This window comes from Tistrella sp. (assembly GCF_002684955.1).
Taxonomy (GTDB): Bacteria; Pseudomonadota; Alphaproteobacteria; order Tistrellales; family Tistrellaceae; genus Tistrella; species Tistrella mobilis.
Window position 1 is genome coordinate 1 of sequence record NZ_NYWI01000051.1, and the last position, 54709, is coordinate 54709.

Genomic DNA, 54709 nt, shown 5'->3' on the forward strand with positions numbered 1-54709 from the left:
CACGGTTCCATTCATCCCTCCCAAGCCAGCAACGTCGACAACGAGAGATTCAGACTTTTTCCGTCCTGTCACGCACAGTTTCACCCGATTGCCCTGCCGGCGCATGGCTGCGGGCTGTGCAAGCCCCATGGCGGTCGTTATATTGGCCGGATTTCCGTCGATCCCCCGATCGGCGGGTTTCATTGCCGGTGACGGGATGCCATATCACCGGTAATGCCCGATGCCCGCAGCGATATCCGTCGTTGCGGGTTGCCAGGGCAGGCCGAGAGCCCTAAGAAACGGGGCTCCCGATGCGGCAGGGTCGTTGTCTGCCGGGTCGGTCAACAAAACATCGCGTGCGCGAGGAGAGGTCGCAAGTGTCCGATCGCCCGTCCACCCCGTTGCTCGACACCGTTCGGGTGCCGGCCGATATCCGCGGCTTCAACCGCGACCAGCTGCGCCAGCTGGCCGACGAGCTGCGGGCTGAAACCGTCTCCGCGGTCTCGGTCACCGGTGGCCATCTGGGCGCAGGGCTCGGTGTGGTCGAACTGAGCGTTGCGATCCACCATGTCTTCGACACGCCGCGCGACCGGCTGATCTGGGATGTCGGCCATCAGTGCTACCCGCACAAGATCCTGACCGGGCGGCGCGAGCGCATCCGCACGCTGCGCCAGAAGGACGGGCTGTCGGGCTTCACCAAGCGCGACGAAAGCGAATACGACCCCTTCGGTGCCGCGCACAGCTCCCCCTCCATCTCCGCCGGCCTGGGCATGGCGGTGGCGAGCCGGCTGAAGGGTGAGGAGGAGCGGCGGGTGATCGCCGTGATCGGCGACGGCGCGATGAGCGCCGGCATGGCGTACGAGGCCATGAACAATGCCGGCGCCATGCCCGACCGGCTGATCGTGATCCTGAACGACAACGACATGTCGATCGCGCCGCCGACCGGTGCGATGAGCGCCTATCTCTCGCGGCTGATCTCGTCGCGGTCCTATCGCTCGCTCCGCGACATCGCCAAGCAGATGGCCCGGGTCTTCCCCAAGCCGCTGGAACAGGCGGCCCGGCGGGCCGAGGAATTCGCCCGCGGCCTCGTCACCGGCGGCACGCTGTTCGAAGAGCTGGGTTTCTATTATGTCGGCCCGATCGACGGCCATAATCTGGATCACCTGCTGCCGGTGCTGCTGAATGTGCGCGACGCCGACCAGGACGGGCCGGTGCTGATCCACATCGTCACCCAGAAGGGCAAGGGCTATCCGCCGGCCGAAAAGGCCGCGGACAAGTATCACGGCGTGGCGAAGTTCGACGTGGTGACCGGCGCCCAGGTCAAGCCGGCGGCCGGCGCGCCCAGCTATACCAATGTCTTCGCCGATGCGCTGATCGCAGAGGCCGAACATGATCCGCGGGTGCTGGCGGTGACCGCCGCCATGCCGACGGGTACCGGGCTCGACCGCTTCGGCCGGCGCTTCCCCGACCGGGTGTTCGATGTCGGTATCGCCGAACAGCATGCCGTGACCTTTGCCGCCGGCCTGGCGGCCGAGGGGATGAAGCCCTTCGCCACCATCTATTCGACCTTCCTGCAGCGCGCCTATGACCAGGTGGTGCACGACGTCGCCATCCAGCGCCTGCCGGTGCGCTTCGCCATCGACCGCGCCGGTCTGGTCGGTGCCGACGGCGCCACGCATATGGGCTCGTTCGATCTGACCTATCTGTGCTGCCTGCCCGATTTCGTGGTGATGGCGCCGGCCGACGAGGCCGAGCTGATGCATATGGTGGCGACCGCCGCCCTGATCGACGACCGGCCGAGCGCCGTGCGCTATCCGCGCGGCGAGGGGCTGGGCGTGCCCCTGCCGGCGCGCGGCACCCCGCTCGAAATCGGCCGCGGCCGCATCCTGCGCGAGGGCACCAAGGTCGCGATCCTGGCCCTGGGCAGCCGGGTCGCCGATGCGCTGAAGGCGGGGGAGGAACTCACCGCCCGCGGCTATTCGACCACCGTCGCCGATGCCCGTTTCGCCAAGCCCATCGATGCCGATCTGGTGCGTCGCCTGGCATCCGAACACGAGGTGCTGATCACCATCGAGGAGAACGCCATCGGCGGCTTCGCGAGCCAGGTGACCCAGCTTCTGTGCGACGGTGCGCTGATCGAGCGCGGGCTGAAGCTGCGCCCGATGATGCTGCCGGATCTGTTCATCGACCATGCCAGCCCGCGCGATCAGGTAGAGATGGCGGGCCTCGGTGTGCAGGCGATCGTGGCCAAGGCGCTGGAAGCGCTGGGCCATAACGATGTCGACGTGGTGTTGACCACCAACAGCCGCGCCTGATCCGGACCGCTGCCCCATGGCCACCGCAACCACCCGTCTGGACCAGGCCCTCGTCGACCGGGGGCTGGTGGAGACGCGTAGCCGCGCCCAGGCGCTGATCATGGCCGGCTGCGTCTTCGTCGATGATCGCAAGGAAACCAAGCCCGGCACCAAAGTGAAGCCCGGGGCGGCCCTGCTGGTGAAAGGGGCTGACCACCCCTGGGTGTCGCGGGGCGGGCTGAAGCTTCAGGGTGCCATCGACCAGTTCGGCCTGGACCCGACGGCTGCGGTCGCGATCGATGTCGGAGCATCGACCGGCGGCTTTACCGACGTGCTGCTGACCCGCGGCGCCGCAAGGGTTTATGCGGTGGATGTGGGGCATGGCCAGCTGGCCTGGAAGCTGCGCCAGGATGAACGTGTGGTGGTGCTGGAGAAGCTGAACGCCCGCTATCTGACCGAAAAGCACGTGCCCGAGCCGGTCGACTGGGTGGTCTGCGATGCCAGCTTCATCGGCCTGCGCACGGTTCTGCCGGCGGCTCTGTCGCGCCTGAAACCGGGCGGGCTGGCGGTCGCGCTGATCAAGCCGCAATTCGAGGTCGGCAAGGGCCGGGTCGGCAAGGGCGGCATCGTGCGCGAGCCCGAGCTGCATGCCGAGGTGGTGGAGACGATTTCCGGCTGGTTCGCAAGCCTGCCCGGTGTCGAGGTGACCGGCGTGACCCAGAGCCCGATCAAGGGCCCGGACGGCAATGTCGAATTCCTGATCGTGGCCTGCTTCACCGCCGGCGGCGCGGGGCTTTTCACGCCACGCGATCCGGGCGAAGCTGACGGGGATGCCGCCGGAGACTGACCGGCGGCCCGCGCATCCCGAGAGGTCCCGCCCCTCACGAGAGGTCAAGCCCGTGCAGCCAACCCGGATTGCCGCCGCCTGGAAGGGGCTCGCCGCGTGCCAGAGCTGTGGCATCCGCCGGCTTGCGCTCTTCGCCGATCTGGAGGCGGAGGATTTCGCCCATATCCATCTGCCGATTGAGGAACGCAGCATCCCGGCCGGGGCCAGTCTTTATGGGCTGGACGATCCGGCAGAGGCGGTGTTCACCGTGCGCGCCGGCCTGGTGAAGCTGGTCCATATCCAGCCCGATGGCGGCCAGCGCATCGTGCGGCTGGTGCGGGCGGGTGGGGTGGCCGGGATCGAGGCGCTGGTCCGGCCGACCTATCCCCATGCGGCGATGGCCCTGCAGCCGGTGGAGTTGTGCCGGATCCCGACCTCGGTGGTAACCCGCCTGCAGACGGAGACGCCCCGGCTGCATCAGCGGCTGATGGAGAAGTGGTACGAGGCGTTGAGCGTTGCCGACGACTTCCTGACCGAGCTTGCCACCGGCCATGCCCGCCAGCGCCTGGCCCGGCTGCTGCTATGGCTGAGCGAGGATGCCCCCGATCAGCCGGTGCGGCTGTTCAGCCGCGAGGATCTGGGGGCGATCCTGGGGGTGACGCTGGAGACGACCAGCCGGACGATTTCCGAGTTTCGCCGCAGCGGCGTGCTGACCACGCTGTCGCATAATCTGGTGCACTGCGACCGGGCGGCGCTTGCAGAGATTGCCGCCTGAACACGGGGGCCGGCTGAGCAGGGGCTCAGCCCCGGCCGGCGATCCAGCGGGCAATCCCCGGCCAGTATTCTTTCAGCGTGCGGGCGCCCATGAACAGGCCGATATGCCCGCCCGGCACCGTCTGCTGCACGATGTCGGCTGCGGGCGTGCCGATGTATTTCGCCGCATCCAGCACCTGTTCCGGCGTGGTGATGTCGTCGCCCGCACCGGCCAGAAGATAGGTCGGGCAGGTGATCGTCTTCAGGTTCAGCCGGCGGCCGAGCGCGATGAAATCACCCTTCGCCAGCCGGTTTTCCTTGAACAGCAGCCGGATCGCCTGCAGGTACCAGCGCCCGGGCAGGTCGAGCGGGTTTTCGTACCAGCTTTCGAAGACCTCTTCCTTGGCCAGATAGGCCGGATCGTCGATATGCTCGTAGAGGTCGATATGGGACTGGATGTAATGCTGCTCGGGATGCATGTTTTTCCAGCCCTGCAGCATGAACTTGCCGCGCATCAGCCCGCCGCCCAGCTTCACCAGATCCTCGTAAAAGGCCATCGGCGAGGCATGGGCCATGCGCTTGATCGGCCCGTCGCCGGCATCGGTATCGATCGGCGCCCCGGCCAGCACCAGTGAATTCACCTTCTCGGGGAAGCGGGCGGCGATCATCGCCGAGGTCCAGCCGCCCTGGCAGAGGCCGACCAGATTGACCCGGCCGCCCAGATCATCGATCGCGACCACCAGCTGGGCCAGATAGTCGTCGATCTCCAGATCCTTCATATCGGCGGTGGCGCTTTTCCAGTCGGTCAGCGCGACATGATCGATGCCGTTGGCGAGCAGGGTTTCGACCAGGCTCTGGCCCTGGTGATAATCCGCGATCATCGCGGTATGGCCGGCATAGGGGGCGTTCACCAGCGTGGGCATGCCCTTGCCCTGCCGGCCATATTCGCGCAGGGCCATGGTCCGCAGGTCGAGACGCAGCCGGCTGGGCGTGGCGAGTTTGGGCCGCAGATCATCGTGGATGCGGATCTCTTCCTCGACGAATTTCGCATTGCGCGCATACAGCTCCAGCCCCTGCTGCAGCATGTCGTTCGCCATGGCGAGCGGCCAGAAGGCGGGGACGGCGCTGGGGGTGGCGGTGCTGGCGGATCCGACGGATTTCGATGACATGAGCGACTTCCTTTGCATGGCGTCGCCGGGTCTCCGGCTGCACCACGCAAATGGGGCAGCCGTTCGGAGCGGAGGCTCGACGATCTCATCGACGGGTCGAGTCTATGCCGCAATGCAGCATGGCAAAAATGAATTCCCTGTCAGGATGCGGCGGCCGGGGCAGGGCAGCCATGCATTTCCGCCCAGTGAAGCAGGGCCGGCAGCTGAACATGGCTGAGCGCATCATGGAGGCGCATCAGCACGGGCCCGGCCTCGGCATCGCCCTGCACCGCCGGCAGCAGCCGGCTTTCATAGCAGCCGATCGCCGCCACGGCGTTGTCGGCCGCCATCCGGCAGGCGGCCCGCAGATCCGCGGGCAGGGCCGGCGGGGCGGCAACCGGGCGCGCCGGGGCAGACATGCCGCGGGCGACGAGCAGGCGGATCAGGGTGGCGGCATGCAGATAATCCGACATCAGCAGGTTGCGGAAGGGCATGACCGGCCCGAAACGCGCAATCACCGCCTCGGCGATGGCCGCCGCCCGCCAGGCTTCGTCCAGCGCCGCCCGGATTGCGGCATCGGTGGTGACGGGCATGACGAACCTCCCTCGGGCCAGGCGGGATCGGGACATGGCCGATCCTGGCGGGGAAGGCCGGCGCGCGCTTTGAGATTCCGCAAGGACAGGACGGCGGATCTGAAGATGATCAGGGGCAGCCAATCGCAGCCAGGAAAGGTCCGGTCCCATGCCGATCCGCGAGATTCTGGGCATCACCGAATTCGATGCCTACACCCCTGAAGAAACCCGCGCCGCCCTGGCGGCGGGGGAGATCGTGCTGATCGACGTCCGCACCCCGCAGGAATATGCGGTGGAACATATCGAGGGCGCCCTGCTGATGCCCATGGCGTTTTTCGACCCGCGCTTCCTGCCCCCCCAGGACAGCCGCCGCATCGTGCTGCATTGCGGATCGGGCATGCGCTCCACCCGCATGGCTGAACGCTGCGCCGCCGCGGGCTTCGACCGCATCGCCCATATGGCGGGCGGCATGAGCGCCTGGAAGGACCAGGGCCTGCCCTATATCGCGACCGACCCTGCGACGGGCGGGCCGGTCAGGAAGTGAGGACGCCGTCCTGGCACTTTCCGTCGTGCGGACGCCAAGGTGGATTCCCGCCTCCGCGGGAATGACAATAAACTATTGTTTTGTGACGAAAATGCCGTCATCCCCGCGCAGGCGGGGATCCACCTTTGACGCAGCGGGACGGAGGCCCGTCCCGCTGCATGCCTCATCAGTTCACCCGCCGGTCCCGCCCTTCCCAATAGGGCTTGCGCAGATCCCGCTTCAGGATCTTGCCGGCGCCGGACATGGGCAGCGGTTCGTCGCGGATTTCGACGCTGCGCGGGCATTTGTAGCCGGCGATGTGCTGCTTGCAGAAGGCGATGATCTCTTCGGCCGTGGGGCGGGCGTCAGATTTCGGCACCACTACGGCATGGACGATTTCGCCCCAATGCTCGTCGGGGATGCCGATCACCGCGCATTGGGCGACGTCCGGATGGCGGGCGACGACGTTTTCGACCTCCAGCGAATAGACGTTCTCGCCGCCGGAGATGATCATGTCCTTCACCCGGTCGACGATGTAGATGAAGCCGTCCTCGTCCATGCGCGCGCCGTCGCCGGTGTGCATCCAGCCGTCGACGATCGCCTTGGCGGTCTCTTCCGGGCGTTCCCAATAGCCCATCATCACATTGCGGCCGCGCACGACCACCTCGCCGACCTCGCCCACCGGCACCGGCCGGTCGTCGGCATCGACGATGCGCACCTCGCAGCCGATCACCGCCCGGCCGGCCGAGCGGTGACGGCCTTTGGCCCGGCTTTCGCCCACATGTTCCTGCGGGTGGAGCAGGGTGGCGACGGGGGAAAGCTCGGTCATGCCATAGGCCTGCATGAACTCGACCCCGGGCAGCTTCGCCGTGGCGCGGTCGAGCACGGCCTCGGTGATCGGGGCGGCGCCGTAGATGATCCGCTTCAGCGAAGAGAGGTCGTAATTGCCGATCGCCGGATGGTCGACCAGCATCTGGATCATGGTCGGCACCAGCAGCGCCGCCGTCACCTTGTGTTCCTGGATCGCCTTCATCACGCCTTCGGGCGTGAAGGAGGGGACGATCACATGCGGTTCCCCCTTCATCAGCAGGGAGAAGGTCGCAGCCCCGTCGGCCAGATGGAACATGGGCGCGCTGTGCAGATAGACCGTGCCGTCGGGGAACATGCCTTCGGCCAGCACGTGCAGGCCGTTGGTGATGATGTTCTCGTGCGACAGCATCACCCCCTTCGACCGGCCGGTGGTGCCGCCGGTGTAGAAGATGCCGAACAGATCGTCGCCGCTGCGCTCGGCATCGGGGATCGGATCATGGTTCCGGATCAGATCCTCGATATGGGGCATGTCTTCGGGCGCCGGCCCGTCGCCGGCATAGATCAGGGCGAATTGCGAGCCCGAGGCCGCCGCGATCGCCCGGCCCATCTCGGCGAAGGCGTCGTCGACGATCAGCAGGCTGGCGCCGCAATCCTCGATCGCGTCGGCATTCTCGGCGCGGCTCCAGCGGATGTTCAGCGGCACGATCACCGCGCCGGCCCAGGGGGTGGCGAGGTAGAATTCGATATAGCGGTCGGAGTTCAGCGTCAGCAGCGCGACGCGGTCGCCATCCTCCACCCCCAGCGCCCGGAAGGCGCCGGCGATGCGGGCGACGCGGTCGGCGGTTTCGCCCCAGCTGCGGGTGCGGCCGGCGCAGATCGTCGAGGTCCGATCGCGGGCAATGGCGATCGTCCGTCGGAGCCCTGATGTGATGCCCATATATCCTCCCAGTGGGTTTGAGCGTTGCCTCCGGTATGCCGTCCGCACTTCTTTATCGGGCGGATCGGGCAGGAACGCCGGCACGGGGGAAGAGGGCAGGGCGGCGAGCCGCCGCCCGGGCCCTAGCGTGCCAGCGCGTGCCGCGCCATGTCTGCCATGACGTCGGCGATCTCTTCGGCCGTGCGCGGGCCGCCTTCGCGGAACCACTGGCCGACCCAGTTGACCGCACCGGCCAGCAGGAAGGCGGCGATGCGGATATCGACCTCGCGGATCGACCCGTCGGCGACGCCCTGGGCGATATAGCCGCGCAGCCTGGTATCGATCGACCGCTTCCAGTCGCGGACCTTGCGCCGGCTGTCGGGCGCCAGGTCGCGATCGTCGACGCTGACCAGACACATGCCGAAATCGGCGGTCATGTTCAGCGTATAGGCCCTGAGGAAGGCAACCGCCCGGTCCAGCCCGCGCTTGCCCGCATCATCGACACCGGCAAGCTCGGCTTCGATCAGCTCTCCGCCCAGCTGATAGCAGGCGTAGAGGATGTCTTCCTTGTTGCGGAAATAGTGGTAGAGCGCGGGCTTGGTGATGTGCAGCTGCTCGGCCACGTCCGCCATCTTGGTCCGGTGGAAGCCGTTCTCGACGAACAGCCGCGCCGCCGTGCGCAGCACCGCATCACGCTTGGCATCGCGGTCGCGCTGACGTTCGGCGGCGGGCTTCCAGGGGGAGGCGGGAATCTCGATCTGCACGGGGGGTCTGATCTCTCTGCTGCACGGGCCTGGGGTCGCCGCCCTCCGGAAACCGCCGGAGCGGGCCGGTGGGCAGATCCGGGGGATGATCGCACGACCGGCCCCGGATCGGAACGGCCGCGCATCACAATCCGGACGATTGACGGCCCGACTTCGTATTCGGTATCTTACCCATGGGTAAAAGAAAATGTCCATGCCCGTCGCGGCGACCGGCCGCCGGGCCCGTCCAGAAGCCCAGTCATCCCAAGGGCCCAGTCATCCCAAGGACGGCCAGCCTTAAGGGCAGTCGTTCCCCCCAACAGGCGAGGAAAGCTCATTATGGTCGAGAGCGTGAGGATCGCGGGCGTCGGCATGATCCCGTTCGTGAAGCCGGGGACCAGCGCGCCCTATAGCGACATGGGGGCCGAGGCCGCCCGTCAGGCCCTGGCCGATGCCGGCATCGGCTACGACCAGATCCAGCAGGCCTATGTCGGCTATGTCTATGGCGACAGCACCTGCGGTCAGGCGGCGCTCTACGAGGTCGGCATGTCCGGCATCCCGGTGGTGAACGTCAACAACAACTGCTCGACCGGCTCGTCGGCGCTGTTCCTGGCGCGCCAGGCGGTGGCCTCGGGTGCCGCAGACTGCGTGCTGGCGCTGGGCTTCGAGCAGATGGTTCCGGGGGCGCTCGCCGACGTCTATCAGGACCGGCCGAGCCCGATGGCGAAGTTCATCGAGGTCGCCAAGGAATTCGACCCTGCCGCCGAGGCGCCGATGGCGATCCGCCTGTTCGGTGGCGCCGGCAAGGAATACCAGCAGAAATACGGCGCGAGCGACGCGGCCTTCGCGATGATCTCGGTGAAGGCGCGTCGCCATGCCGAGCATAACGAGCGGGCGATCTTCCGCACGCCGACCTCGGTCGAAGAGGTGCTGGCGTCGAAGCACATGTACGGGCCGCTCACCCGCCTGCAGTGCTGCCCGCCGACCTGCGGCGCCGCAGCGGCCGTGGTGGTGTCGGAAGCTTTTGCCCGCAAGCACGGCCTGACCGACGCCATCCGCCTGCGCGCCCAGGTGATGACCACCGACTTCCCGTCCAGCTTCGGCGAGAAGAGCATGATGAAGGCGGTGGGCTACGACATGGCCCGCGCCGCGGCCGATGCGGTCTACGAGCAGACCGGCGTCGACCCGATGGATGTGAGCGTGGTGGAGATGCATGACTGCTTCACCGCCAACGAGCTGATCTCGTACGAAGCGCTCCGGCTGACGCCCGAGGGCACGGCCGAGAAGTTCATCATGGACGGCGACAACACCTATGGCGGCCGCGTCGTCACCAACCCGTCGGGCGGGCTGATCTCCAAGGGCCATCCGCTGGGCGCAACCGGCCTTGCCCAGTGCGCCGAACTGGTCTGGCAGCTGCGCGGCCAGGCCGGTCCGCGCCAGGTGGAGGGTGCGAAGATCGCGCTTCAGCACAATCTGGGTCTGGGCGGCGCCTGCGTCATCTCGCTCTACGACCGCGCCTGACCGGCATCGAGCAGGAGAGGATGATCATCCATGCTCGATAGAGCGGCGATCGGGCGGGTTCTCCCGCCCGTCACCGCGACGGTCGAACGCGGCCGTCTGCGGTTCTTTCTGAATGCGATCGGCGAGACCAGCCCGATCCACCACGATACGGCCGCGGCGCAGGCCGCCGGCTATCGCGACTGCCCCATCCCGCCCACCTATCTGTTCTGCCTGCGCATGCTGGATGCGCCCGAGCCCTATGCCCTGCTCGACGAGCTGGGGGTCGATCTCGGCACCGTGCTGCATGGCGAGCAGAGCTTCACCTATCACGAGCCGGTGGCGGCGGGCGACGAGATCCGCTTCATCGGCCGGATCGCCGACATCTTCGACCGCAAGGGCGGCGCGCTCGAATTCCTGGTCGAGGAGATCCGGGTCGAGCGGGTGTCGGACGGTGCCCATGTCGCCGATGTGCGGCAGGTGACCGTGATCCGCAATCCCGTGGCCGGAGGTGCGGCATGAGCGGTGAACCGATTCGGGTGGTGGCCGAGATGCCGCCGATCACCCGCACGCAGCTGGCGCTTTATGGCGGCGCCTCGGGCGACCATAACCCGATCCATATCGATATCGACTTTGCGAAGGCCGCCGGTTTTCCCGACGTTTTCGCCCACGGCATGCTGGTCATGGGGCTCGCCGCCCGCGCGGTGACCGGGGTTGTGCCGCTCGCCCGCCTCAAATCCTATGGCGTGCGTTTCACCGCCATCACCCAGGTCCATGACCGGCTGACGGTCGAAGCGGTCGAGACCGGCGTCACCGAGGCCGGCGACCGCCGGCTGGACGTGACCGTCCGCGACCAGAACGGCCAGGTGAAGGTGCAGGGCGAAGCGCTGATCGCCGCCGGCTGATCCGGCCCGGGCCTGTCTGCCCTTTTCAACAAACCTCAGAAAATATCGGGAGTGACGTCAAGATGGGCAAGCTCGACGGCAAGGTCGCGCTGGTTTCCGGATCCGGCCGCGGCATCGGCCGCTCCATCGCCCTCAAACTGGCGAGCGAGGGGGCGAAGGTCGTGATCAACGACCTCGACGAGGCGCCGGCCGAGGCGGTGGCTGCCGAGATCCGCGCGATGGGCGGTGAAGCCCTGATCTGCGCCGGCAATGTGGCGGCCGAGGATTTCGGCACCCGCTTCGTGAACACCGCGGTCGAGGGCTTCGGCGGGCTCGACATCATCGTCAACAATGCCGGCTATACCTGGGACTCGACCATCCAGAAGATGACCGACGAGCAGTTCCAGGCGATGATCGACGTCCATCTGACGGCGCCGTTCCGCATCCTGCGGGCCGCCGCCGAGCCGATCCGCATCTTCTCCAAGCGCGAGGCGCAGGAGGGGCGCGAGGTCTTCCGCAAGGTGGTCAACATCTCGTCGATCGCCGGTCTCTACGGCAATGCCGGCCAGGTCAGCTATTCCTCGGCCAAGGCGGCGCTTGTCGGCATGACCCGCACGCTGTGCAAGGAGTGGGGCCGCTACAAGGTGAATGTGAACTGCGTCGCCTTCGGCCTGATCGCCACCCGTCTGACCCAGGCGATCGAAAAGGAACAGGCGACCATCGATGTCGACGGCCGCGAGATCAAGGTCGGCGTGCAGCATCAGCTGCTCGACACCATGGCCCAGCTGATCCCGCTCGGCCGCGCCGGCACGCCCGACGAGGCGGCGGATGCGGTCTATCTGTTCTGCGCGCCCGAGAGCAATTACGTCAGCGGCCAGGTTCTGGTCTGCGGCGGCGGCATCCTGCTCTGACATCTGCCGGCGGCGGACCCGGGGATGACCCATACCGGTGTCCGCCGCTGCATCCGATCCGACGGAGACATCCCCATGACCGCTTCTGCCCCCCGGACGACCTCTGCGTGGATGACGCCGGAGCTTGAAAGCCTTCGCGACCAGTTCGGCCGCTTTCTGGACGCCGAGCTGAAACCTCATGCCGCGCGCTGGCGCCGGCAGCGCATGATCGACCGCTCGGCCTGGACGGCGCTGGGGGGGATGGGCGCGCTGGGGGCGGCGATCCCCGAGGAATGGGGCGGCAGCGGCGGCGATGTCTATCAGGAGATGGTGCTGCTCGACACCATCAACCGGCGCTGTTCCGACCTCGCCAACGGCTACAGCGTGCATTCGGGCATCGTGACCCATTACGTGCTGACCTATGGCACCGAGGATCAGAAGCGGCGCTGGCTGCCCAAACTCTGCTCGGGCGAATGGATCGGCGCGATCGCGATGACCGAGCCGGGCGGCGGGTCCGACCTTCAGGCGCTGACCACCCGCGGCCGGCGCGACGGCGACGACTATGTCATCGACGGCCAGAAGACCTTCATTACCAACGGCATCGCCGCCGATCTGGTGCTGGTGGCGGTGCGCATCGACGGCACGCCGGGGGCCAAGGGCATCTCGCTGATCGGTGTGGAGAAGGGGGCACCCGGCTTCCAGCCCGGCCGGCCGCTGGAAAAGATCGGCCTGCATGCGGCCGATACCGCCGAGCTGTTCTTCGACGGCGCCCGCGCGCCCGTCGATAACCTGCTGGGCGGCATCGAGGGCCGCGGCTTCTATCAGATGATGGAGCAGCTGCCCCGCGAACGCCTGATTCTGGCGATCGGCGCGGTTGCGGCCATGGAACATGCGGTCGAGATCACCCGCGCCTATGTTCACGAGCGCAAGGCCTTTGGCAAGACCCTGTTCGATTTCCAGACCATTTCCTTCCGCCTGGCCGAGCTTGCGACCGAGGCCCATATCGCGCGCGTCTTCGTCGACGACTGCCTGGTCAAACTGGCCGAGAACCGGCTCGACAACGTCACCGCCTCGATGGCCAAGTGGTGGTGCAGCGAACGCCAGGTCCAGACCGTCGACGCCTGCCTGCAGATGTTCGGCGGCTATGGCTATATCGAAGAAACCGAAATCGCCCGCATGTATACCGACGCCCGGATCCAGAAGATCTATGGCGGCGCCAACGAGATCATGAAGCTGCTGATCGCGCGCTCGCTCTGACGGCGCGGTTGCCGGCGATATGAGGATGGGGCCTGCCCGATGATCGGGCGGGCCTTCTTTCCAGGGGCGACATGACTTTCAGTCGGATGAGTGGCTCGTCTGCATGGCCTTCTGCAGGTCGTCGGGCAGTTCCTCCGCCGATTCCAGGAGGTCATTCCAATCGTCGGGAGGGTCGTCCCGATCAAGCTTGGTTTTGAAGACCTCGTAAGGATCGGTTTTTGCGCCCGCGGCACGCTTTGTCTTTTCGTCATTCACCCAGGCAAAGATGATGATCCGTGACCGGCTGTCGTAGCGAAAGAAGAGCCGAAATCTCTGGTTGAATTTTGCGCGCGACCAGTGCCGATAGTTGTTACCCATCGTATTGCCGAGCCGGTACCGCGTGTCGCCGGGATCCTGAGGAATGGTCGACAGCACCAGTTTGGCAATTGCAGCCAGCGTGCGGACGTTCGCATTGCTCCGATACCCGGCAGGATCACGGCTTCGGGCCTTGTGGAACGCATCGGCCAGGGCGCGGATCTGGCGGATCATCCCCTCGTGGAACAGCAGCGTCCAGCCATTCACCGTCAGAGGCAAACGTCACCTTCAATCGGCTCGTCCAGATCGACATCAACCTCCTTCAATGCCTGCCTGAGCGTCTGGAGCAGGTCGTCGGGGAGAGCCGCAATATTGCGCGCGGCGGCGATGTCGTCGGAGATCAGCTTCAGGAAGGCGCCGATGGCCGGATCCTGGTGTTCCGTCTCCGCGGGTTCGATGATGATGCGGTTGCCGTCGGCGCGCACCACGATTTTCCCGCCGTCCCGAACCCCGAGAATCTGCCGGACGGCCAGAGGCAGCGTGGTCTGCCCCTTGGAGCTGACCTTGCAGGTGCGTTCGATGATCGTGCTGTCATTCATGGCCTGTCTCCGGTGCACTTGAAAAGTAAAGAAATTTCTTTACCTCGTCAAGGCCGGGCCGAAGGGAGGGGGAGGTCAAGTGCCGCAATGCCGTGCCGCTACCCCCGCGCCCGCAGCCCCGCGCCGGCGGCCAGGGTGAGGGGCAGGCGGCCGACGGCCAGCGCGGCGGCGGTGGTGCGCTCCACGTCCAGACGGTTGAGGACGAGCCGGCCTTCGGAGTATTCGACCACCCGGCCGGTGAGCACGATGTGGTCGGGGCGGGGCATCACCGTCACCCGCCCGCGGCGGGGCGAGAGTTGCAGGCCGTCCAGCCGGTCGCGGGCCAGCATGTCGGCGAAAAGCGGCGCCAGACCGGCATGGACGATGCCGGTGACAGGGTCTTCGGGCACGCCGAGCTTTGGGGCGAAGAAGCGGCAGACATAGTCTGCGCCATCGGCCAGAGAGGCGCCGTCGGCCAGGCTGGCGACCGCCACCGCCCGAGGCGGCAGGGCGGAAATGGCGGCGGCGTCGGGGCGGATCACCTCGACCTCTGCCGGATCCTCGACCAGCACATACCAGTCGTGGCGGCCTTCCAGCACGGCAGCCGGGACGACACCGCCCAATGCTGCGGTGATCGCGCGCAGCAGCGCCGGGCGCGGCTCGATCCCGGTCAGCCGTTCGCGCGGCAGCGACAGGCACAGCCGGTCGTCCGCCTCCGGATCCCGGGCGACATGAAGCAGCCCGCCACGGGTGCGGAACACCACCGCCGGCGCCTCGGGGGCCAGCCGGCTCAACACCACATGGGCGGCCGCCAGCGTGGCGTGGCCGCACATCGGCATCTCGGTGGTGGGGGTGAACCAGCGCAGGTGGAAGGGCCCGGCGGCGGCGCCATCGCCCGTGCCGAACCCGCCCGGATCCTCGGGCACCAGGAAGGCGGTCTCGGACAGCCGGTTTTCGGCCGCGATCGCCTGCATCACCGGCACCGGCAGCCAGGCATCCATCAGGCAGACCGCCGCCGGATTGCCGGCGAACAGCCGCTCGGCGAAGGCATCGAGGTGAAAGATCCTGACGTTTCGCATGGCGGGACCATTCCTTCGCAAACTGTTGGTTGCGTTCAATAGGAATGATCACGCCAATTCAGATCGTCAGGCAAGCGGCATTTGCGCGCTGCGGCAAATCCGTGGTCAGCGGTTCATATCGTGATATTCGTCGTTCGGCAGCATGTCGACGGCGCTCGCGACGCGGTTGGTCATGTTGTAAAAGCCGATGACATTGGCCAGGTCGAAAATGTCTTCGACCGAAAAGCCCGCATCGCGCAGCCGGGCCCGGTCGGCCTCGTCGACCAGGGTCGGGGTTTCGGTGACCTTGGCGGCGAAATCGAGCATCGCCCGGGGACGGAGCGACAGCGGCGCCACCCGGTAGTTCATCACCAGCATCTCGCCGAGCTTCGGATCGCCCGACAGCGCCCTGACCGCCTGGCCATGGGCGACCAGACAGTAATAGCAGCGGTTGATCGACGAGACCACCACCGCGACCATCTCGCGCTCCAGCTTGTCGAGCCCGCTGTCGCCCAGCATCAGTTCGTTGTAGAAGCGGCTGAAGGTGCGGAACTTTTCCGGCCGCAGCGTATAGGCCTGCAGCACATGCGGAACCATGCCGAGCTTCTCGCGGCACTTCGCGTAATAGGCCTGGATGTCGTCGGCATTGCCGGCTTCGTCGGGGATGGGCAGGGCCATCACCTCGGGCTTCAGCTGCAGCGGCTTGTCGGCGGACATGGATAAGCGTCTCCCCGGTTCTTGTATGATCCGGGGAGTATGCCTGCCGGGGCGGGGGCTGTCTTCAGAAGCCGGGCGTCACCCGCCACATTGGCCGCGATGGCGCAGCAGATGATCGGCCAGCACCACCGCCATCATCGCCTCGCCCACCGGCACCGCGCGGATGCCGACGCAGGGGTCGTGGCGGCCCTTGGTCACCACCTCGGTATCCGCGCCGTCGCGGGTGACGCTGAGCCGGGGGGTGAGGATGGAGCTGGTCGGCTTGACCGCAAAGCGCACCACCACCGGTTCGCCATTGGCGATGCCGCCCAGGATGCCGCCGGCGCGGTTGCCCAGGAAAGCGGGCTTGCCCTCGCGCATCCGCATCTCGTCGGCATTCTGCGAGCCGGTGAGACGGGCGGCCGCGAAACCGTCGCCGATCTCCACCGCCTTGACCGCGTTGATGCCCATCATCGCCTTGGCGAGGTCGGCATCGAGCTTGTCGTAGAGCGGATCGCCGAGCCCGACCGGCACGCCTTCCGCCACCACTTCGATCACCGCCCCGCAGCTGTCGCCGGATTTACGCAGCCCGTCCAGATACTCGGCCCAGCGCGCGGCGGTTTCGGCATCGGGGCAGAAGAAGTCGTTGCGGCCGGTCTCGTCCCAGTCCCAGCGGCTGCGGTCGACGCCGATGCCGCCCATCTCGACCAGGGCGCCGCGGATGGTGACGGTCTCTCCCAGCACCTTGCGGGCCACCGCGCCGGCCGCCACGCGCACTGCGGTTTCGCGGGCGCTGGACCGGCCGCCGCCGCGATGGTCGCGAATGCCGTATTTGGCCTGATAGGTGAAGTCGGCATGACCCGGACGGAACTTGTCCTTGATCTCGCCGTAATCCTTCGAGCGCTGATCGGTGTTGCGGATCAGCAGGCTGACCGGGGTGCCGGTGGTGAGGCCTTCGAAGGTGCCCGACAGGATTTCGACCTCGTCGGGCTCGCGCCGCTGGGTGGTGAAGCGCGACTGGCCCGGCCGGCGCTTGTCGAGGAAGGGCTGGATGTCGGCCTCGGTCAGCGCCAGGCGCGGCGGCACGCCGTCGACCACGCAGCCGATCGCCGGGCCATGGCTTTCACCCCAGCTCGTGAAGCGGAAAAGCTCGCCGAAACTGTTGCCTGCCATGGCCGGTCCGATCCTTCAAAACGGTGCTGTGGGAGAGAGGTGGGGTCAGCTGAGATTGATGTCGGGCGCATCCTCGGCCTTCATGCCGACGATGTGATAGCCCGCATCGACATGCATCACCTCGCCGGTGATGCCGGTGCCCATGTCCGAGAGCATCAGCAGCGAGGCGTTGCCGACCTCTTCGATCGAGACCGTGCGCCGCAGCGGCGAGTTCATCTCGTTCCAGCGCATGATGTAGCGGAAGTCGCCGATGCCCGAGGCGGCCAGCGTCTTGATCGGCCCGGCCGAGATGGCGTTGACCCGGATGTTTTCGGGGCCGAGGTCGGCCGCCAGATACTGCACGCTGGATTCGAGCGCCGCCTTGGCCACGCCCATGACATTGTAATGCGGGATCACCCGCTCGGCCCCCAGATAGGAGAGCGTCAGGATGCTGCCGCCATGCTGCATCAGCGGCCGGGCATACTGCGCCATCTGCACCAGCGAGAAGGCCGAGATCTGCATGGTGCGCAGGAAGTTGTCGAGCGTGGTGTCGACATACTTGCCCTTCAGCTGGTTCTTGTCGGAATAGGCGACGGCGTGCACCAGAAAGTCGAGCCGGCCCCATTTTTCGGCGATCGTGTCGAACAGGGCCTTCATGTTGTCGTCGTCGGTGACGTCGCAGGGGGCGACCAGGGTCGCGCCGACCTCGGCGGCCAGCGGGCGCACCCGCTTTTCCAGCGCCTCTCCCTGATAGGTCAGTGCCACTTCCGCGCCGTTCAGCGCCACCGCCCTGGTGATCCCCCAGGCGATCGAGCGATCATTGGCGACGCCGACGATCAGGCCGCGCTTGCCGGCCATCACGTTCGATTGAACGATCATGCGGTCCCCTCGCAGTATCCAGGCGGCCGGTCCAGGGAGGCGCCGGGGGCGCGGCCGGCCCTGGCGGACCTCGTGTGACAGGTTGCATCCTGCAGGTTGCAGACGTGCCGTTCGGCCGGCGGCCGGGCACAGGTGCGGCGCATCCTACACGAAACCGCGGTCCGGTCAAATCGGCACCGGACGGGGCCGGAAGGGCGGATTTCAGCGCTGTCCGGGCCGGTGCATCTGCCGTCGTGCCAGCCTGCGGGCGGCCGCATGCCGGCGCCGGTGACGGTCGATCCGCGACCGCACGGCGGCCCAATAGCCGCCAAGCAGGAAGACATAGGCCGCCAGATACAGCAGCAGCAGGGTTGCGATCATGCTGCCCAGGCTGCCATAGACCGCGTTCATGCCGCCGGTCTGGCGCAGATAGACCGAAAAGCCGATCAGCAGGGCCATCCAGCCCAGCACGATGACCGCCGCCGGCGGCAGCAGCACCCGCCGGCGCGGCGGCAGGGCATCGGGCAGCAGGCGCAGCAGGCCCCAGACCACGGTGACGGTACCGGCCAGCACCAGGGGCGGGCGCAGGGTATGGACCAGCCAGACCCAGGCATCGGACAGGCCGAAGAAATCGACCGCAGGCCCGATCGCGATCGGCAGGAAGACCAGCAGCGCCAGCGCCACCGGCAGGGCGAGCGCCCCGCCCGCCACCAGGGCCAGGCTTTGCAGCCGCCGTTTCCACAGCGGCCGGACCATCTTCACCCGGAAGGCGCGGTTGAGCGCGTTGCGCAGGCTTTCAAGCGCATTGGAGGCCGACCAGAGGGCGGTGAGGATGCCGAAGGTGAGCAGCCCGCCCTTGGGGCCGAAGATGATCGTGTCGATCGGCCCGCGCAGCGCCTGGGCGACATCGGGCGGCAGATAGTCGAGCAGAGTGAGGATCAGGGCATGAATCTCGTCCCCCTGGCCGATCACGCCGGCCAGCACCACCAGCACGATCAGGAAGGGGAACATCGAAAACAGGCTGGCGAAGGCGATATGGCCTGCAATCTGGTCGGCGCCGTCGCGGGTGAAGCGGCCGTAGGTGACCATCAGCTCGCGGACCCGCCGGTTGCTGCGCAACCGGCGGAGAAGAGGGCGGTAGAAGGGGGTCTTGTCAGGGGTTGCCGTTGCCGTCATTCGATCCCGGCTCGCCGCCGGACCTGATCGTAATCCGCGGGCGGCTTCCACCGCTTCACGAATTCCGTCAGCGCGGGGTCGTCGCGATCGGGCAGGACCAGTTTCAGCACCACGAACAGGTCGCCGCGATCGCCCTTGTCCGCACCCATGCCGCGGCCCTTGAGCCGCAGCCGGCGCCCGCCCGAGGATCCGGGCGGTACGGCGACCCGGACCGGGCCGTCCAGGGTGGGAACGACGATGCCGGCGCCGAGCACCGCTTCAGGCAGGGTGATGGGCACATCGATCAGGATGTCGCGGCCCTCGGCGCGGAACAGGGGGTGGGGGCGGACATTCACTTCCACCAGCGCATCACCGGCCTCGGCATTGCCGAAACCGGGCATGCCCTGGCCGTTCAGCCGCAGTTTCTGGCCGTCGCGGATGCCGGCGGGCACGGCGACTTCCAGTTCGCGGCCCTCGGGCAGGCGGATGCGCTTGCGGGTACCGCGGGCGGCCTCGATGAATTCGACCGTCACGGTATAGGTGACGTCGACACCGCGGCGATGAATGCCGGTGCGGCCCGCGCTGCCGTTGCCACCGGCGGCCTGGTCGCTGCGCCCCGGCTGCGCGCGGCGGCTGCGGGCGGGATCGGTGAAGATGTCCGAGAAAAAGTCGGCGAAGCCGCCGCCCTCGGCACCGCGGGGGCGCGGGCGGGCACGGCCGTTGCCGGCACCGTCGATCTCGCCACGGTCGAAGGCGGCACGCCGCGCCGGGTCGGACAGGATCGCATAGGCGGCAGACACGTCCTTGAACCGGCGTTCGACCTCGGCATCGCCCGGGTGCAGATCCGGATGATAGGCCTTGGCGAGGCGCCGGTAGGCAGTCTTGATGGCGTCGGGCGTGGCATCACGGCCCACGCCCAGTGTCTGATAAGGATCGGCGTTCACGCGGTCCCCCGTGGACGTAAGCGGGCCGCCGCCCGATCAGGCGGCGGCCCGTGCCCAAGGGTCGTTGCGGCCGGCCCCTGCGTCAAGCCCGTAGACGTCAGGAGTTGACGATCTTCCAGCTGCCGTCCGGCTGACGGCAGGCGGTGCCATAGGCTTCCTCGGTCTTGCCGCCCACATTCACGCGCTGGGTGAATTCGCGGCAGTATTCGCCGCTGGAGCGCTGATAGGTCTTGACCGGGGTGATCGTGCCGGAATTGCCGCTGTCCGGGTTGCTCCAGCTGGTGCTCTGTCCGGTGGGGTTACTTTCAAGCGCCCGCTGGCTGGCACGCTCTGCCTCCAGTTGGTCGGCACGGTCGAGCGACTTGCCGATTTCATTGCCGGCGAAGGCGCCGAGCAGCGCGCCCGCGGCGGTGGCGGCCAGCTGGCCCGTGCCCTTGCCGAACTGGGCACCGGCGACGGCGCCGCCGACGCCGCCCAGCACCGCGCCGACACCCTGCTTGGTGCCCATGTCGGACTGGGCGCAGGCGCCGAGGGCGAGGCCGGCTGCGACGATCAGGGGGATGAACGGCTTCATGGGAGCTTCCGGTAGATGATGTGTCGGGTGCGGACGCCGCATCCGGGCGCCGGTTCGTATCAGGTGCGCATGGTAGCACGCGACCAGCCATGGCCAAGCGGCCTCGGCGTGTCAAATTTCGGTCGGAGAACAACACATCCGGCCCTTGGGGAAGATATCGGCGGCCCACCCCCGTCTGCCAAGGGGTGCGACAGATGCGACCATGGAAGGGGGCGGGTGCTGCCCGCAGCGCTTGCCGCCCTGCCGGGTGTGGTGCATCTATTGAGCGGAGGGCCGGCGCGCGCCACCAGACCGCCCCCACCCCCCGCCCATCATTCGCGGAGCCTTTGAAACCATGTCCCTCCCCGAACTTGAAGATCCGTTCGAGCAGTTCGGCAAATGGTATGCCGAGGTGCGGGACGAACCCGCGATCACCGAGCCGACGGCGATGTGCGTCGCCACCGCCGGGACCGACGGGCTGCCGGCGGCGCGCATGGTGCTGCTGAAGGCCTGGGACCGCGACGGCTTCGTGTTCTACACGAATTACGAGAGCGACAAGGGCCGTGACCTGCTGGCCAATCCGCAGGCGGCGCTGCTGTTCTACTGGATGCCGCTGGGCCGGCAGGTGCGGGTGCAGGGCCGGGTGGAGCAGGTGACGGCGGAAGAGGCCGATGCCTATTTCGGCAGCCGGGCCCGCGACAGCCAGATCGGCGCCTGGGCCTCGCGCCAGTCGCGGCCGATGACCGGCCGCTACGATCTTGAGAAGCGGGTGGCGGAATTCGCGATCAGGTTCAATGTCGGCCGGGTGCCGCGGCCGGATTACTGGTCGGGTTTCCGGGTGGTGCCGCAGCGCATGGAATTCTGGCAGGAAGGCCGTTTCCGCCTGCATCAGCGCCTGGTCTATCTGAAGGACGGGGACGGCTGGACCCGTCAGTGGCTGTTCCCGTGATCCGGCCGCTGGGCGTTCTGGCGCCGCCCGATCCCGAGGTGGCGCGGCTGAAGCGGCGGGTGACGCTCGCCTCGCTTGCGGTCGCGCTCACCCTCGTGGCGCTGAAGCTCGCCGCATCGGTCATGACCGGATCGGTCAGTATCCTGTCGAGCCTGGTCGACAGCGTGTCGGATTCGGGCGCAAGCCTGGTGACGCTGATCGCGGTGCGCCAGGCGATGCGCCCGGCCGATGCCCATCACCGCTTCGGCCATGGCAAGGCCGAGCCGCTGGCGGCGCTGGGCCAGGCACTGTTCGTGACCGGCTCTGCCCTGCTGCTGTGTGTCGAGGCGGTGCGCCGGCTGATCACGCCCGAACCCGTGGGCGAGGGACCGGTCGGCATCGCGGTGATGATCTTCGCCATCGTGGCGACGCTGCTGCTGGTCCGCTATCAGGACCGGGTGATCGCCCGCACGCAGTCTCTGGCGGTGGGGGCCGACCGGCTGCACTATGTGGGCGATCTTCTGATCAACCTGGGCGTTATTCTGTCGATCCTGCTCAGCCAGTACGGGGGCGTGACCGAAGCCGATCCGGTGATCGCGGCGCTGATCGCGCTGCACCTGATCCGCGGCGCCTGGAAGATCGCACGGGGCGCGCTGGATGCGCTGATGGACCGGGAACTGCCCGAGGCCGAGCGCGCCGAGATCCGTAAGATCGTTCTGGCGGTGCCGGGGGTGCGCGGCATGCACGACCTGCGCACCCGGTCGTCCAGCGTGCACACCTTCATCCAGCTGCATCTGGAACTGGACGCGGCGGCGCCGCTGGCGGATGCACACGGGGTCGCCGATCGGGTTGAAACGCTGTTGCATGCGCGCTATCCCGATGCCGAGGTCATCACCCATCTTGATCCGAAAGGCGTGGCGGAATTCGTTCCCACCTTCCGCTGATCGTATCGACGGTAGTGATGCCAAAACATCTCCACTACAGGTTGTTGTTTTGCTAGGCTCTCGCATGGTGGATCGCGTAGCGACCATCAGGCCCCATGCCGGGCGACCCGCCTGTCGACGTCCAGAAGGAAGACTGCCGCGATGGATCTTGCCAGCCACATCCGCCGGGTGCCCGATTTCCCGAAGCCGGGCATCCTGTTCTACGACATCTCGACCCTGCTGGCCCATTCCGGGGCCTGGCGCGAGACCATCGACCGGATGGCCGAGGCGATCCGTCCGCTGCAGCCCGATCTTCTGGCCGGGATCGAAAGCCGCGGCTTCCTGGCCGCCGCCCCCCTGGCCCTGGCGCTGGGCAAAGGTTTCGTGATGGTCCGCAAGCGCGGCAAGCTGCCGGGGCGCACGGTGTCCCATGCCTATGCGCTGGAATATGGCGAGGATGTGGTCGAGGTGCAGGACGGCATGATCGAGCGCGGCCAGCGGGTTGTGCTGGTCGACGACCTTCTCGCCACCGGCGGTACCGCCGCGGCGTCGATCGAGCTGCTGCGCAAGGTAGGGGCCGAGGTCCCGGCCGCTGCCTTCATCATCGAACTGATGGGCCTCGGCGGCCGCGAGCGGCTGGACGTGCAGGATGTGCGGACCCAGACCGTGCTGCAATTCCCGGCCTGAGCCGGACCAGACCATGGGCAGGATCAGGCGCCGGCGCTGATCTCCGCATGGCGCGGGCAGGTGGTGAGGTGGTCGTTGACCAGCCCCGCCGCCTGCATGAAGGCATAGACCGTCGTCGAGCCCAGATGCCGGAAACCCGCCTCTTTCAGCCGGCGGGCCAGGGCATCAGAGACGGCGGTCTTGCCCGGCACCTCTGCACCGGTCGTGAAATGATTGGTCAGCGGCTGCCCGTCCACCGCCGCCCACAGAAAGGCGGCGAGGCCGGGCCCGTTTTCGCGCAGCGCCAGCACCGCCCGGGCATTGGCGATGGTCGCCTCGATCTTGCCGCGGTGGCGGATGATGCCCGGATCGGCCAGAAGCTGCTCCACCTCTGCCGGGCCGAACCGGGCCAGGATGTCGGGATCGAAGCCGGCGAAGGCCCGGCGAAAGCCCTCGCGCCGGCGCAGGATCGTGATCCACGACAGCCCCGACTGAAAGCTCTCCAACACCAGCATCTCGAAGAGCGGCCGCTCGTCGCGGACCGGCACGCCCCATTCGGTGTCGTGATAGGCCCGGTAGAGCGGGTCGGTGCCGCACCAGGGGCAGGGGCCGTGCGGGGCTTCTTCCTGCTCAGCCATCGGCTCGCGGCCGGGCGGTGATGGTCAGCCCCTGGGCGGTGAGGGCGGGGCCGCTGCCGTCGGTGGCCTCGGTCGTGCGGTCGATGCGCAGCAGGGCGAGGCCCACGGGGCCGATTGCGCTGCACAACTGGCCGGCCTCGCGTTCCCCCGCCATCACCGGCGTGCCCGGGGCGGGCAGGGGCGCGCCATCTGTGGCATCGACCACGAACAGCCGCTTGCGGACCTGGCCGCGGAACTTGCTGCGGGTGGTGACCTCCTGGCCGACATAGCAGCCCTTGTCGAAGGCGACACCGTTCAGCCGGTCCAGATCATGTTCCAGCGCCAGCCCCTGTTCGGGCGGCAGATCCTCGGGGCCTTCCGGCACGCCCGCCTCGATCCGGTGCAGATGCCAGGCCGCTTCCGGCACCGGGGTGAGGCCGGTATCGGCCGCGAAGGCTTCAAGCGCCGCCTCGGGCCCCCAGAGCCGCAGGCCGAGGCCGGCCCCACGCGGATCGGGTACCTGCAGCACATCATTGCCGTCGCCCTCGACATGCAGCCCGTCGCTTTGGACGCCCGGCCCGAACGCGACTGCGACCGCAAGCCCGGCTGCGGGTGCGATCTTCACCTTCGCCCGCAGCTTGTAGAGGGTGAGCCGCCGGATCAGGTCTGCGGCAAGACCGGTCGCGCATTCGACCAGCAGCCGGTTCTCGCCGGCGCGGGCCACGATCAGGTCATGCAGGATCTTGCCCTGGGGCGTGAGCAGGGCGCCGTAACAGGCCCGCCCCTCGGCCACCGGGTCGAGATCGCCCGAGACCAGACCGTCGAGGAATTTGAGCGCGTCCTCTCCCTCCACCGCGACCAGGCTGCGGGCGGGCAGGCGGGTGAAGGCGGGGACCGTCGGCCGGAGGGGCGGTGTCGCGGTCGTCGTCGCGGGCTCGGTCATGGCGATGGATCCGGATCCTTGATGGGCGGGCGGACAAGGTCGCTCAACAGTGGCGTCGCCGGGCCGATGGTTCAAGAGGCGACGGCCGGCCATGACCGGCCATGGTTGCGCCCGAACCCCCGCGCGCCCTATAACCGGCGGGATGCCCATCTCCGGGACCGCGCATGGAACTGCTGTTCATCACCTCGACCCGCATCGGTGACGCCGTCCTGTCGACGGGGCTGCTCGATCATCTGATCGCTACCGAAACCGCTGCCGGCCGCCCGGCACCTCGGGTGACGGTGGCCGTGGGCGCGCCTGCAGCACCGCTTTTCGCCGGGGTGCCCGGGCTGGTCCGGGTGCTGCCGATCGTCAAGCGGCCCCGCGCCGGCCACTGGCGCGATCTCTGGCGGGCCACGATCGGCACGCGCTGGGATCTGGTGGTCGATCTGCGCGGTTCCGCCATCGCCTGGCTGCTGCGGGCCCGGCACCGGCGGGTGCTGTCGCGCCATGAAGACGGCCGGCACAAGCTCTATGAACTGGCGCGCACGCTTGATCTGGACCCGCCGCCCGCACCGCGCATCTGGACCCGGCCAGAGGATCACGCCGCGGCCCTGGCGGCCTTTCCGGAAGGTTCGCAGCCGATCCTGGCGCTGGCACCGGCGGCGAACTGGGTGGGCAAGCAATGGCCGGCGGAGCGTTTCGCCGAACTGGTCGGCCGGCTGGCCGGGCCGGGCGGGGTGATGGCCGGGGCACGGGTGGCGGTGATCGCCGCTCATCATGAACGCCCGCAGGCCGAGCCGGCGCTTGCCGCCGCACGCGCGGCGGGGCTGGAGGCGCCCGACATCATCGGCACCCTGCCGCTGCTGGGCGTGCAGGCGCTGCTGGAACGTGCCGCCCTGTTCATCGGCAATGACAGCGGGCTGATGCATATGGCAGCTGCGGCAGGTGCGCCGACCCTGGGCCTGTTCGGGCCCACACCCGATGCACTTTACGGCCCCTGGGGGCCGCATGCCGTGGCGGTGCGCACGCCGGAGACCTATGACCGGCTGGCCGCCGAACGGCCGACCTCACCTGCCGATCGCTGCTATATGACCGGGCTGGCCACGGATACGGTGGAGCGGGCGGCGGTGGCGCTGCTCGATCGTGTGGCTGGGGCACCGAACGGTCGTGCGCATCCGGGCCGCCACGGCTACGATGTCCCCAGTTCCGCCCCCGGCGACCCGCCCCGACCCCCGCTAACCCAACGGACGGATGATGCCTGATACCGAACAGCCGCGACCTGCCACCGCCTCCGACCGCCCCATCCTGCAGAGGGACGGCCTGCAGAGGGACGGCCTGCAGAGAGATGGCCTGCAGAGAGACGGGCGGCCGCTTCGGGTGATGCAGCTCATGGCGGGTGCCGCCCATGGCGGTGCCGAAGCCTTCTTCGACCGCCTGGCCATCGCCTTCCATCGCGCCGGCATCGAGCAGGCGATCGCGGTCAGGCCGCATGAAGAGCGGATGGCGAAGCTGAGGGCCGCGGGGCTTGACCCCAAGGGGTTGCGCTTCGGCCGCCACGCCGATCTGAAAACCTGGTGGACGCTGCGGCGGATGGTGAAGCGTTTCCGCCCGGACATCGTGCTCACCTGGATGAACCGGGCGACGGCGGCCTGTCCCTCGGGCGATTTCGTGCATGTCGCCCGCCTCGGCGGCTATTACGATCTGCGCCATTATCGCGGCGCCGATCATCTCGTCGGCAATACCCGCGACATCGTCGCCTATCTGCGCCGCAAGGGCGTGCCGGCCGATCGCAGCCATTACGTGCCGAATTTCGTGGACGCAACGCCGCTGCCGGCCGAACCGCGCGCCCGCTGGGGCACGCCCGAGGATGCGCCGCTGATTCTGGGCCTCGGCCGTCTGCATCCGAACAAGGGCTTCGACGTGCTGATCCGGGCGGTGGCGCAGGTGCCTCGCGCCCATCTGTGGATTGCGGGAGTAGGCTCGCTGGAAGACGATCTGCGCGAGCTGGCGCGGTCGCTGGGCATCACCGATCGGGTGTCGTTCCTGGGCTGGCGCGCCGATGTCGCCGCCCTTTATGCCGCGGCCGATGTGTTCGTCTGCTCGTCACGCCATGAACCGCTGGGCAATATCGTGCTGGAGGCCTGGGCGCATCATGTGCCGGTGGTGGCCGCCGCATCCCAGGGGCCGTCGGAGCTGATCGCCCATGGCGTGAACGGGCTGCTGGTGCCGGTCGACAATGATGCCGCCATGGCCGCAAGCATCGAGACGGTGCTGCGCGAGACCGGCCTGCGCGAGACCATGGTCGCAGGCGGCCGGGCGACCTATGAGGGGCATTTCACCGAGGCGGCCGTGGTTCGCGCCTATGCCGATCTTTTCGCCCGCATCCTGCCCAACCGCTGACCGAGACCCGCTGACCGGAACCCGCCGATCTGAGAGGACCGCCCCCATGTGTGGCATCGCCGGCATCATGACCCGCGACGGCAGCCCGCCTGCGGCGGAACTGCTCGACCGCCTGGCCCGGGGGCTGGCCCATCGCGGGCCCGATGGCCACGGGGTCACGGTGCGCGGCGGGGTCGGGCTGGTCCATACCCGGCTTGCGATCATCGACCTCGTCACCGGCGATCAGCCGCTGCTCTGGCCGCTGGACCCCGGGGCCGGGGAGGCGGGCGGCACGCTCGCACTGGTGGGCAATGGCGAAATTTACAACTATCGCGAGCTGAAGGCCGAACTGGCCGGCCACGCCTTCCGCACCGGATCCGATTGCGAGCCGCCGCTGCCGCTATACCTGGAACAGGGGCTGGACGGGCTGGACCGGTTGCGCGGCATGTATGCGCTGGCGATCCACGATCCCCGGCAGGGCGGGCGACTGGTGCTGGCGCGGGATCCCTTCGGCATCAAGCCGCTCTATTATGTCGAGGGGGCGTTCGGTCTTGCCTTCGCCTCGGAACCCGGGGCACTGATCCGGGCCGGGCTGGCCGGCGCGGCGCTGGACGATGCCCGCATCCTGGAACTGCTGCAGCTGCATTTCACCACCGGGCCCGAGACCGTGTTCCCGGCGATCCGCCGGGTGTTGCCGGGCGAACGGCTGGTGGTGACGGCGGGGCAGGTGACGGCACGCCGGCAGAGCCCGGCCCTGCCGGCAGCCGATGCCCGGCCCGACCCCGATCCCGGCCGCGACATGGCGGCGGCGGTCAAGGCCTTCGACCGGGTGTTCGAACAGGCGATCGACCTGCATCAGCGCAGCGACGTACCCTATGGCCTGTTCCTGTCGGGCGGCATCGACAGTGCGGCCGTGCTGGCGATGATGGCCCGGCTGAATCCGCGCCCGGTGACCGCCTTCACGGCCGGGTTCGCCGATGGCGGCGTCCACGACGAACGCGCCCAGGCCCGTATCGTCGCCGATGCCGCCGGCGCCGAGCTGATCGAGACCCTGGTCACGCGTGCGGATTTCGACCGGATCGCCCCGCTGGCGGCACAGGCGCTCGACGACCCGACGCTCGACTATGCCGTGCTGCCGAGCTTCCGCCTGGCGGAGATCGCCCGGCCGCAGGTCAAGGTGGTGCTGTCGGGCGAGGGTGGGGATGAACTCTTCGCCGGCTATGGCCGCTATCGCCGGGCCGCGCGCTGGCGGCTGCTGGGGGGCCGGCCGATGCGGCGCAAGGGTGATCTGGACGGGACGGGGCTGCTGCGGCCGGAATACGAGGCGGCGGCCGCGCGCTGGCGCGACGGCATGGCTGCGGCAGAGGCGGCGGCGGCCCGCGCCGGCGGCAGCCGGCTGCGCCGCCTTCAGGCGGTGGACTGCACCGACTGGCTGCCCAACGACCTGCTGCTGAAGCTGGACCGGATGCTGATGTTCAACGGCATCGAGGGACGCACCCCGTTTCTGGACCGCGGCGTCGCCGGATTTGCGCTGCCCTTGCCCGACCGGCTGAAGATGGATGGCCGGCGCGGCAAGCTGGTGCTGCGCCACTGGCTGGCGCAACATCTGCCCGCGGCCGCCCCCTTCGCGCCCAAGCGCGGCTTTACCGTACCGGTGGGGGCCTGGATCGCGGCCGATGCCGACCGGCTGGGCCATCTGGTGGCGGACGAGCCGCTGATCGCCCGGCTGGCACGGCGCGAGGCGGTGATCGGGCTGTTTCGCGATGCCGGCCGCCAGGGACAGCGCGCCTGGGGGCTGCTGATGCTGGCGCTGTGGCATCGCATCCATGTGACCGGCGGCGCGCCCTGCGGGGACATCGCCGCCCCCCTGGCCGAGACCTGACCGGCTTCCGGCCGGTCAGTCGACCCCTTCCACCTTCGCCCGATAGACCACCGGCCAGTCGTCCCAGGCGATGCCCTGGCAGATGCCCATCATCTCCATGCCGGCCAGGCGGAAACGCGCGCCATCCCACACCCAGCGGGCGCCGACGCCGCAATCGCCGATGCCACGCCCCTTGGCGAAGGTGGAAAGCGTGCGGGTCGCCGGGTCGTAGCCGGGATTGATCAGCTCGGCCGCGTCCATCAGCCCGTCGGGCGCATCGAACACCGCCGGCACCGGCTCGGCGCCATCGGCCGCGACGAAGAAATCATAGGCGACGTTGTAGGCGCCCGAGAAACAGGCCCGGCCATAAAGAACATGGGTGTCGTCCAGGCGCTCGATGATCGGAGCGAACTGCTCTGCGGCGGCGGAGTCGCAGGCGCCGTCGTCGGATTCATAGGACAGGATGGCCGGCCGGGCCGCCGGCACCGGCTTGCGGGAGGCGGGTGCCGCCCGGATCACCGGCAGATCCGGCACCGGCGGCACGGCCTCGGCCGGCTTCGGGCCCGGCTTCCAGGCGGCGGTGACGGTGCCGACCCGACCCTGGGCGTCGTCGAGGAACAGCATCGCCGCCGCCGATCCGGAGAGCGAGATGCCGGCCTTGACCGGGGTGGCGACGGCACCGCCCGAAAGGGTGACCGGCAGCGTGTCCGCATGGCGCAGCTGGTCGAGCAGGGCGGGCAGGGTCTCGGCCGGCAGGTCGGCCAGGACCACCCCACCCTCGATCCGCGCCGGGGCGGTTGCGACCGCGGGCCCGGCATCGCCCCCCACCTTCAGCGTCGCGGCGCCGTCGACCGTCTGATCGACCAGGATCATGCCGATCCGGGCGGTCAGCGGCGCCGTGGCCGCACCCTCGCGGCCAAGCCGCAGCCAGGCACCGTAATGATCATCGGCCGGCGCCATTTCCGGCCCATAGGCGGAACACGACCTGAGGTTGTCGCAGGCGACCCACCAGTCCTTGAAGCTGCGATCGGCGGCCGCCTCGGAGACGGACGGCGACAGGGAGAGCGCGCCCGCCAGGGCGGCCCAGGTGAAGGCGAGGCGGGTAAGATCGGGTGCTGGGCGGGCGGGGCCGGGAGCTGGGCGGGCGGGACCGGGGGCGGCGCCCGGAAGACGGCGACGGATCATGACATATTCCGTATCGGCGGGTTGCGGGATCGGCATTCTGGCCTGTCCGGCGCGACGGAGCCAGTGTCGGTCATGTGGCCAGCGGTGGTATCAGATCGCGTATCAGCTTCGCGTCTCGCGGGTGGTGCGCGCGATAAGCGTAAAATATAATGAAACGCCACAGGTTCTGCCGCTACACTTCGACCATCCCCTTTCCCGGACCGGAGACGGATGAGCGAACCGCATTCCACACGCCAGCGTCCTCAACCGGATGGACAAGCCGTGCCAGCTGTCCCACGTGGTGGCTGGCATCGTCTGCCGCGCTGGTCGCCCGGGCGCTGGCGGCTGATCCATGCGCTGATCGTGGCGGCGCTGGGGGTATTTCTGCTGTTCGTCGGCGTGGGGGCCGTGCAGCTGGGCACCGCCTATGATCAGCCGCTGAAAGATGCTGCGGTACGCGCCGAGGGCACCGCCCGCCTGCTGGCCGAACATGCCGCCCGCACGCTGGAGGGGGTGGATCTGACGCTCGGCCGGGCGCTCGACATGGCGGCGTCGGGGCCGGCGCCGATGGCGGAGGCCGGCAGCGGCGCCGAGGCGCGGCGGCTTTATGGCCGGCTGGAGGCGATCATCCGCAACGGCACCGCGCTGAGCGCGATCTGGGTGATCGATCGCGAGGGGCGGATCTATCTGCACACCGGCGTCTTTCCGGCGCCGCCCGTCGACCTTTCGGGCATGGCCGCGGTGCAGCGGCTGATGCTGACCCCCGCCGCCGGGCCAGTGGCGGGCATGCTGGGCGATGGCGGTGCCGGCGCCCGCAAGGAGGTCTTCCTGGCCCGGGCCCTGACGGACGAGGCGGGCGGTTTCATCGGTGCGGTGGTGGCGGTGGTGGATGCCGATCAGTTCGCGGCGCTCTATCGCAGTGCCTCGGTCGGGCCGAACGGCCGGGTGATGCTGCTGTCGTCGCTGGCCGGCGGCGTGATGGCCGTCGCCCCGGATCTGCCCGATGAAACCCGGCTGCGGATGGCGGAACTGGCGGGCGAGGTGCCGCCGATGCCGGCCGATACGGACAATCCGGGGCCGGGTCGGCCGGTTCTGGTGGGACAGGAGGACGCCGACGGCCCCTGGGTGGCGGCCGTGGCGCCGGTTCATGGCCGCGACATGCAGGTGGCGGTGCTGCTGGCGACGGCTGATGCCCTGGGCGGCTGGCGGGCTTCCGTCTGGCGCACGGCGGGGCTGACGCTGATCGTGGCCGCCGGGCTCGCCTGTACGGTGCTGATCGCGCGCAGCACCTTATCGCGGCCGCTGGACCGGCTGTGTGCGGCGGTGCGCCGGGTGGAACAGGGCAGTTTCGATCGCCCCGTCGGCGGCAGCGGCGGCATCCGCGAGATCGAGGATGCCATGGCCGGCATCGAGCATCTGCGCCTGTCGTTGGCCCATCTGACCGATCATCTGAATGCCGAGGGGGAGGCACGCACCCGCGAGCTGGAAGAACGCAGCCAGCAGTTCAACGCCGCGCTGGAGAACGTCTTCCTGGGCCTTGCCATGTTCGACGCCGAGCGCCGGCTGGTGGTGTGCAATCAGCGCTATCGCGAGATGTTCGGCCTGAGCGAGGATCTGGCCTGCCGCGGCACCACCCTGCATGCGATCCTGGAACATGCCGCACGTGCCGAGGGCTATGTGGTGGCAGAGCTGGGCGATATCCTGTCGCGGCGGCTGGCCCGGCTGGCGACGCGCGAGATCCGCACCTGGTCCGAGGAACTGCGCGATGGCCGGGTGCTGGACCAGTTCGTCCGGCCGCTGGCCTCGGGCGGGGCATTGCTGGCGGTGCAGGACGTGACCGAACAGCGCCGCTTCGAACAGGCGCTGATGGAAGCCAAGATGGTTGCCGAGCGCGCCAACCGGGCGAAGTCCGAATTCCTGGCCAATATGAGCCATGAACTGCGCACGCCGCTGAATGCGATCATCGGCTTTTCCGAGATCATCGGCGCCGAGATGTTCGGCCCCGCCGGCAATCCGCGCTATGCCTCTTACGGCCGCGACATCGCGACATCGGGGCGCCATCTGCTGATGCTGATCAACGACATTCTCGACCTGTCCAAGGCGGAATCCGGGCGGATGAGCGTGGATCTGGCCGAGGTGTCGCCCGCCCGCCTGGCAGAGACCTGCCTCAGGATGATCGAGACCCAGGCCCAGGAAAACGGCGTCCGGCTGGTGGTGGAGGTGCCCGAAGACCTGCCGCAGCTGCGCACCGACGAGCGCCGTCTGGTCCAGGTGCTGATCAATCTTCTGTCCAATGCGGTGAAGTTCACCCCCCGTGACGGCACGGTTTCGCTGCGGGCGAGCGTGGCGGGCGACCGGCTGATCCTGGTGGTGGAGGATACCGGCATCGGCATGAGCCCGGAAGAAATCGACGTGGCGCTGAGCGTCTTCGGCCAGATCGAAAGCGCCATGCACCGCCACCACCACGGCACCGGGCTTGGCCTGCCGCTTGCGGCCCGTCTGGTGGACCTGCTGGGCGGCCGCTTCGATCTGACCAGCACCCGCGGCGTCGGCACCCGGGCGGTGGTGGTGCTGCCGCTCGACGGCAGCACCCCGGCATCGGTGCGGGATCTGGAGATGACGGGAGCGTCCTGACCGAGCTGTCGGCAACAAGTTGCCACAGTTGACGGGAAGATTTTCAGAAGTCGAAACGACATCATAGTCGACGCAGAGGCGCACGACCTCTGCTGCATGTGCTGGCCATACGAATGATGGCAGCAGGACATGAAAAAGCCCGCCGGACATGTGCTGCCGGGCGGGCCTTTCGAAATACCTGTCTTCACAAAGAATGGTGCCGCCGGCGTGGATTGAACACGCGACCTCTCCCTTACCAAGGGAGTGCTCTACCACTGAGCTACGGCGGCGCCTCTGGTGAAGCGGGGCGGAAACTGCCACGAAATCCGGCGGGCTGCAACCGCTTTTTTCACCGCACGGGACGTGGCCGCAGATACATCGCCAGACACATCGATCAAGAGGAACTTACGATGTCAGTCCAGCCCTTCGTGGTTGCGACCATCGCTGCCCTGCGCAGTGTTGCCGGTGCCGAGCGTGTCGACACCTTCGTCCAGGGATACTACGCCGCGGGTGACGGCGGCGGCGGCTGGTTCCGCTATGACCCCGCCGAGACCTCGCCCGACAATGGCGGCACGGTGATTGCGCCGACCGACGGCGTCGGCCGCTGGTTGCGGGTGCTGCCCGAGCCCAACCTGCTGAAGGTCGTCTGGTTCGGCGCCAAAGGCGACGGTAAAGCCGACGACACCGATGCCATCCAGCGGGCGCTGGATGCGCTGGAGCCTTTCGACGTGCTCGATTTTTCGATGCCCTCGGGCCCTGTTACCCGGCCGCATTACCTTGTCTCGCCACCGGACGGCCGGGAGCACGCCCTGGTTCTGGCGACGAACGACGTCACCCTGCGGGGCTGCCCGGGCTTCCGCGCACCGATGATCCGCTGCGTGACCGCGAACAGTGTGACGCTGCGGATCGAAGAACGGGGGATCGGGATTCAGGGGCTGACCTTCGAGGGCGATGGCGACATCGGCGATGCCGGGACGTCCGGGACGTCGACCGCCATTCTGTGGCGGCTGTCTTCGGCGAGGTATCCGGCGGATACCGACTCGCAGATCATCGACTGCCGGTTCTTCAAGATGCATCAGGCGCTCGACATCCTGGGGCGCAATGTCGAGATCCGCGACAATGCCTTCGTCTCCATGCGCCGCTGCATCACCGTGAGCACGACGGTCAACACCTGGCCGGACCCGGAGACCGGCCAGGTGACGCCCTTCATCGAGCACCTGCGCGGCATCCGCATCCTCTCGAACCGTTTCCACACCATCGGCAACAATTCCGCCGATCCGAGAAAGGGCGAAGCGGCCTGCATCTGGATCGACGCCATCCAGCCGACACCGGCGGTGGAGCCGCCGGAGGAGGATCCGTTTGCCGATATCGGGTCCTATGTCTTCAGCAACGTGATCCACGGCAACTTCGCCGACTATGCGCGGCGCTTCTATGTCGGGCCGGCCAAGAGGGTCGATATCCAGGACAACCACATCATCTTCGGCCGTTCAGGCGGCCCGGACGACGAGTTTCCCGGGGTCATCAGCCTGCGGGACTCCGACCCGCGCACCCCGAAGACCCGCGGCTGGCGCGTTGCCGGCAACGTGATCGCGGTGACCACCGGCAATCTCGAAACCGGGCCCGGCATCTGGTGCGAAGCGTCGAACGGCATCATCGCGGACAATGTGCTGTCGGGCATGACGGGCGAGGCGATCCGGCTGCTGCCCGCGGCCGGCAATGTGACGGTGCGCGGCAACCTGATCGACGACGTGTCCCATGAATGGGTCGCGGGCCGATGGCAGGACGGGGGCCGGGATGCCATCCTTGTCGAAAGCACGGGGGCCTGGATCGACGACAACCGGATCAATGCGAGCAACCCGCACCGCATCCGGCATGGCATCCATGTCGCCGGCCAGGGCAGCGCGACCATCGGGCGCAATCATATCCAGACGAGCCATCTGACCGGCCAGGCGATCTATGCCGCACCGGGCGCGGCGGTCATTCTGGGCGATGCCGAGAATCTTGCGGATCATGCGGCGCCGGTCGATCGGGCGCGGCGGCGGATCTTCGGAACCTCGCGGCTGTCACCGGTTCTGCGCACGGTGGATGTGGGCACCGTGATCGACGTTGCGGCTGCGGCACCCGGTGCCTTCGCCGGCCGGATCTGCATCGAGGCCGGCACGAACGGGGCCGTGTCTTTCGCCGCCACACCGGCCGGTCTGTCGCTGACGGCTGCACCCGCGGACGCGGCGACGCTGCGGATCGGCGACATTGTCGACATCGGCGGCGATACGGCGGGCCGGCGGGTGGCGGCGATCGCAGACGGAACGATCACGCTGGAAACGGCGACCACCGAAACGGCGGATCCCGCCACGGTCAGCCTGCATCCACCGCGCTGGGCCAGCCGGGATCAGGTGAACCTGCGCGCGGCCCTGTACTGGACGCCCGGGACGGTCGCCGCCGGGGCGACGCTGGTCTCGCCGGTGATCCCGGTGCCGGGCGGGCAGTGGCCGAACGGTTTCCTGCTGATGGCGCCGCCCGCTCTGCTGCCGGAGGGGCTGATCGCCCAGGCCTTCATGTCGGGGCCCGGAGAGGCGAAGCTGCGGCTGACCAACGTCACCACGGCCGGCCTGACGGCACCGGCGGGTACCTGGCGGGTGCGGGTGCTGAACGACGCGGTCGACGAGTGACCGATCGCTGCCCGCCCCCTGATGGCCGGTACTCCCGGCAATAAAGAAGGCCCGGTGTCGCACAGGCGGCACCGGGCCTTCGAACATCGTCAATCGCGAGAACCGCAGAGGCGGAAGCTGGTGCCGCCGGCGTGGATTGAACACGCGACCTCTCCCTTACCAAGGGAGTGCTCTACCACTGAGCTACGGCGGCGACGCTCGCGAATGTGGGCGGGGTGTGCCATGTTTCCGGGCGTCATGCAACCCTGTTCTTCACCGAACGCTCATCCGATCGCAAGGCCAGACGCCCGATGACCGACCGCGCGCCGATCGAAACCACTGATACGACATCGAAAACCGCTCCCGAGCCCCAGCCGCGCCCCGGCGAGCCCAAGGCGCGCCCCAACGAAACCGAGGCGGCCCGCCAGGCGGCGGCCGAACGCCGGGCGCGGCAGGCGGCGCAGCTGCGTGCCAATCTGGCGCGGCGCAAGGCGCAGTCGCGCGATCGTGCCGCCGAGGAGGAGGGGCTCTGACGCCCCTGCCGCAGGCGCAATGGAGAGTTCCGCCAACGCGGCGTTGAGCCCTGCTGCGGCGTCGTCTATAAGTGGCCGGCTGCCCCCCGGGGCAGCTTCGGGCCTGCACCGCCCGCCCATTCGTGCCCGGCCCGCGCCGTCCCAGGCCGGCCGCAGCCCATGGGTGGCGGATTGCGGGCTTCGCCTGTTGCCAATTGCGGGCCTTCGCCTGTTGCCAAACGTCCGGGAGACGCCCCGATGTCGATCATGTCCGATCTGTGGATCCGCGAAACAGCCTTGAACGAGGGGATGATCGAGCCCTTCGTCGAGAAGCAGGTCCGCGAGGGCATGATCTCCTACGGCCTGTCGTCCTATGGCTATGACGCGCGCGTCGCCGACGAGTTCAAGATCTTCACCAATGTCGACAGCGCGGTGATCGATCCGAAGCAGTTCTCGGATCAGAGCTTCGTGGACCGCAAGCTGGATGTCTGCGTGATCCCGCCGAACAGCTTCGCCCTGGCCCGGACGGTGGAGTATTTCCGCATTCCGCGCGACGTGATGGTGATCTGCGTCGGCAAGTCGACCTATGCCCGCTGCGGCATCATCGTCAACGTGACGCCGCTGGAGCCGGAATGGGAAGGCCATGTGACGCTGGAATTCAGCAACACCACGCCGCTGCCGGCCAAGATCTATGCAGGCGAGGGGGCCTGCCAGTTCCTGTTCCTGAAGGGCGATCGCCCCTGCGAGACCTCGTACAAGGACCGGCTGGGCAAGTATATGGGGCAGCGGGGCGTGACCCTGCCGCGCCTTTAAGCGTGGCGCCGCCGGTGACCGTATTGAATTCGGCTGCACTGCAGCAGGCATCGTCCCTCGATCCCACTCCCAGGCAGAACGGGGCAGGCATGGACAGCATCCGCATCCGCGGCGGGCGGCCGCTCGAAGGGGTGATCCCGATCGGGGGCGCCAAGAATGCGGCGCTGCCGCTGCTGGCCGCCGCCCTGCTCACCGAGGACCGGCTGGTTCTCTCCAACCTGCCGAGCCTGGCCGACATCACCACCATGGTGAAGCTGCTGGCCCAGCACGGCGTGGTCTGCGCGATCGACGAGGCACGCGATGCCGCCAATGGCGGCCGGGTGATCACGCTGGATGCAGGCCGGATCAGCAACACCACGGCGCCCTATGATCTGGTGCGCAAGATGCGCGCCTCGATCCTGGTGCTGGGGCCGCTGCTGGCGCGGGTGGGGGAGGCGCAGGTCTCGCTGCCCGGCGGCTGTGCCATCGGCACCCGCCCGGTCGACCTGCACCTCAAGGGGCTTGAAGAGCTGGGCGCGGTCATCGAACTCGAAGGCGGCTATATCCACGCCACGGCGCCCAAGGGGCTGAAGGGCGCGCATATCCGCTTCCCCTTCGTCTCGGTGGGGGCGACCGAAAACCTGCTGATGGCGGCGGCCCTGGCCGACGGGACCACCGTGCTCGACAATGCCGCGCGCGAGCCCGAGATCGGCGATCTGGCCCGCTGCCTGATCGCCATGGGCGCGCGCATCGAGGGCATCGACACCGAGACCCTGACCATCCACGGCGTGGCGCGCCTGCACGGCGCCACCCATGCGGTGCTGCCCGACCGGATCGAGGCTGGCACCTATGCAATCGCCGGCGCGATCACCGGCGGCGATGTGGAGCTGACCGGGCTGGATGCCGAACTGATCCGATCGGTGCTGGACAAGCTGGAAGACGCCGGGGTGCGGGTGACGCCCACCGCCCGCGGCGTGCGCATCGCCCGCACCGACGGTCCGCTGCGCGGCACCGATGTGATGACCCAGGTCTATCCCGGCTTTCCCACCGACATGCAGGCGCAGTTCATGGCGCTGATGACGGTGGCCGAGGGCGCCGCCATGGTCACCGAGACCATTTTCGAGAACCGCTTCATGCATGTGCCGGAGCTGCACCGCATGGGCGCCAACATCGTGCTCCACGGCGCCTCGGCGCTGGTGCGCGGCGTGCCGCGGCTGAACGGGGCGCCGGTGATGGCGACCGATCTGCGCGCCTCGTCGTCGCTGGTGCTGGCCGGTCTTGCCGCGCGCGGCGAAACCCTGGTCAACCGCGTCTATCATCTGGACCGCGGCTACGAGAACATCGAAGCCAAGCTCGCCGCCTGCGGCGCCGATATCGTCCGGGTCGCCGGCGGCGCCTGATCGTCGCCGCGGCCGACCCTGCGGACAGCAAAACCCGAGGACATGTCAGAGATGAGCCCCGCCACCACCGCCCGCCGCGGCCTGACGATCGCCCTGCCCAAGGGGCGCATCCTGAAGGAAGTGCTGCCGATGATGGCGCGCGTCGGGATCGAGCCGGAGCCCGACTTCTTCGGCGACGCCTCGCGCAAGCTGGAATTCGAGACCAGCGTGCCGGATATCCGGCTGGTGCGCGTGCGCAGCTTCGACGTGGCGACCTTCGTGGCCTTCGGTGCCGCCGAGATCGGCGTCTGCGGCCGCGATGTGATCATGGAGTTCGACTATCCGGAACTCTACGCCCCGCTGGACCTGAATATCGGCCGCTGCCATATCGCCGTCGCGGAACCCGCGGATCTCGCCCATGGCGACGATCCCCGCCGCTGGAGCCATGTCCGGGTCGCGACCAAATATCCCCATGTCACCCGGGCCCATTTCGCGGCGCGCGGCGTGCAGGCGGAGTGCATCAAGCTGAACGGCGCGATCGAGCTTGCGCCGAAGCTGGGCCTCTGCCGGCGCATCGTCGACCTGGTTTCGACCGGATCGACGCTCAAGGCCAATGGTCTGGTCGAGATCGAGACCATTGCCGAGGTGACCTCTTACCTGGTGGTCAACCGCGCGGCGCTGAAGACCCGGCCGCAGCTGGTCGGCACCTGGATCGACCGTTTCCGCGAGGTGGTGAACGATGCCGTTCCGGCTTGACGTCAACGACCCGTCCTTCCCCCAGGACTTCCAGTCCCTGCTGGGCATGAAGCGCGAGACCACGGCCGAGGTGAACGACGCCGTGCATGCGATCCTGGAGGATGTCCGCCTGCGGGGCGATGCCGCGGTGATCGACTACACCGCCCGCTTCGACCGGATGACCATCGATGCCGAGCGGCTGGCGATCACCGCCGAAGAGGTTGATGCCGCGCTCGCGGCCTGCCCGCATCACCTGATCGACAGCCTGGAGACCGCCGCCGAGCGCATCCGCGCCTATCACGCGAAGCTGGTGCCGGAAGATCTGGACTATGTCGACGAAACCGGCGTGCGGCTGGGGGCGCGCTGGCGTCCGGTGGCGGCGGCCGGCATCTATGTGCCGGGCGGTCTTGCCGCCTATCCGTCCTCGGTGCTGATGAACGCGATCCCGGCGCGGGTCGCGGGTGTCAAGCGCATCGCCATGGTGGTGCCCACCCCCGGCGGCGAGATCAACCCGCTGGTGCTGGCGGCGGCGCGGATCTGCGGCGTCGACGAAATCTATCGCATCGGCGGCGCCCAGGCCGTGGCGGCGCTGGCCTATGGTACCGAGACGGTGGCGCCGGTCGACAAGATCGTGGGCCCGGGCAATGCCTATGTCGCGGCGGCCAAGCGCCAGGTCTTCGGCACGGTCGGCATCGACATGATCGCCGGCCCGTCGGAGATCCTGGTGGTGGCGGATGCGGCCAATGATCCGCGCTGGATCGCCGCCGATCTGCTGTCGCAGGCCGAACACGACACCGCCGCCCAGTCGATCCTGATCACCGATGATGCAGGGTTCGCCGACCGGGTGGCGCAGGCGGTGGACGATCTTCTGGCGAAGCTGCCGCGCGGCACCATCGCGGCCGAGAGCTGGAACACCAATGGTGCGATCATCGTGACCGGTGATCTGGCCCAGGCGGCGCCGCTGATCGACAGCATCGCGCCCGAACACCTGGAACTGGCGGTGGACGACCCCGATGCGCTGGCCGCCCGGGTCAACAATGCCGGCGCGATCTTCCTGGGCCGCCATACCCCGGAGGCGATCGGCGACTATGTCGCCGGGCCGAACCATGTGCTTCCCACCGCACGCAGTGCGCGTTACTCTTCGGGCCTGTCGGTGCTCGACTTCATGAAGCGCAGCTCGCTGATCGCCTGCGACGAGAATTCGCTGCGTGTGATCGGCGGTCATGCGATCAGCCTGGCCGAGGCGGAAGGGCTTGGTGCCCATGCGCTGTCGGTGGCGATCCGCCTGGATGTGGCGGACGACTGATCTGCGGTGCGACGGAAGGCGGGCATCCGGTACGATAACGGGGCCCGCCGCCGTTCCGGGACGGCCCCGCCGACCCACCGCCGACCGCCGCCTTCAGGAGTCAGCGCCCCCGATGACCGACAGTCCCGAGCCAGACCCCAAGGATCCGCAACCGCGCCGGCCCGCCGAGCCGCGGATCGCCAACCTCACCCTCGATCAGGGCAGTGTTCTGGCCTGGAGCCCCCAGGTCGAGCACGAGCGCAAGGTGGCGATCTTCGACCTGCTGGAGCAGAACCATTTCGTACCGCTGGGCGTCGAGTCCGAGGGGCCGTTCGACCTGCTGCTGAGCATCCAGGACAACCGGCTCTATTTCGACATTTCCGAGACCGGCGGCCGCCAGCTGACCCGGATCACCCTGCCGATCGCGCCGTTCCGCGGGATCGTGAAGGACTATTTCATGATCTGCGAGAGCTATTTCTCCGCGATCAAGAGCCAGAGCCCGTCGCAGATCGAAGCGATCGACATGGGCCGGCGCGGCATTCATAACGAGGGCTCGGAGCTGCTGCGCGACCGGCTGGAGGGCAAGGTGGAGCTTGACCTCGATACGGCACGGCGCCTGTTCACCCTGCTTTGCGTGCTGCATATCCGTCAATGAGGGGCGGGGCTGGGCTGCAGGTACCGGCCGGAACGGGAAGGCTGAGGACGCCGTCCAGCGTGCTGTTCTGCTGCACGTTGAACTCCATCCGTTCCCCCCTCGCCGAAGGCATGCTGAAGCTGTTCCACGGCCGACGGATCTTCGTCGACAGCGTCGGCGTGCGCACCGCCCCGATCGATCCCTTCGCGGTGGCGGTGGCCGAAGAGATGGGCGTCGACATCTCCCGTCATCGGCCCAAGACCTTCGACGACCTGGAAGACGGGTCCTATGACCTGATCGTATCGCTGTCGCCCGAGGCCCAGCACAAGGCCGTGGACCTGACCCGCGACATGGCCTGCGAGGTGGAATACTGGCCGACCTTCGACCCCTCGGTCGCCGAAGGCAGCCGCGAGCAGCGCCTGGATGCCTATCGCGGCGTCCGCGACCAGCTGATGCGCCGCATCCGCGAGCGTTTTCCGCCCGCGGGGTCGGTGGCGATCTGAGACGGTGGCGGGTCAGATGGCCTCGGGCCGCCAGGTCCCGGCCGCCTCTTCAAGAAGACGGCTGCGGACGGCCATAAGCATCTGATCGGCATGGTCGCGCGGCCGGCTGAGCAGGTGCCAGGCGCGGCCATCATCGATTTCCACCTCGAACAGGCGCACCAGCCGGCCGGCCGCCAGATCCGGCGTGGCGGCAAGCCGGCGGGTCAGCGCGATCCCCTGTCCGGCTGTGGCGGCGGCCAGTAGCGGCAGTGAATCGGCAAAGACCGGCCCGGCTGCCGGTTCGGGCAGGTCGATGCCGGCGGCGGCAAACCAGGGGGACCAGGGCAGGCCCGCCCGGCGCAGCAGGGGCAGGCCGTCCAGATCTTCCGGCCGTGGCGGCAGGCGTCCCTGATTGAAACCCGGGGCGGCGACCGCAAAGATCGGGTCCGGGAACAGCCGGTCGGTCCATAACCCCGGCCAGGGGCCGCGGCCCTGACGGATGGCGAGATCGATGGCACCGGTTCCCGGGTCGTCGAAGGTCGGACCGGTGCGGAGATGGATGTCGAGCGCCGGAAAGCGGGTGGTGAAGCCGCCGAGGCGCGGGATCATCCAGGCCACGGCAAAGTCCTGGGGCATGCCGAGCGCGATGCGCTTGCGCACCGCACCGGCCCCGAAGGCCGCGAAGCCGCCGGTCAGCAGTTCCAGCCCGCGGGCCACGCTGCGGGCCAGTTCGGTCGCGGCGGGCGTCGGGTCCATGTCGTTGCCCCGCCGGATGAACAGCTGATGCCCGACCAGGTTCTCCAGGCTGCGGATCTGCTGGCTGATCGCGCCATGGGTCAGGCCCAGCTCTTCGCCGGCGCGGGTGAAGCTGCGATGCCGCACGGCGGCGTCCAGTGCGCGCAGCGCCTTCAGCGATGGCAGATGGGGCATGCATCGGCTCCGTTAGAAAACCTCACGACGTTTTCCTGTTAAATTGAATGGGTCCGTCGCTTCCAGAATGGGATGATTCCGACGTCTTCGGAACGTTGCCTGCGAGGTTTGGGAATGAAGCCGGCCCGGTCGATCGATACGAACCGCGAGATGCCCGACCGGCCGGATGGCGCTCCGGCCCCGGTGGAACGGGTGCGGGTGCTGGACCGGGCGATCGGCGCCCGGATCAGCGTCCTCCGGCGGGCCCGCAGGCTGAGCCAGAGCCGCTGCGCCGAGGTGCTGGGGGTGAGCTTCCAGCAGATGCGCAAGTATGAACAGGGCATCAACCGGATCAGCGCGGGGGCTGTGGTCCGCTTGGCGGAACTGTTCGAGGTTCCGGTGGAAGAGATCCTTTATGGCGGCCCCCGCCTGCAGGCATCGCAGGCGCCGCAGATGCCGCAGCCGCCGACCGTTTCCGCTGTGGTGGCGATGCGTGACAGTCTGCGCGACATTCCCGATCCGGCCGCCCGGCGCGCCCTGATGTGCCTGATCAGCGCCCTTGCGACCGATCGCTGTGCAGCCGATCGTCCTGCGGCGGACCGGCAGTCACCTCGTCCAGCCAGGCGGTGAAGGCGGCGAGGCGCGGATCTTCGTCTTCCGCCATTCGCCAGACCAGGTGATAGGCGAACTGGTCGGGGCAGTCGATGTCGAACAGGCGTACCAGCCGGCCGCTGGCCAGATCACCCTCGACCAGCGCGGCACGGGCCAGCGCGATGCCCTGGCCGGCGGCCGCGGCTTCCAGCAGCAGCGCCATTTCCGAGAAGAGCGGACCACGGGCCGGTTCGGGCAGGCGGAGCCCCACGGCCTGGAACCAGGGCGACCAGGGCTGGCGCGGATGGCGCAGCAGCGGCAGCGTCGCCAGATCCGCCGGCCGTTCCGGCAGTCTGCCATCCTGGAAACCGGGGGCGCAGACCGGGAACAGCTGCTCGCCGAACAGGCGCCGCACGGCAAGTCCGGGCCAGGGGCCGCGACCATAACGGATGGCGGCCACGATGCCGTCGCGCCCGGGCGGCTCCAGCTCCTGCGTGGCGCGGACCGCGACGTCTATGTCGGGATATCGGCTGGTGAAACCGGGCAGGCGGGGGATCAGCCAGCGGGTCGCGAAGGCCGGCAGGGTGCTGATGGTGAGCGTGCCGGTCGACGGCCGCCCCCCGGCCTGGCGCAGGGCGGCATCCAGCGTCGCCAGGATCTGACGGATGGCGGTGGCGAGTTCGGCGCATGCATTGGTCGGAACCATCTCATGGCCCTGCCGCTCGAACAGCCGCCGGCCGAGATCGGCTTCCAGCCCCCGGACCTGCTGGGCCACCGCGCCATGGGTGAGGCCCAGTTCGGTGGCGGCGCCGGTGAAGCTGCGATGGCGCGCGGCGGCTTCCACTGCACGAAGCGCCCTCATCGACGGGAACATCCGGGTCCTGGTCCTCAGGGACTGCCATCACAAATTTCTGCCATTCAATCGTAGATTAAATGAATGGCCGCTGCCAGCCATGGATGTGACCCTGTGCCGGGGAGGGCGTGGGTATGACGGCTCGGTTCGGTCGAAAACTCACGCTCTCCGGAGACGATGTTCCGGAGGCAGCCTGTGAATGATCAGCATGTATTGCGGCGCGAATATCTGGTGGCACTGGGCCTGTCACTTGGTCCGGCGGCGTCCAACGGGCTTGCCCGCTTCGCCTTCGCCCTGATCCTGTCGGCGATGCGCAATGATCTTGACTGGACCTATACTCAGGCCGGCCAGGTCAACACCGCCAATGCGCTCGGCTACCTGGCCGGCGCGGTGGCGACACTCGCCCTGATCGATCGGGTCGGCGCCCGGCGGCTGTTCAATCCGGGCATGGTCATGACGGCGGTCGCGCTGATCGCGTCGGGCCTGGCGGTCGATCATCTGCTTCTGCTGGTCCTGCGGGCGGTTGCCGGTATCGGCGGGGCCCTGGTCTTCATCTCGGGCGGTGTGCTCGCGGCCGGCATCGGCGACGGCGATCCCCGGCGTGCCGCGCAGGCGATCGCGGTCTATTTCTCGGGTGGGGGGCTGGGTATTGCGCTCGCGGGTGGCGCCTTGCCCTGGCTTTTCACGATCTATGGCGATGGTGGATGGCATGCGGCATGGCTGGTTCTGGGCCTGCTGTCGGCCGCCTGCTGTCTCGGAACCTGGGCGGCGGCCCGGGCCGTGCCTGTCCGGCCCCGCTCGGACGCGCCGGCCGCATCGTCGTCGGTCTGGCGGTCGCTGGCCCGTTTCCGCTGGCTTGCCGCCGGCTATCTGCTCTTCGCCTTCGGCTATATCGGGTACATGACCTTCGTCATGGCCTGGATGGCCGAAGCGGGCGCGCCCGCGACCCGGATGGCCCTCGTCTGGGTGGTGCTGGGCGTCTTCACCGCCTGTTCTCACCGCTTCTGGCGGCGCCCCCTGGCCGAATGGTCCGGTGGCCGGCCGATGGCTGCCACCATCCTGGTGGTCGCCATCGGTGCGGTCCTGCCGCTTCTGGGGGCGTCGCTGCCGTTGATGCTGGTTTCGGCCGTGCTGTTCGGCGGCGCCTTCTTCATCACGCCTGCCGCAGCGACCGCCTTCCTGCGCAAATCCCTGCCGCGGGAAGCCTGGGGGCGGGCGGTTGCCGTCTTCACCCTGCTGTTTGCAGCCGGCCAGACGGCCGGCCCGGTCGTCGCCGGCTGGTTCGCCGATCTGGGCGGGCTGCAGGCGGGGCTGGCGGTCTCGGCCGTGGCGCTGCTTCTTGGGGCGGGCTTTGCGCTGATGCAGCAGGAGACGTCATAACCTCACATTCAATCGCAGATAATATGAATGGCCTGACACGACAACCAAATGGAATATTTCGGCAGCGTATCGTTGCGAACACAGCCCCGGCTTTCTGGCGTACCGGGCATTTCGGGGGAGATATCGGTGTGTTGATCGACTATTCGGGTGTTGACCGTCTGGTGGGGCAGAGGATCAGGGCATGGCGGCAGGCATCAGGCCTGACCCAGGCGGAACTTGGCGATCGCGTCGGCGTAACCTTTCAGCAGATTCAAAAGTATGAACGGGGGCATAACCGCGTATCGGTCTCGCGCCTGTTCGGCATCGCGCATGCGCTGGGGGTGAGCCCTCTGACCTTCATGGACGGGGTCGATGTGGCGATCCCGGGCGAACCTGGAATTACTGATCGCCTGACCTGGTCATCCGACCCGGAGGTGGTTTGCCTTGTCGAAGCCTGTGGCAGGCTGCCCCGGCATCTGCGCCGGGGGATGGTGAAGGTGATGACCGACATGGTCGATGCGGTCACGATGGCGGCACCCTTGGGGGCGCATCACCGATAAAGGTTGCGTCCCGGGCGCCTCCGGTCGATAATTCGCCGCTCGTTTCCGGCGGGCGCTTATCCCGTCGCCGGATCCCGCAAAAGTTTCCCGCGCCGCCGCGGCGACCGCCGCGTGCGGCGCGTGCGTTCGGTTTTCCCCCAGATTACACACGGAAGCAGAAGGTTACATGGCGAAGGAAGACGTTATCGAATTCCAGGGCACCGTTACGGAGCTGCTGCCCAACGCGATGTTTCGCGTGAAGCTCGACAACGAGCATGAGATCCTGGCCCATACCTCGGGCAAGATGCGCAAGAACCGCATCCGGGTCCTGGCGGGCGACCGGGTGACGGTCGAGATGACCCCCTACGACCTGACCAAGGGACGTATCACCTACCGCTTCAAGTGAGGCGCGGCGTGTCCGCGCCCGACGAAGCGGCCGCTGCCGGCGGTTGCACCGGCGGAGCGGGGGACGGCGGACCGGCGGGCGATCATGGCCCGGGCGGTCGTTTCGCGCGTCCACGCCTGGTGCTCGCCTCGGCCTCGCCGCGCCGGCTGGATCTGCTGAAGCAGATCGGCCTGGTGCCCGATCTGGTCCAGGCCGCCGATATCGACGAAACCCCGCTCAGGGACGAAGCCCCCCGCGCGCTGGCCCTGCGCCTGGCGATCGCCAAGGCCATGGCGGCCCGTGCGGCCCTGGGGGCCCTGGCCGAGGGGGCCGTGGTGCTGGCGGCCGACACGGTGGTGGCGGCCGGACGGCGGGCGCTGGGCAAGCCGCGTGATGCGGCCGAAGCGCGGCGCTTTCTGGAATTGCTGTCGGGGCGCCGGCACCGGGTGCATGGCGGGCTGTGCGTGATCGATGCCGACGGCCGCGCACGGTCGCGGCTGGTGACCACCCAGGTCGGCTTCAAGCGCCTGTCCGAGGCCGAATTCCGCGCCTATCTCGCCTCGGGCGAATGGGCGGGCAAGGCCGGCGGCTATGCCATCCAGGGCCGGGCGGCCGCCTTCATTCCGTTCGTGAGCGGGTCGTATCCCAATGTCGTCGGGCTGCCGCTGGTCGAGACCGCGGTGCTGCTGGCGGCATCCGGCATCGACATCACCGCCGCCGATGCCAGCCCGATGACCGGAGAGGCCACCCCATGACCAACCGGCTGCTGATCGACCAGGCGGAACACGAAACCCGCGTCGCGCTTATCGAGGGCGATCGCGTGGTGGATGTCGTGATCGAACGCCAGGCCCATCGCAGCGCGGTCGGCAATATCTATCTGGGCAAGGTGTCACGCGTGCTGCCGGGCATGCAGGCGGCCTTCGTCGGCGTGGGGCTGGGGCGCAACGCCTTCCTGCATGCCGATGATGCCCGCGTGCTGCCGCGGGCCAGGGCGGCAGCCGAGCGTCTGTCGCGAGAGGCGGCCGAAGCGGCAGCCGCCTCGGCCGCTGCCGCCGCCGCTGCTGCTGCGGCGGTGACTGCGGCGCTGGAGCCCGACGAAGACGCCGAAGAGCCCGAGACCGTGGTGGCCGCACCGCCGGTGCCCAATGCCCGGGCCCGCCGCCTGACCATCGGCGACTGCGTGGCCGACGGCGACCAGATCATGGTCCAGGTCACCAAGGATGCGGTGAAGGGCAAGGGCGCGCGGCTGACCGCCAATATCAGCCTGCCCGGCCGGCATCTGGTCTTCACCCCGTTTCAGGGTGGGGTGGGGGTGTCGCGCCGGATCGAGAGCGAGGCCGAGCGCCAGCGCCTGCACGATATCGTGCAGCCCCTGGCCGAGGCGGGGGAGGGCGGGTTCATCGTCCGCACCGCCGCCGAAGGAGCGACGCCCGAGGAACTTCAGGCCGATGCCCAGTATCTGCGCACGCTCTGGGCGGATCTGGAAGCCTCTGCCGCCCGCGGGGGCGCGCCCCGGCCGCTGCATCTGGACCTGGATCCGCTGTTGCGGGCACTGCGCGATCAGGCGCAGGAAGGCGTGGCGGAAATCCTGGTCGACGAGCCGGTGGCCTATGAACGCGCGCTGGTCTTCGCCCGCCGCTTCATGCCGCATCTGGAAGACCGGATCCGGCTCTGGGACCGGCCCGAAGCGCTGTTCGAGGTGTTCGACGTCGAAGAGGTGATCGCGGAAGCCCTGCAGCCGCGGGTGCGTCTGCCGTCGGGCGGCTTCGTGGTCATCGACCAGACCGAGGCATTGACGGCGATCGACGTGAACACCGGCCGGTTTGTCGGTGAGGCCGACCAGGAAGCGACGGTGCTGCACACCAATCTTGAAGCCGCCGAGGTCATCGCCCATCAGCTGCGGCTGCGCAATCTGGGCGGGCTGATCGTCATCGATTTCATCGACATGGAGCGGGCGGAGAACCGCCAGAAGCTCTACGACGCCTTCCGCGCCGCGATGGTGGGCGACCGGGCCGCGACCACCGTGCTGCCGATGTCTGAACTGGGCCTGGTTCAGATGACCCGCAAGCGCGGCCGCGAGAGCCTGGCCCAGGTGCTGACCGAGGATTGCCAGGCCTGCGGCGGCACCGGCCGGGTGAAATCCGCCGAGACGGTCGCATATGAAGTGATGCGCGCCGCGCGCCGCCTGCTGCTCCGCCCCCGGCCGGGCAAGGTGGCCGCCCGTGCGCTGACGGTGATGGCGGCGCCGGAAGTGGCGGCGCTGTTGACCGAACCCCGCCTCGGCATGGTCGAGGCGGTGGCCGAACTGACCGACGCCGTGCTGGAGGTGCGCGCCGATCCGGCGCTTGCCCGCGATGCCTTCGATCTGGTGGAGCGGGACTGAACGGCCTGCACCCGGCTGGCGTCCCGGAAGAGGGGACCGATCCCATGAGCCATGACGACACCCCGGCCGCTGCCGGTGAGGGCACTGCCGGCCAGGGCAGCTGCCCGGTCTGCGGGCGTCCGCGCAAGCCCGATCCGGAGCTGGCCCGCTATCGGCCGTTCTGCTGCAAGCGCTGCGCCGATATCGATCTGAACCGCTGGCTGAGCGGCAATTACGTCGTGGCAGGCGCCCAGGCGGAAGAGGCCGACAACGAGCTGTGGTCGGCCGACAGCCTGAAGCATTGAGGCGCGGCCACGCCCTTTGGCGGGGGTGGTTCCGGGCCAAGCCCTTGACGGATCAACCATCGTCATCGGATGTTCATTTTCGCTGAAAACGGCGCTTTACAGCCGTCCGGCTTTGCCCTATAACCCGACCCACGCCGCGGCGGACGCCGCAGCGGGACACGCCCAGGTAGCTCAGTTGGTAGAGCAGCGGATTGAAAATCCGCGTGTCGGTGGTTCAAATCCGCCCCTGGGCACCATCTTCTCCGAAGCCGTCGCTGCCGGCCCGATCAGGGCCATTCGCAGCGGCGGCTTCGTCGTTTTCGGTCACGATTTCCCGGGTTCCATGTCCATTCGGGGGCAGAGGGTGCCGCCCCGTGACGGCACGGCGCCAAGGCGGTGACAAGACCGTGCAGCGGTTGAGGGCAGGGGCAGGGTTGCCCAGTTCTGGTTCATGAGCCAACCAGAATGGAGCCCGATGATGCGCGGCGAGCCCGAAATCACCCCCCTCACCACCCCCGAGACCATCGCCGGGCGCAGCCCGGTCCGGGTGCTGGCGGCTGCCATCCTTGCTGTGGGCCTCGCCACCGGGCTTGCCGCCTGCGGTGGGGGCGACGACTCGGTCGCGGTTGACGGCCGCACCAAGGGCGAGGCGCTGACCGATATGAAGGGCGCCTACGACAAGGGCGCGATCACCCCCGACGAGTATGAGGAACAGCGCGAGGAGATTCTGGACGAGTGATCAGGGTCATGCCCAGATCCGGCAACGATCAGGCCTCGGCCGCCACGACAAGACCGGCGGCCTGAAGATCGGCCAGGATGCGTGCAAGATCGGCGCGGGCATCTGCCTCGGTGACGTCGTAGTAATCGGTCACATGAGCCACCAGCTCGTCCAGGGATGCCCCGTCCCGCAGCGGCGCCGTCAGCCGGCTGACGGCGCCGGTCAGGCCGAAATATTTGCCCGATGTATAGTCGAGCAACATGGTTTCAGATTCGACTTCGACTTCCAGCACGTCCGGCGTGAAACGATAGATCAACGGCATTCAAGAGTTTTCCTGTCTTCAGGCATATGATGATATTTTGTTCCAGGGTTTTGAAATGCTCAGGTATTTCGCCTGGGAGTGGATACCTGACCAGAACTCACATATACACTTTACCTTCTGCCTGCGTCGAGTTTATATTAAATCCAGTTGTTAAGAGAGGGTACCTGAATGTCGCATGAACGCTCTGATCTCGTGAGCCCGGAGAAGAGTCGGGCTGTGTTTGAACCCTCTGCGCTGAAAGAGCATGGCACGGTGGAGACGCTGACGCAGGGCGGCAATGGCAACATCTCGGACGGTGCCTATCAATCCTGAATGGATATCGCGGAAGCGTGACCGCCTTTTGGTGGCCTGATCATCGATGCAGCAGGCCGGGTGGTCTGTCGTCGTTGGTGGCCTTATGCGCGGGATGGTGCCATTCATGTCGTCACGACGCAGGCTCACATCGGCATGGGGTTCCTGAATGCGCGCCACGATCTGCGGTCTGTGTGTCGCCATCAACAGAGCGATGGGTGGAGGCGCAGCCGACGGGTCGGTTGATGGCGCGGCGGATGTCGTCTGGCAGGACAGGGCCGTCGGCTCTCTGGCGGTTCCCGATATGCCCTATGGCGTCGCGGTAGCCGTCGGATACGACGAGGCCATATGGGACGAGGCCATATGGATCGAGCAGGTTTACAGCGACCCCGAGGGGATGCCGATCTGCCGCTTCCAGATCTCCGGCGATGGACGGCTGGTGCTGTCTGAAAGCGTGGCCGGGCTCGCCTGGTCCGATCTCTACGGCCTGTTCACTGAACCCGTGATGCGAACCGTGCTGTCGCGCCTGGAGCTGGTGTCGTTTCATGCGGCGGCCCTGGTGAAGCAGGATGCGGCGATCCTGATCATGGGGCAGAAGGGGGCCGGCAAGTCGACCCTGTCAGCGGCGTTGACCCTGGCAGGCTGGCAGCCGATCGCTGATGATCTGGTGCGGATCGTCGAACGCAATGGACAGTGCCTTGCGACGGCGGGCGGGACGGTGCCGCGGGTCAATGCCGACACCGCCCGGGCGCTGGGCTTCGATCCGGCTACGCTTGCAACCCGCTGGACCAATCCGAGGGCTGCCGGCAACAAATTCGTGCTGCCGGCCCCGGCCGCCGGCACCCTGCCATCCGAGGTCCCCATTCGGGCGGTATTGCTGCTCGACCCGCGCGGCCCCAATCTTGAGACGGCGGATTGGCGTCGTCTGGCTGGCGCCCGGGCCCTGCCCGGGCTGGTCGCCAATCTGACCCCCGACCCTCTGAACCTGTCGGCCCGTCCGACACGGGATGCGATGCGTCTGATCGGCGGCCTGCTGCGGCAGGCGGAAATCTGTCGGGTGTGCCTTCCCGATCGGCTGGACATGCTCATCACCACCGCGGCTGTCGTCGATGCCAGGTTTGCCGAAGGCGGCTGCGTTGCGGCCTGATCCCGCCATCCCCGGCCTGTCGCCCGCCGGCTGCTTCGATATCCTGTCGCACCGGCTGGCCGATGTGCTGGTCGCGCCGGCCAGACGTCGGGCGATCCGGGATGCCGCATGGCAGTTGCCGCCGGTGCCGCGTCTGGCGCTGGAAATCCGCTTGGGGGGCGGGGATGCGGGCGTCGACGCGGCCGTGGACCTGCACCAGATGATCACCCGGCGCGAGGAGGATCCGCAGATCCTGCGGCGCCATCTGGACCAGGGGGGTGGTGCCTGGGCCGGGGGTGGCCTGACCGGCTTTCTGCGCAGCTGGGCGGCAGAGGAAGACGGGCTGCAGGACCGGTTCGATCAGCTCTATCTGGAATGGGATGCGCCGACCGATGGCGCAGGGCCACATCTGCCGGCGCTGTTTCTGGCCAGCGATCTGCGGTTTGAAGCCGCGGAGAGCCGGTCCGCCCGACGCGATGCCCTGCGCAGGGTGGTGGCCCGGCTGTGCCAGGCGCAGGACGCGCCTCTCTCCGACACCCTGTTCGATGTCGTGGCGGGGCCGGTCTCGATCAGCCATATCGGCGTGATGTCCGGCCGCGGCAATGCGATCCGCGTGAACTATCGGGGCATCAGCCCGGCGGATCTGCCGGGGCTGCTGGGCCGGCTCGGCTGGCCGGGGGATGTCGCGGCCGTCTCGGGCCATTTCGCGGCGCTGGTCGATGCGGCCGACCGGGTGACGGTGGGGCTCGATCTTGTCGACGGCGCGCTGCGGCCCTCGATCGGTTTCGAAATCTTCTGCGACCATCCGCTTCCGTCGGGGCGCTGGGACCGGATTTTGGATCACCTGTGCCGGGACGGCCTGTGCACGGCCGAAAAACGTGCGGCCCTGGGGCAGATCGAGGCCACCATCGCCGTCGACGATGCGGCATGCCCCTGGCCGGCGGCGTGGATCCTGCCCACGATCCGGGGTCCCGGAGACGCCTGGCCCATGGTCCGCTGTCATGTCTCGCACCTGAAGCTTGCGGTTGCGGCGGATGGCGTGGCGCAGGCCAAAGCCTATATCGCCGCCGAACATCACTGGCAGATCGGTTATGGCCGGCCGGCCGAGGTGACGTTGCCCGCGGGGCTCTCCTTCCACCCGCGGCCATCCACGGCTGAGGCCGTGGCCGATGCGGTGGGCTTTCTGTTGCGCGCCCGCCAGCAGAACGGTCTCTGGGGTGATTTCAACCGCATCAATGGCGGCTGCAACAACTGGGTCACCGGCGTTGCGGCCCTGGCGCTGGCTGAAACCGGCGGGGACGAGGCGCTGGCCGGTGCTGCTGCGGCCCTGGAGGTGCTGCGCGGTCGCGTGCAGCCCGGTGGCGGCTGGGGACATAACGAGATCGCACCGGTCGACACCGATACCACCGCCTCGATCATCAAGGCCCTGATGGCCGTGTCGGCGCCGGAGAACCCTCCGGTCATCGCTGCGGCCCGGGAATTCCTGCGGGGCCATCTGACCGATGACGGCTTCCAGACCTACGGAACCGGGACCACGATCCGGTTCTCCGATGACGCCGTCGTGGATGCCGGCTGGCGGACCACCCATGCCTGCGTGATGGCAAACTGCGCGCTGATCCTGCCCGACCAGCTGATCCCGCTGCTGCGGCAGAGCCAGCAGGCGGATGGCAGCTGGACGCCCTATTGGTGGCGGACCCCCGCTTATCCAACGGCGCTCGCCGCCGAAGCACTGGCGGCGCATGGCGACGGGGCGGCTGTCGATCGGGCGGTCACCTGGGCAAGGATGCAGGATCCGGCGGCGCAGAGCCCGTTCTGTGCCGCCGCGATCGCTCGTGTGCTGATTGCCGGTGGTGATCGGGCCCGTGCCGGGGATATCCTGGCGGAGCTGTTGCGCCGGCAATTGAGCGACGGCAGCTGGATGACCGGCGCCGATATGATCTGGCCGCGGCCTGACCAGATGGACGGCCATACGGATTTTCTGGACGTGCCCGATGACCGGCGCGTTTTCACCACGGCCGGCGTGCTGCTTGCCTTCGCTGCGGCAACTGCCCGCTCATGAGAGGGGAGGGCTGATATGTCGATATCGGGTATCAGGGCCGCCCTGGCCTTTCTGGGGGCAGAACGCCGGCGACCGCAGGTGGCGGCCGAGGACTATGACGGCCTGCTGGCCCCGGCCGGTGCGGCCGGGTATCGGTTCACGGTCGCGGAGCTGCAGGAAGCCTTCCGCATCCAGATGCGGGCCCGACTGCTGGCAATGACGGGAGGCGGCAGATGACCGATGGCCTGCCACGGCTGATCTGCGATGCTGACAGCCACATCATGGAACTGCCGGATTTCCTGCGGCAGCATGCCGATCCGGTTCTTCGCGATGCCCTGCCGCGAATCGCGATGGATACGGACCGGCGTCGGACGATGGTGGGGGACGCGATCACGCTCGGGCACCATTCCGCGGAGACGGTCGCGGCGCTGACGGCGTATGGCGGGGACCTTCTCGCGGGCCCCAAGGACTACAACGCATTGGGCGCCTTCAATGGCCAGGAGCGGCGTCTTGCGGTCGACCTTCTGGGGCTGCGCAGACAGTTGGTGTTTCCGTCCTTCGCGGTGGTTCCGGTCTTTTACAATCAGCAGGGATCTGCCCTGACCTATGGGGCGGCGCGGGCGCTCAATCGCGCGATGGCGGCCTTCTGCGGCGGCGATAACCGGCTGACGGGGGTGGGGCTGCTGCCGATCGACGACCCGGCCCTGGCGCAGGAGGAGATCGAGCATATCATCCGCCTGGGGTTGCATGCGGTCTGGGTGCCGCATCAGGGGCTGCCCGGCTATGCCTTGCGTCCGCGGAGTTTGGAACCGGTCTGGGCCCGCATGGCCGAGGCGGGACTGGTTCTTGCCTGCCATATCATGCCGCCCCTCGATCTTGCCCGCCGGATGACCGGCATCGGTGAGGTGATCCCGCCCGAGACGCTGGAAGGGGATGACATGCCGCGGTCGGACCAGGTCGTATTTGCTTCGGAGCCCGTCCAGGCCTTGCTCGGCCGGCTGATCTTCGACGGTGTGCTGCAACGTTATCCCGCACTTCACTGCATCATCGTCGAATTCGGTGGTGGCTGGGTGCCGGAGATGATGCAGCGCCTGGATGCCGCGGCGGCGCAGATCTTCCGGGGCGCGGGCCGGGCGCCGGCCCGCCGGCCCTCGGAACAGGTTCTGGACCAGTGCCTGTTCACGCCCTATCACCACGAGGATGTGGGGGCGATGATCCGGGCGTCCGACAGCCGGCTTTATGCATTCTCCACCGATTATCCGCATATCGAAGGCGGCCGGGATCCGATTGCGTCCTTCGATGCCACCATGGCCGATTGCACAGAGGCACAGCGCGCCGCATTCTACGCTGGAAATTTCCTGCGTGTTTTCGGTGAGTGATCAGGCCCGGCGGCCGAACATCACCAGCTGACCCTGGGCTGCGATATCTGCGTCGTATGCGGAGGCGTTGACGCATTCTTTACCGCCCCTCCTGCATTCTGAGCGTCGACGCGGCGCATGTCTCTGCCGCACTGCGAAAATGCCGGTCGGGGATGCTTTCCCGCCCGGGGTGAATGCCTTAAACTTTGCCCGCGGGTGCCTGGACGGCGCCTGAGGGAAGTGGTCCGGCCCCGGCCGGACGACGTGACGGCCAGGAGACGGGCACGGATGGCGACGGACGAGACCGAGCCTGCAGACGATGATATCGACTGGGGCGATGTCGGCATGGAAATGCCGCAGGCCGCGCCCATCGATCGGATCAGGCGCGCGGTGGCGGTGCTGAGGCATCCGGCCGCGAGTGAAGACCCGCTGGCCTCTGCCACCCAGGCGCTGGAGGGCGTGGTCGAGGGCACCGAGGCCGCGACCGAGGCGATCCTGTCGCAGATCGAGGCGATCGAAACCGCACTCGATGCGGTGAGCGCCGAGCTGTCGCCGGAAAGCCAGGCCCGTGCGGCGCTGGACAATGCCGGCATGGCGATCACCGCACTCTACGAGGCCTGCGGCTTCCAGGATCTGACCGGCCAGCGCATC

General features: G+C 68.2%; 58 protein-coding genes and 3 tRNA genes (1 of these 61 cut by a window edge). 40 read left to right on the forward strand and 21 right to left on the reverse strand.

Annotated features, from left to right (window positions below; all coding sequences use genetic code 11):
- The 4 genes from CMO28_RS16540 to CMO28_RS16555 all read left to right on the forward strand — a co-directional run.
- A partial coding sequence (locus tag CMO28_RS16540) for a hypothetical protein (RefSeq protein ID WP_296715327.1) occupies window positions 1–192 on the forward strand: 192 nt, incomplete at its 5' end.
- Between the two features lie 164 nt (window positions 193–356).
- A complete protein-coding gene (gene dxs, locus CMO28_RS16545; RefSeq protein ID WP_296715328.1) occupies window positions 357–2294 on the forward strand; it encodes a 1-deoxy-D-xylulose-5-phosphate synthase in 1938 nt (645 codons plus the stop codon).
- A gap of 16 nt (window positions 2295–2310) precedes the next feature.
- The gene (locus tag CMO28_RS16550; protein ID WP_296715329.1) at window positions 2311–3120 is read left to right on the forward strand and encodes a TlyA family RNA methyltransferase; all 810 of its coding nucleotides are present in this window, start codon (window positions 2311–2313) and stop codon (window positions 3118–3120) included.
- Between the two features lie 52 nt (window positions 3121–3172).
- Entirely contained in the window at window positions 3173–3874 is a 702-nt protein-coding gene (locus CMO28_RS16555) for a Crp/Fnr family transcriptional regulator (RefSeq protein ID WP_296715330.1), read from the forward strand.
- Between the two features lie 25 nt (window positions 3875–3899).
- On the opposite strand, the gene CMO28_RS16560 is transcribed toward CMO28_RS16555, so the two are convergent.
- Entirely contained in the window at window positions 3900–5021 is a 1122-nt protein-coding gene (locus CMO28_RS16560) for an alpha/beta fold hydrolase (protein WP_296715332.1), read from the reverse strand.
- Between the two features lie 140 nt (window positions 5022–5161).
- Window positions 5162–5593: a hypothetical protein gene (locus tag CMO28_RS16565; protein WP_296715334.1), complete on the reverse strand. Its 432-nt coding sequence runs from the start codon at window positions 5591–5593 to the stop codon at window positions 5162–5164.
- Between the two features lie 148 nt (window positions 5594–5741).
- On the opposite strand from CMO28_RS16565, the gene CMO28_RS16570 reads away from it, so the two are divergent.
- A complete protein-coding gene (locus CMO28_RS16570; RefSeq protein WP_062766450.1) occupies window positions 5742–6116 on the forward strand; it encodes a rhodanese-like domain-containing protein in 375 nt (124 codons plus the stop codon).
- Window positions 6117–6282: 166 nt separating this feature from the next.
- On the opposite strand, the gene CMO28_RS16575 is transcribed toward CMO28_RS16570, so the two are convergent.
- Both CMO28_RS16575 and CMO28_RS16580 read right to left on the reverse strand, forming a co-directional pair.
- Window positions 6283–7842 carry an acyl-CoA synthetase gene (locus CMO28_RS16575; protein WP_296715335.1) on the reverse strand — a complete coding sequence of 520 codons (1560 nt, stop codon included), beginning with the start codon at window positions 7840–7842 and terminating at the stop codon, window positions 6283–6285.
- Window positions 7843–7964: 122 nt separating this feature from the next.
- Window positions 7965–8585, reverse strand: coding sequence for a TetR/AcrR family transcriptional regulator (locus CMO28_RS16580; protein ID WP_014744492.1), 621 nt, complete (start codon window positions 8583–8585; stop codon window positions 7965–7967).
- A gap of 318 nt (window positions 8586–8903) precedes the next feature.
- On the opposite strand from CMO28_RS16580, the gene CMO28_RS16585 reads away from it, so the two are divergent.
- The 5 genes from CMO28_RS16585 (at window position 8904) to CMO28_RS16605 (ending at window position 13092) form a co-directional block, all read left to right on the forward strand.
- Window positions 8904–10085 carry a lipid-transfer protein gene (locus CMO28_RS16585; RefSeq protein WP_014744493.1) on the forward strand — a complete coding sequence of 394 codons (1182 nt, stop codon included), beginning with the start codon at window positions 8904–8906 and terminating at the stop codon, window positions 10083–10085.
- Window positions 10086–10115: 30 nt separating this feature from the next.
- Window positions 10116–10583 (forward strand): MaoC family dehydratase N-terminal domain-containing protein, encoded by a 468-nt coding sequence (locus CMO28_RS16590; RefSeq protein ID WP_296715339.1) that lies wholly within the window; start codon window positions 10116–10118, stop codon window positions 10581–10583.
- A complete protein-coding gene (locus CMO28_RS16595; RefSeq protein WP_296715341.1) occupies window positions 10580–10966 on the forward strand; it encodes a MaoC/PaaZ C-terminal domain-containing protein in 387 nt (128 codons plus the stop codon). The genes CMO28_RS16590 and CMO28_RS16595 overlap by 4 nt, the downstream gene beginning before the upstream one ends.
- Window positions 10967–11028: 62 nt before the next feature.
- A complete protein-coding gene (locus CMO28_RS16600) occupies window positions 11029–11856 on the forward strand; it encodes an SDR family NAD(P)-dependent oxidoreductase (protein ID WP_062766434.1) in 828 nt (275 codons plus the stop codon).
- Window positions 11857–11931: 75 nt separating this feature from the next.
- Window positions 11932–13092, forward strand: a complete 1161-nt coding sequence (locus CMO28_RS16605) for an acyl-CoA dehydrogenase family protein (protein WP_296715346.1) — start codon at window positions 11932–11934, stop codon at window positions 13090–13092.
- Window positions 13093–13170: 78 nt separating this feature from the next.
- Here CMO28_RS16605 and CMO28_RS16610 read toward each other — a convergent pair whose 3' ends face one another.
- From CMO28_RS16610 to CMO28_RS16650, 9 genes are all read right to left on the reverse strand, one after another.
- The gene (locus CMO28_RS16610) at window positions 13171–13665 is read right to left on the reverse strand and encodes a type II toxin-antitoxin system YhaV family toxin (protein ID WP_322111374.1); all 495 of its coding nucleotides are present in this window, start codon (window positions 13663–13665) and stop codon (window positions 13171–13173) included.
- Window positions 13656–13985 (reverse strand): type II toxin-antitoxin system PrlF family antitoxin, encoded by a 330-nt coding sequence (locus tag CMO28_RS16615; protein ID WP_296715348.1) that lies wholly within the window; start codon window positions 13983–13985, stop codon window positions 13656–13658. The genes CMO28_RS16610 and CMO28_RS16615 overlap by 10 nt, the downstream gene beginning before the upstream one ends.
- 98 nt (window positions 13986–14083) lie before the next feature.
- Window positions 14084–15043 carry a PhzF family phenazine biosynthesis protein gene (locus tag CMO28_RS16620; protein ID WP_296715349.1) on the reverse strand — a complete coding sequence of 320 codons (960 nt, stop codon included), beginning with the start codon at window positions 15041–15043 and terminating at the stop codon, window positions 14084–14086.
- Window positions 15044–15148: 105 nt separating this feature from the next.
- Entirely contained in the window at window positions 15149–15739 is a 591-nt protein-coding gene (locus CMO28_RS16625) for a peroxidase-related enzyme (RefSeq protein WP_296715351.1), read from the reverse strand.
- A 78-nt stretch (window positions 15740–15817) separates the two neighbouring features.
- Window positions 15818–16891, reverse strand: coding sequence for a chorismate synthase (gene aroC, locus CMO28_RS16630; RefSeq protein ID WP_062766422.1), 1074 nt, complete (start codon window positions 16889–16891; stop codon window positions 15818–15820).
- A gap of 45 nt (window positions 16892–16936) precedes the next feature.
- The gene (gene fabI, locus CMO28_RS16635) at window positions 16937–17749 is read right to left on the reverse strand and encodes an enoyl-ACP reductase FabI (protein WP_296715353.1); all 813 of its coding nucleotides are present in this window, start codon (window positions 17747–17749) and stop codon (window positions 16937–16939) included.
- A 201-nt stretch (window positions 17750–17950) separates the two neighbouring features.
- The gene (locus tag CMO28_RS16640) at window positions 17951–18904 is read right to left on the reverse strand and encodes a YihY/virulence factor BrkB family protein (protein WP_296715354.1); all 954 of its coding nucleotides are present in this window, start codon (window positions 18902–18904) and stop codon (window positions 17951–17953) included.
- The gene (locus CMO28_RS16645; RefSeq protein WP_296715356.1) at window positions 18901–19827 is read right to left on the reverse strand and encodes a J domain-containing protein; all 927 of its coding nucleotides are present in this window, start codon (window positions 19825–19827) and stop codon (window positions 18901–18903) included. Before CMO28_RS16645 ends, CMO28_RS16640 begins: the two co-directional genes overlap by 4 nt.
- Before the next feature lie 97 nt (window positions 19828–19924).
- Window positions 19925–20401, reverse strand: coding sequence for an RT0821/Lpp0805 family surface protein (locus CMO28_RS16650; RefSeq protein ID WP_296715358.1), 477 nt, complete (start codon window positions 20399–20401; stop codon window positions 19925–19927).
- A 334-nt stretch (window positions 20402–20735) separates the two neighbouring features.
- Between CMO28_RS16650 and pdxH the strand changes: the two genes are divergently transcribed.
- From pdxH to CMO28_RS16665, 3 genes are all read left to right on the forward strand, one after another.
- Window positions 20736–21329 carry a pyridoxamine 5'-phosphate oxidase gene (gene pdxH, locus CMO28_RS16655; protein WP_296715359.1) on the forward strand — a complete coding sequence of 198 codons (594 nt, stop codon included), beginning with the start codon at window positions 20736–20738 and terminating at the stop codon, window positions 21327–21329.
- Window positions 21314–22252 carry a cation diffusion facilitator family transporter gene (locus CMO28_RS16660; protein ID WP_296715361.1) on the forward strand — a complete coding sequence of 313 codons (939 nt, stop codon included), beginning with the start codon at window positions 21314–21316 and terminating at the stop codon, window positions 22250–22252. The genes pdxH and CMO28_RS16660 overlap by 16 nt, the downstream gene beginning before the upstream one ends.
- 141 nt (window positions 22253–22393) lie before the next feature.
- Window positions 22394–22918: an adenine phosphoribosyltransferase gene (locus tag CMO28_RS16665; RefSeq protein WP_296715363.1), complete on the forward strand. Its 525-nt coding sequence runs from the start codon at window positions 22394–22396 to the stop codon at window positions 22916–22918.
- Between the two features lie 23 nt (window positions 22919–22941).
- Here the strand turns inward: CMO28_RS16665 and CMO28_RS16670 are convergent, their stop codons facing one another.
- Window positions 22942–23535 (reverse strand): DNA-3-methyladenine glycosylase I, encoded by a 594-nt coding sequence (locus tag CMO28_RS16670; RefSeq protein ID WP_296715364.1) that lies wholly within the window; start codon window positions 23533–23535, stop codon window positions 22942–22944.
- Window positions 23528–24457, reverse strand: a complete 930-nt coding sequence (locus tag CMO28_RS16675) for a YgfZ/GcvT domain-containing protein (protein ID WP_296715366.1) — start codon at window positions 24455–24457, stop codon at window positions 23528–23530. Before CMO28_RS16675 ends, CMO28_RS16670 begins: the two co-directional genes overlap by 8 nt.
- A 164-nt stretch (window positions 24458–24621) precedes the next feature.
- On the opposite strand from CMO28_RS16675, the gene CMO28_RS16680 reads away from it, so the two are divergent.
- The 3 genes from CMO28_RS16680 (at window position 24622) to asnB (ending at window position 28700) form a co-directional block, all read left to right on the forward strand.
- Window positions 24622–25701 carry a glycosyltransferase family 9 protein gene (locus CMO28_RS16680; protein ID WP_296715368.1) on the forward strand — a complete coding sequence of 360 codons (1080 nt, stop codon included), beginning with the start codon at window positions 24622–24624 and terminating at the stop codon, window positions 25699–25701.
- A gap of 127 nt (window positions 25702–25828) precedes the next feature.
- Window positions 25829–26839, forward strand: a complete 1011-nt coding sequence (locus CMO28_RS16685) for a glycosyltransferase (protein WP_296715370.1) — start codon at window positions 25829–25831, stop codon at window positions 26837–26839.
- A gap of 46 nt (window positions 26840–26885) precedes the next feature.
- The gene (gene asnB / locus CMO28_RS16690; protein WP_296715372.1) at window positions 26886–28700 is read left to right on the forward strand and encodes an asparagine synthase (glutamine-hydrolyzing); all 1815 of its coding nucleotides are present in this window, start codon (window positions 26886–26888) and stop codon (window positions 28698–28700) included.
- Between the two features lie 15 nt (window positions 28701–28715).
- Here asnB and CMO28_RS16695 read toward each other — a convergent pair whose 3' ends face one another.
- Window positions 28716–29864 carry a DUF1176 domain-containing protein gene (locus tag CMO28_RS16695; protein WP_296715374.1) on the reverse strand — a complete coding sequence of 383 codons (1149 nt, stop codon included), beginning with the start codon at window positions 29862–29864 and terminating at the stop codon, window positions 28716–28718.
- Between the two features lie 261 nt (window positions 29865–30125).
- Here CMO28_RS16695 and CMO28_RS16700 point away from each other — a divergent pair, with 261 nt between their 5' ends.
- On the forward strand, window positions 30126–32477 hold the full coding sequence (locus tag CMO28_RS16700; RefSeq protein WP_296715375.1) for an ATP-binding protein: 2352 nt from the start codon (window positions 30126–30128) through the stop codon (window positions 32475–32477).
- Between the two features lie 194 nt (window positions 32478–32671).
- Here CMO28_RS16700 and CMO28_RS16705 read toward each other — a convergent pair.
- Window positions 32672–32746: transfer RNA gene (locus tag CMO28_RS16705), tRNA-Thr, on the reverse strand.
- A 120-nt stretch (window positions 32747–32866) separates the two neighbouring features.
- On the opposite strand from CMO28_RS16705, the gene CMO28_RS16710 reads away from it, so the two are divergent.
- Window positions 32867–35125: a hypothetical protein gene (locus CMO28_RS16710; protein WP_296715377.1), complete on the forward strand. Its 2259-nt coding sequence runs from the start codon at window positions 32867–32869 to the stop codon at window positions 35123–35125.
- Between the two features lie 118 nt (window positions 35126–35243).
- Here the strand turns inward: CMO28_RS16710 and CMO28_RS16715 are convergent.
- A tRNA-Thr gene (locus tag CMO28_RS16715) sits at window positions 35244–35318 on the reverse strand.
- Between the two features lie 97 nt (window positions 35319–35415).
- On the opposite strand from CMO28_RS16715, the gene CMO28_RS16720 reads away from it, so the two are divergent.
- The 7 genes from CMO28_RS16720 (at window position 35416) to CMO28_RS16750 (ending at window position 40944) form a co-directional block, all read left to right on the forward strand.
- Window positions 35416–35637: a hypothetical protein gene (locus CMO28_RS16720; RefSeq protein WP_296715378.1), complete on the forward strand. Its 222-nt coding sequence runs from the start codon at window positions 35416–35418 to the stop codon at window positions 35635–35637.
- A 237-nt stretch (window positions 35638–35874) separates the two neighbouring features.
- On the forward strand, window positions 35875–36429 hold the full coding sequence (gene dcd / locus CMO28_RS16725) for a dCTP deaminase (RefSeq protein ID WP_014744517.1): 555 nt from the start codon (window positions 35875–35877) through the stop codon (window positions 36427–36429).
- A gap of 89 nt (window positions 36430–36518) precedes the next feature.
- Complete coding sequence (gene murA, locus CMO28_RS16730; RefSeq protein WP_296715380.1) at window positions 36519–37808, forward strand: UDP-N-acetylglucosamine 1-carboxyvinyltransferase; 1290 nt, start codon at window positions 36519–36521, stop codon at window positions 37806–37808.
- A gap of 51 nt (window positions 37809–37859) precedes the next feature.
- Complete coding sequence (gene hisG, locus CMO28_RS16735; protein ID WP_296715382.1) at window positions 37860–38543, forward strand: ATP phosphoribosyltransferase; 684 nt, start codon at window positions 37860–37862, stop codon at window positions 38541–38543.
- Window positions 38527–39828 carry a histidinol dehydrogenase gene (gene hisD / locus CMO28_RS16740; RefSeq protein ID WP_296715383.1) on the forward strand — a complete coding sequence of 434 codons (1302 nt, stop codon included), beginning with the start codon at window positions 38527–38529 and terminating at the stop codon, window positions 39826–39828. The genes hisG and hisD overlap by 17 nt, the downstream gene beginning before the upstream one ends.
- Window positions 39829–39940: 112 nt before the next feature.
- Complete coding sequence (locus CMO28_RS16745) at window positions 39941–40462, forward strand: UPF0262 family protein (RefSeq protein WP_062765824.1); 522 nt, start codon at window positions 39941–39943, stop codon at window positions 40460–40462.
- Window positions 40459–40944, forward strand: coding sequence for an arsenate reductase ArsC (locus CMO28_RS16750; RefSeq protein WP_296715385.1), 486 nt, complete (start codon window positions 40459–40461; stop codon window positions 40942–40944). The genes CMO28_RS16745 and CMO28_RS16750 overlap by 4 nt, the downstream gene beginning before the upstream one ends.
- 12 nt (window positions 40945–40956) lie before the next feature.
- On the opposite strand, the gene CMO28_RS16755 is transcribed toward CMO28_RS16750, so the two are convergent.
- Window positions 40957–41853 (reverse strand): LysR substrate-binding domain-containing protein, encoded by an 897-nt coding sequence (locus CMO28_RS16755; protein WP_296715387.1) that lies wholly within the window; start codon window positions 41851–41853, stop codon window positions 40957–40959.
- 114 nt (window positions 41854–41967) lie between these two features.
- On the opposite strand from CMO28_RS16755, the gene CMO28_RS16760 reads away from it, so the two are divergent.
- Window positions 41968–42462, forward strand: a complete 495-nt coding sequence (locus tag CMO28_RS16760) for a helix-turn-helix domain-containing protein (RefSeq protein ID WP_296715389.1) — start codon at window positions 41968–41970, stop codon at window positions 42460–42462.
- On the opposite strand, the gene gcvA is transcribed toward CMO28_RS16760, so the two are convergent.
- Window positions 42383–43285, reverse strand: a complete 903-nt coding sequence (gcvA, locus tag CMO28_RS16765) for a transcriptional regulator GcvA (RefSeq protein ID WP_296715391.1) — start codon at window positions 43283–43285, stop codon at window positions 42383–42385. The genes CMO28_RS16760 and gcvA overlap by 80 nt on opposite strands.
- Window positions 43286–43471: 186 nt before the next feature.
- On the opposite strand from gcvA, the gene CMO28_RS16770 reads away from it, so the two are divergent.
- The 8 genes from CMO28_RS16770 to CMO28_RS16805 all read left to right on the forward strand — a co-directional run bounded on the left by CMO28_RS16770 (window position 43472) and on the right by CMO28_RS16805 (window position 48944).
- Window positions 43472–44656, forward strand: coding sequence for a YbfB/YjiJ family MFS transporter (locus CMO28_RS16770; protein WP_296715393.1), 1185 nt, complete (start codon window positions 43472–43474; stop codon window positions 44654–44656).
- 128 nt (window positions 44657–44784) lie between these two features.
- The gene (locus CMO28_RS16775) at window positions 44785–45195 is read left to right on the forward strand and encodes a helix-turn-helix domain-containing protein (RefSeq protein WP_296715395.1); all 411 of its coding nucleotides are present in this window, start codon (window positions 44785–44787) and stop codon (window positions 45193–45195) included.
- A 166-nt stretch (window positions 45196–45361) separates the two neighbouring features.
- Window positions 45362–45580 (forward strand): translation initiation factor IF-1, encoded by a 219-nt coding sequence (gene infA / locus CMO28_RS16780; RefSeq protein ID WP_014744523.1) that lies wholly within the window; start codon window positions 45362–45364, stop codon window positions 45578–45580.
- 119 nt (window positions 45581–45699) lie between these two features.
- Window positions 45700–46314 carry a Maf family protein gene (locus tag CMO28_RS16785; protein ID WP_296715501.1) on the forward strand — a complete coding sequence of 205 codons (615 nt, stop codon included), beginning with the start codon at window positions 45700–45702 and terminating at the stop codon, window positions 46312–46314.
- Window positions 46311–47942: an Rne/Rng family ribonuclease gene (locus tag CMO28_RS16790; RefSeq protein ID WP_296715398.1), complete on the forward strand. Its 1632-nt coding sequence runs from the start codon at window positions 46311–46313 to the stop codon at window positions 47940–47942. The genes CMO28_RS16785 and CMO28_RS16790 overlap by 4 nt, the downstream gene beginning before the upstream one ends.
- Window positions 47943–47986: 44 nt before the next feature.
- The gene (locus CMO28_RS16795) at window positions 47987–48226 is read left to right on the forward strand and encodes a DNA gyrase inhibitor YacG (protein ID WP_296715400.1); all 240 of its coding nucleotides are present in this window, start codon (window positions 47987–47989) and stop codon (window positions 48224–48226) included.
- 160 nt (window positions 48227–48386) lie between these two features.
- Window positions 48387–48462, forward strand: a tRNA-Phe gene (locus tag CMO28_RS16800).
- A 194-nt stretch (window positions 48463–48656) separates the two neighbouring features.
- Entirely contained in the window at window positions 48657–48944 is a 288-nt protein-coding gene (locus CMO28_RS16805; RefSeq protein ID WP_296715402.1) for an SHOCT domain-containing protein, read from the forward strand.
- A gap of 28 nt (window positions 48945–48972) precedes the next feature.
- Here CMO28_RS16805 and CMO28_RS16810 read toward each other — a convergent pair whose 3' ends face one another.
- On the reverse strand, window positions 48973–49245 hold the full coding sequence (locus tag CMO28_RS16810; protein ID WP_296715403.1) for a PqqD family protein: 273 nt from the start codon (window positions 49243–49245) through the stop codon (window positions 48973–48975).
- Window positions 49246–49413: 168 nt separating this feature from the next.
- Here CMO28_RS16810 and CMO28_RS16815 point away from each other — a divergent pair, with 168 nt between their 5' ends.
- From CMO28_RS16815 to CMO28_RS16840, 6 genes are all read left to right on the forward strand, one after another.
- The gene (locus CMO28_RS16815) at window positions 49414–49557 is read left to right on the forward strand and encodes a hypothetical protein (RefSeq protein ID WP_296715405.1); all 144 of its coding nucleotides are present in this window, start codon (window positions 49414–49416) and stop codon (window positions 49555–49557) included.
- Between the two features lie 193 nt (window positions 49558–49750).
- Complete coding sequence (locus tag CMO28_RS16820) at window positions 49751–50683, forward strand: hypothetical protein (protein ID WP_296715406.1); 933 nt, start codon at window positions 49751–49753, stop codon at window positions 50681–50683.
- Window positions 50673–52721: a hypothetical protein gene (locus CMO28_RS16825; RefSeq protein WP_296715408.1), complete on the forward strand. Its 2049-nt coding sequence runs from the start codon at window positions 50673–50675 to the stop codon at window positions 52719–52721. Before CMO28_RS16820 ends, CMO28_RS16825 begins: the two co-directional genes overlap by 11 nt.
- Before the next feature lie 15 nt (window positions 52722–52736).
- On the forward strand, window positions 52737–52937 hold the full coding sequence (locus CMO28_RS16830; protein WP_296715409.1) for a hypothetical protein: 201 nt from the start codon (window positions 52737–52739) through the stop codon (window positions 52935–52937).
- Entirely contained in the window at window positions 52934–54079 is a 1146-nt protein-coding gene (locus tag CMO28_RS16835; RefSeq protein WP_296715411.1) for an amidohydrolase family protein, read from the forward strand. Before CMO28_RS16830 ends, CMO28_RS16835 begins: the two co-directional genes overlap by 4 nt.
- A 267-nt stretch (window positions 54080–54346) precedes the next feature.
- Window positions 54347–54709 carry the 5' portion of a protein phosphatase CheZ gene (locus CMO28_RS16840; protein WP_014744530.1) on the forward strand. Its footprint extends 189 nt past the window's final position, so the window shows 363 of its 552 coding nt (coding positions 1–363); the start codon lies at window positions 54347–54349; the stop codon falls past the right edge of the window.

Bases quoted from the DNA above. Each gene is read 5' to 3' on its own strand.
- CMO28_RS16675 (WP_296715366.1), bottom strand. From the start codon at position 24,457: ATGACCGAGCCCGCGACGACGACCGCGACACCGCCCCTCCGGCCGACG.
- CMO28_RS16710 (WP_296715377.1), top strand. From the start codon at position 32,867: ATGTCAGTCCAGCCCTTCGTGGTTGCGACCATCGCTGCCCTGCGCAGT.
- gcvA (WP_296715391.1), bottom strand. From the start codon at position 43,285: ATGAGGGCGCTTCGTGCAGTGGAAGCCGCCGCGCGCCATCGCAGCTTC.
- CMO28_RS16665 (WP_296715363.1), top strand. From the start codon at position 22,394: ATGGATCTTGCCAGCCACATCCGCCGGGTGCCCGATTTCCCGAAGCCG.
- CMO28_RS16565 (WP_296715334.1), bottom strand. From the start codon at position 5,593: ATGCCCGTCACCACCGATGCCGCAATCCGGGCGGCGCTGGACGAAGCC.
- fabI (WP_296715353.1), bottom strand. From the start codon at position 17,749: ATGATCGTTCAATCGAACGTGATGGCCGGCAAGCGCGGCCTGATCGTC.
- CMO28_RS16820 (WP_296715406.1), top strand. From the start codon at position 49,751: ATGGGTGGAGGCGCAGCCGACGGGTCGGTTGATGGCGCGGCGGATGTC.
- aroC (WP_062766422.1), bottom strand. From the start codon at position 16,891: ATGGCAGGCAACAGTTTCGGCGAGCTTTTCCGCTTCACGAGCTGGGGT.
- CMO28_RS16755 (WP_296715387.1), bottom strand. From the start codon at position 41,853: ATGCCCCATCTGCCATCGCTGAAGGCGCTGCGCGCACTGGACGCCGCC.
- hisG (WP_296715382.1), top strand. From the start codon at position 37,860: ATGAGCCCCGCCACCACCGCCCGCCGCGGCCTGACGATCGCCCTGCCC.
- CMO28_RS16620 (WP_296715349.1), bottom strand. From the start codon at position 15,043: ATGCGAAACGTCAGGATCTTTCACCTCGATGCCTTCGCCGAGCGGCTG.
- CMO28_RS16745 (WP_062765824.1), top strand. From the start codon at position 39,941: ATGACCGACAGTCCCGAGCCAGACCCCAAGGATCCGCAACCGCGCCGG.
- dcd (WP_014744517.1), top strand. From the start codon at position 35,875: ATGTCGATCATGTCCGATCTGTGGATCCGCGAAACAGCCTTGAACGAG.
- CMO28_RS16625 (WP_296715351.1), bottom strand. From the start codon at position 15,739: ATGTCCGCCGACAAGCCGCTGCAGCTGAAGCCCGAGGTGATGGCCCTG.
- CMO28_RS16600 (WP_062766434.1), top strand. From the start codon at position 11,029: ATGGGCAAGCTCGACGGCAAGGTCGCGCTGGTTTCCGGATCCGGCCGC.
- CMO28_RS16795 (WP_296715400.1), top strand. From the start codon at position 47,987: ATGAGCCATGACGACACCCCGGCCGCTGCCGGTGAGGGCACTGCCGGC.
- CMO28_RS16595 (WP_296715341.1), top strand. From the start codon at position 10,580: ATGAGCGGTGAACCGATTCGGGTGGTGGCCGAGATGCCGCCGATCACC.
- CMO28_RS16760 (WP_296715389.1), top strand. From the start codon at position 41,968: ATGAAGCCGGCCCGGTCGATCGATACGAACCGCGAGATGCCCGACCGG.
- CMO28_RS16680 (WP_296715368.1), top strand. From the start codon at position 24,622: ATGGAACTGCTGTTCATCACCTCGACCCGCATCGGTGACGCCGTCCTG.
- CMO28_RS16560 (WP_296715332.1), bottom strand. From the start codon at position 5,021: ATGTCATCGAAATCCGTCGGATCCGCCAGCACCGCCACCCCCAGCGCC.
- CMO28_RS16670 (WP_296715364.1), bottom strand. From the start codon at position 23,535: ATGGCTGAGCAGGAAGAAGCCCCGCACGGCCCCTGCCCCTGGTGCGGC.
- murA (WP_296715380.1), top strand. From the start codon at position 36,519: ATGGACAGCATCCGCATCCGCGGCGGGCGGCCGCTCGAAGGGGTGATC.
- CMO28_RS16830 (WP_296715409.1), top strand. From the start codon at position 52,737: ATGTCGATATCGGGTATCAGGGCCGCCCTGGCCTTTCTGGGGGCAGAA.
- asnB (WP_296715372.1), top strand. From the start codon at position 26,886: ATGTGTGGCATCGCCGGCATCATGACCCGCGACGGCAGCCCGCCTGCG.
- CMO28_RS16835 (WP_296715411.1), top strand. From the start codon at position 52,934: ATGACCGATGGCCTGCCACGGCTGATCTGCGATGCTGACAGCCACATC.
- CMO28_RS16590 (WP_296715339.1), top strand. From the start codon at position 10,116: ATGCTCGATAGAGCGGCGATCGGGCGGGTTCTCCCGCCCGTCACCGCG.
- CMO28_RS16685 (WP_296715370.1), top strand. From the start codon at position 25,829: ATGGCGGGTGCCGCCCATGGCGGTGCCGAAGCCTTCTTCGACCGCCTG.
- infA (WP_014744523.1), top strand. From the start codon at position 45,362: ATGGCGAAGGAAGACGTTATCGAATTCCAGGGCACCGTTACGGAGCTG.
- hisD (WP_296715383.1), top strand. From the start codon at position 38,527: ATGCCGTTCCGGCTTGACGTCAACGACCCGTCCTTCCCCCAGGACTTC.
- CMO28_RS16790 (WP_296715398.1), top strand. From the start codon at position 46,311: ATGACCAACCGGCTGCTGATCGACCAGGCGGAACACGAAACCCGCGTC.
- pdxH (WP_296715359.1), top strand. From the start codon at position 20,736: ATGTCCCTCCCCGAACTTGAAGATCCGTTCGAGCAGTTCGGCAAATGG.
- CMO28_RS16550 (WP_296715329.1), top strand. From the start codon at position 2,311: ATGGCCACCGCAACCACCCGTCTGGACCAGGCCCTCGTCGACCGGGGG.
- CMO28_RS16575 (WP_296715335.1), bottom strand. From the start codon at position 7,842: ATGGGCATCACATCAGGGCTCCGACGGACGATCGCCATTGCCCGCGAT.
- CMO28_RS16570 (WP_062766450.1), top strand. From the start codon at position 5,742: ATGCCGATCCGCGAGATTCTGGGCATCACCGAATTCGATGCCTACACC.
- CMO28_RS16720 (WP_296715378.1), top strand. From the start codon at position 35,416: ATGACCGACCGCGCGCCGATCGAAACCACTGATACGACATCGAAAACC.
- CMO28_RS16615 (WP_296715348.1), bottom strand. From the start codon at position 13,985: ATGAATGACAGCACGATCATCGAACGCACCTGCAAGGTCAGCTCCAAG.
- CMO28_RS16805 (WP_296715402.1), top strand. From the start codon at position 48,657: ATGAGCCAACCAGAATGGAGCCCGATGATGCGCGGCGAGCCCGAAATC.
- CMO28_RS16640 (WP_296715354.1), bottom strand. From the start codon at position 18,904: ATGACGGCAACGGCAACCCCTGACAAGACCCCCTTCTACCGCCCTCTT.
- CMO28_RS16585 (WP_014744493.1), top strand. From the start codon at position 8,904: ATGGTCGAGAGCGTGAGGATCGCGGGCGTCGGCATGATCCCGTTCGTG.
- CMO28_RS16750 (WP_296715385.1), top strand. From the start codon at position 40,459: ATGAGGGGCGGGGCTGGGCTGCAGGTACCGGCCGGAACGGGAAGGCTG.
- CMO28_RS16810 (WP_296715403.1), bottom strand. From the start codon at position 49,245: ATGCCGTTGATCTATCGTTTCACGCCGGACGTGCTGGAAGTCGAAGTC.
- CMO28_RS16815 (WP_296715405.1), top strand. From the start codon at position 49,414: ATGTCGCATGAACGCTCTGATCTCGTGAGCCCGGAGAAGAGTCGGGCT.
- CMO28_RS16695 (WP_296715374.1), bottom strand. From the start codon at position 29,864: ATGATCCGTCGCCGTCTTCCGGGCGCCGCCCCCGGTCCCGCCCGCCCA.
- CMO28_RS16650 (WP_296715358.1), bottom strand. From the start codon at position 20,401: ATGAAGCCGTTCATCCCCCTGATCGTCGCAGCCGGCCTCGCCCTCGGC.
- CMO28_RS16605 (WP_296715346.1), top strand. From the start codon at position 11,932: ATGACCGCTTCTGCCCCCCGGACGACCTCTGCGTGGATGACGCCGGAG.